General features: G+C 73.9%; 50 protein-coding genes (1 of these 50 cut by a window edge). 27 read left to right on the forward strand and 23 right to left on the reverse strand.

The genetic code is table 11. The features are described 5' to 3' along the window. Positions 1–169: 169 nt before the first annotated feature. Entirely contained in the window at positions 170–373 is a 204-nt protein-coding gene (locus ACIGO8_RS05700) for an antitoxin (RefSeq protein ID WP_399724381.1), read from the reverse strand. Between the two features lie 172 nt (positions 374–545). Here ACIGO8_RS05700 and ACIGO8_RS05705 point away from each other — a divergent pair, with 172 nt between their 5' ends. Next, positions 546–1,757 (forward strand): alpha/beta hydrolase family protein, encoded by a 1,212-nt coding sequence (locus tag ACIGO8_RS05705; RefSeq protein ID WP_399724384.1) that lies wholly within the window; start codon positions 546–548, stop codon positions 1,755–1,757. Between the two features lie 48 nt (positions 1,758–1,805). Here ACIGO8_RS05705 and ACIGO8_RS05710 read toward each other — a convergent pair whose 3' ends face one another. From ACIGO8_RS05710 to ACIGO8_RS05725, 4 genes are all read right to left on the reverse strand, one after another. After that, positions 1,806–3,113 (reverse strand): sugar ABC transporter permease, encoded by a 1,308-nt coding sequence (locus ACIGO8_RS05710; RefSeq protein ID WP_399724387.1) that lies wholly within the window; start codon positions 3,111–3,113, stop codon positions 1,806–1,808. Continuing rightward, positions 3,110–3,910, reverse strand: coding sequence for an ATP-binding cassette domain-containing protein (locus ACIGO8_RS05715; protein ID WP_399724390.1), 801 nt, complete (start codon positions 3,908–3,910; stop codon positions 3,110–3,112). The genes ACIGO8_RS05710 and ACIGO8_RS05715 overlap by 4 nt, the downstream gene beginning before the upstream one ends. Positions 3,911–4,039: 129 nt before the next feature. Continuing rightward, entirely contained in the window at positions 4,040–5,131 is a 1,092-nt protein-coding gene (locus tag ACIGO8_RS05720; RefSeq protein ID WP_399726739.1) for a substrate-binding domain-containing protein, read from the reverse strand. Between the two features lie 207 nt (positions 5,132–5,338). Next, positions 5,339–6,751 carry an aminopeptidase P family protein gene (locus tag ACIGO8_RS05725; RefSeq protein WP_399724393.1) on the reverse strand — a complete coding sequence of 471 codons (1,413 nt, stop codon included), beginning with the start codon at positions 6,749–6,751 and terminating at the stop codon, positions 5,339–5,341. Between the two features lie 136 nt (positions 6,752–6,887). On the opposite strand from ACIGO8_RS05725, the gene ACIGO8_RS05730 reads away from it, so the two are divergent. From ACIGO8_RS05730 to ACIGO8_RS05760, 7 genes are all read left to right on the forward strand, one after another. Further along, entirely contained in the window at positions 6,888–7,886 is a 999-nt protein-coding gene (locus ACIGO8_RS05730) for a LuxR family transcriptional regulator (RefSeq protein WP_399724396.1), read from the forward strand. A 333-nt stretch (positions 7,887–8,219) separates the two neighbouring features. Further along, the gene (locus ACIGO8_RS05735) at positions 8,220–8,471 is read left to right on the forward strand and encodes a hypothetical protein (RefSeq protein WP_399724399.1); all 252 of its coding nucleotides are present in this window, start codon (positions 8,220–8,222) and stop codon (positions 8,469–8,471) included. Positions 8,472–8,581: 110 nt separating this feature from the next. Continuing rightward, positions 8,582–9,364, forward strand: a complete 783-nt coding sequence (locus ACIGO8_RS05740) for an HlyD family efflux transporter periplasmic adaptor subunit (protein ID WP_399724402.1) — start codon at positions 8,582–8,584, stop codon at positions 9,362–9,364. A gap of 95 nt (positions 9,365–9,459) precedes the next feature. Further along, positions 9,460–11,577, forward strand: a complete 2,118-nt coding sequence (locus ACIGO8_RS05745) for an NHLP family bacteriocin export ABC transporter peptidase/permease/ATPase subunit (protein ID WP_399726741.1) — start codon at positions 9,460–9,462, stop codon at positions 11,575–11,577. 1 nt (position 11,578) lies between these two features. After that, complete coding sequence (locus ACIGO8_RS05750) at positions 11,579–14,554, forward strand: NHLP bacteriocin export ABC transporter permease/ATPase subunit (protein WP_399724406.1); 2,976 nt, start codon at positions 11,579–11,581, stop codon at positions 14,552–14,554. A 228-nt stretch (positions 14,555–14,782) separates the two neighbouring features. After that, positions 14,783–15,112: a hypothetical protein gene (locus ACIGO8_RS05755; protein ID WP_399724409.1), complete on the forward strand. Its 330-nt coding sequence runs from the start codon at positions 14,783–14,785 to the stop codon at positions 15,110–15,112. Between the two features lie 227 nt (positions 15,113–15,339). Continuing rightward, complete coding sequence (locus tag ACIGO8_RS05760; RefSeq protein WP_399724412.1) at positions 15,340–16,293, forward strand: helix-turn-helix domain-containing protein; 954 nt, start codon at positions 15,340–15,342, stop codon at positions 16,291–16,293. Between the two features lie 41 nt (positions 16,294–16,334). Here ACIGO8_RS05760 and ACIGO8_RS05765 read toward each other — a convergent pair whose 3' ends face one another. The 3 genes from ACIGO8_RS05765 to ACIGO8_RS05775 all read right to left on the reverse strand — a co-directional run bounded on the left by ACIGO8_RS05765 (position 16,335) and on the right by ACIGO8_RS05775 (position 19,341). Then, positions 16,335–16,982 carry an alpha-ketoglutarate-dependent dioxygenase AlkB gene (locus tag ACIGO8_RS05765; RefSeq protein WP_399724415.1) on the reverse strand — a complete coding sequence of 216 codons (648 nt, stop codon included), beginning with the start codon at positions 16,980–16,982 and terminating at the stop codon, positions 16,335–16,337. Between the two features lie 39 nt (positions 16,983–17,021). Then, the gene (locus tag ACIGO8_RS05770; RefSeq protein ID WP_399726744.1) at positions 17,022–17,888 is read right to left on the reverse strand and encodes an NmrA family NAD(P)-binding protein; all 867 of its coding nucleotides are present in this window, start codon (positions 17,886–17,888) and stop codon (positions 17,022–17,024) included. Between the two features lie 85 nt (positions 17,889–17,973). Continuing rightward, entirely contained in the window at positions 17,974–19,341 is a 1,368-nt protein-coding gene (locus tag ACIGO8_RS05775) for an aldehyde dehydrogenase family protein (protein WP_399724418.1), read from the reverse strand. Positions 19,342–19,491: 150 nt separating this feature from the next. Here ACIGO8_RS05775 and ACIGO8_RS05780 point away from each other — a divergent pair, with 150 nt between their 5' ends. From ACIGO8_RS05780 to ACIGO8_RS05800, 5 genes are read left to right on the forward strand one after another with little or no spacing between them, the layout of a single operon-like run. Continuing rightward, positions 19,492–21,246, forward strand: a complete 1,755-nt coding sequence (locus ACIGO8_RS05780) for an ABC transporter substrate-binding protein (RefSeq protein ID WP_399724421.1) — start codon at positions 19,492–19,494, stop codon at positions 21,244–21,246. Between the two features lie 8 nt (positions 21,247–21,254). Continuing rightward, positions 21,255–22,208 (forward strand): ABC transporter permease, encoded by a 954-nt coding sequence (locus ACIGO8_RS05785; RefSeq protein WP_399724424.1) that lies wholly within the window; start codon positions 21,255–21,257, stop codon positions 22,206–22,208. After that, positions 22,205–23,191 (forward strand): ABC transporter permease, encoded by a 987-nt coding sequence (locus tag ACIGO8_RS05790; RefSeq protein ID WP_399724427.1) that lies wholly within the window; start codon positions 22,205–22,207, stop codon positions 23,189–23,191. The genes ACIGO8_RS05785 and ACIGO8_RS05790 overlap by 4 nt, the downstream gene beginning before the upstream one ends. Continuing rightward, positions 23,191–24,210, forward strand: coding sequence for an ABC transporter ATP-binding protein (locus ACIGO8_RS05795; RefSeq protein WP_399724430.1), 1,020 nt, complete (start codon positions 23,191–23,193; stop codon positions 24,208–24,210). Before ACIGO8_RS05790 ends, ACIGO8_RS05795 begins: the two co-directional genes overlap by 1 nt. Beyond that, the gene (locus tag ACIGO8_RS05800) at positions 24,207–25,184 is read left to right on the forward strand and encodes an ABC transporter ATP-binding protein (protein WP_399724432.1); all 978 of its coding nucleotides are present in this window, start codon (positions 24,207–24,209) and stop codon (positions 25,182–25,184) included. The genes ACIGO8_RS05795 and ACIGO8_RS05800 overlap by 4 nt, the downstream gene beginning before the upstream one ends. Before the next feature lie 22 nt (positions 25,185–25,206). Here the strand turns inward: ACIGO8_RS05800 and ACIGO8_RS05805 are convergent, their stop codons facing one another. From ACIGO8_RS05805 to ACIGO8_RS05815, 3 genes are all read right to left on the reverse strand, one after another. Next, positions 25,207–26,880 carry a carbohydrate binding domain-containing protein gene (locus tag ACIGO8_RS05805; protein ID WP_399724435.1) on the reverse strand — a complete coding sequence of 558 codons (1,674 nt, stop codon included), beginning with the start codon at positions 26,878–26,880 and terminating at the stop codon, positions 25,207–25,209. Between the two features lie 81 nt (positions 26,881–26,961). Then, positions 26,962–28,089, reverse strand: coding sequence for an LCP family protein (locus tag ACIGO8_RS05810; RefSeq protein WP_399724438.1), 1,128 nt, complete (start codon positions 28,087–28,089; stop codon positions 26,962–26,964). Positions 28,090–28,249: 160 nt separating this feature from the next. After that, complete coding sequence (locus ACIGO8_RS05815; protein WP_399724440.1) at positions 28,250–28,906, reverse strand: hypothetical protein; 657 nt, start codon at positions 28,904–28,906, stop codon at positions 28,250–28,252. A 228-nt stretch (positions 28,907–29,134) separates the two neighbouring features. On the opposite strand from ACIGO8_RS05815, the gene ACIGO8_RS05820 reads away from it, so the two are divergent. From ACIGO8_RS05820 to ACIGO8_RS05830, 3 genes are all read left to right on the forward strand, one after another. Next, on the forward strand, positions 29,135–29,917 hold the full coding sequence (locus ACIGO8_RS05820; RefSeq protein WP_399724443.1) for an alpha/beta fold hydrolase: 783 nt from the start codon (positions 29,135–29,137) through the stop codon (positions 29,915–29,917). 575 nt (positions 29,918–30,492) lie between these two features. Beyond that, on the forward strand, positions 30,493–31,269 hold the full coding sequence (locus tag ACIGO8_RS05825; RefSeq protein WP_399724446.1) for an NPP1 family protein: 777 nt from the start codon (positions 30,493–30,495) through the stop codon (positions 31,267–31,269). Positions 31,270–31,400: 131 nt separating this feature from the next. Continuing rightward, the gene (locus ACIGO8_RS05830; protein ID WP_399724449.1) at positions 31,401–35,129 is read left to right on the forward strand and encodes a BTAD domain-containing putative transcriptional regulator; all 3,729 of its coding nucleotides are present in this window, start codon (positions 31,401–31,403) and stop codon (positions 35,127–35,129) included. Here ACIGO8_RS05830 and ACIGO8_RS05835 read toward each other — a convergent pair. From ACIGO8_RS05835 to ACIGO8_RS05845, 3 genes are all read right to left on the reverse strand, one after another. Further along, positions 35,110–35,583 (reverse strand): carboxymuconolactone decarboxylase family protein, encoded by a 474-nt coding sequence (locus ACIGO8_RS05835; protein ID WP_399726746.1) that lies wholly within the window; start codon positions 35,581–35,583, stop codon positions 35,110–35,112. The two genes, ACIGO8_RS05830 and ACIGO8_RS05835, sit on opposite strands and share 20 nt — an antisense overlap. Before the next feature lie 186 nt (positions 35,584–35,769). Beyond that, positions 35,770–36,786: a MerR family transcriptional regulator gene (locus tag ACIGO8_RS05840; RefSeq protein WP_399724452.1), complete on the reverse strand. Its 1,017-nt coding sequence runs from the start codon at positions 36,784–36,786 to the stop codon at positions 35,770–35,772. 6 nt (positions 36,787–36,792) lie between these two features. Then, positions 36,793–37,626 (reverse strand): NAD-dependent epimerase/dehydratase family protein, encoded by an 834-nt coding sequence (locus tag ACIGO8_RS05845; RefSeq protein ID WP_399724455.1) that lies wholly within the window; start codon positions 37,624–37,626, stop codon positions 36,793–36,795. 106 nt (positions 37,627–37,732) lie between these two features. Between ACIGO8_RS05845 and ACIGO8_RS05850 the strand changes: the two genes are divergently transcribed. Beyond that, on the forward strand, positions 37,733–39,316 hold the full coding sequence (locus ACIGO8_RS05850; RefSeq protein WP_399724458.1) for a dienelactone hydrolase family protein: 1,584 nt from the start codon (positions 37,733–37,735) through the stop codon (positions 39,314–39,316). 137 nt (positions 39,317–39,453) lie between these two features. On the opposite strand, the gene ACIGO8_RS05855 is transcribed toward ACIGO8_RS05850, so the two are convergent. The 3 genes from ACIGO8_RS05855 to ACIGO8_RS05865 all read right to left on the reverse strand — a co-directional run bounded on the left by ACIGO8_RS05855 (position 39,454) and on the right by ACIGO8_RS05865 (position 40,896). Continuing rightward, positions 39,454–39,903: a DUF2267 domain-containing protein gene (locus ACIGO8_RS05855; protein WP_399724460.1), complete on the reverse strand. Its 450-nt coding sequence runs from the start codon at positions 39,901–39,903 to the stop codon at positions 39,454–39,456. Between the two features lie 54 nt (positions 39,904–39,957). Beyond that, positions 39,958–40,353: a DUF2267 domain-containing protein gene (locus ACIGO8_RS05860; RefSeq protein WP_399724463.1), complete on the reverse strand. Its 396-nt coding sequence runs from the start codon at positions 40,351–40,353 to the stop codon at positions 39,958–39,960. A 111-nt stretch (positions 40,354–40,464) separates the two neighbouring features. Then, positions 40,465–40,896, reverse strand: a complete 432-nt coding sequence (locus ACIGO8_RS05865; protein ID WP_399724466.1) for an Hsp20/alpha crystallin family protein — start codon at positions 40,894–40,896, stop codon at positions 40,465–40,467. Positions 40,897–41,022: 126 nt separating this feature from the next. Here ACIGO8_RS05865 and ACIGO8_RS05870 point away from each other — a divergent pair, with 126 nt between their 5' ends. From ACIGO8_RS05870 to ACIGO8_RS05885, 4 genes are all read left to right on the forward strand, one after another. Further along, positions 41,023–41,652, forward strand: coding sequence for a type III effector protein (locus tag ACIGO8_RS05870; protein WP_399724469.1), 630 nt, complete (start codon positions 41,023–41,025; stop codon positions 41,650–41,652). 171 nt (positions 41,653–41,823) lie between these two features. After that, a complete protein-coding gene (locus ACIGO8_RS05875) occupies positions 41,824–43,683 on the forward strand; it encodes an endonuclease/exonuclease/phosphatase family protein (protein WP_399724472.1) in 1,860 nt (619 codons plus the stop codon). Positions 43,684–43,887: 204 nt separating this feature from the next. Continuing rightward, the gene (locus ACIGO8_RS05880; protein WP_399724475.1) at positions 43,888–45,135 is read left to right on the forward strand and encodes an MFS transporter; all 1,248 of its coding nucleotides are present in this window, start codon (positions 43,888–43,890) and stop codon (positions 45,133–45,135) included. Positions 45,136–45,213: 78 nt separating this feature from the next. Next, positions 45,214–45,618, forward strand: coding sequence for a heme-binding protein (locus ACIGO8_RS05885; protein WP_399724478.1), 405 nt, complete (start codon positions 45,214–45,216; stop codon positions 45,616–45,618). 116 nt (positions 45,619–45,734) lie between these two features. Here ACIGO8_RS05885 and ACIGO8_RS05890 read toward each other — a convergent pair whose 3' ends face one another. Together ACIGO8_RS05890 and ACIGO8_RS05895 are read right to left on the reverse strand one after the other, a co-directional pair. Continuing rightward, positions 45,735–46,550: an SDR family NAD(P)-dependent oxidoreductase gene (locus ACIGO8_RS05890; protein ID WP_399724481.1), complete on the reverse strand. Its 816-nt coding sequence runs from the start codon at positions 46,548–46,550 to the stop codon at positions 45,735–45,737. 198 nt (positions 46,551–46,748) lie between these two features. After that, positions 46,749–47,414, reverse strand: a complete 666-nt coding sequence (locus ACIGO8_RS05895) for a Tat pathway signal sequence domain protein (protein ID WP_399724484.1) — start codon at positions 47,412–47,414, stop codon at positions 46,749–46,751. A gap of 438 nt (positions 47,415–47,852) precedes the next feature. On the opposite strand from ACIGO8_RS05895, the gene ACIGO8_RS05900 reads away from it, so the two are divergent. The 3 genes from ACIGO8_RS05900 to ACIGO8_RS05910 all read left to right on the forward strand — a co-directional run bounded on the left by ACIGO8_RS05900 (position 47,853) and on the right by ACIGO8_RS05910 (position 49,927). Next, a complete protein-coding gene (locus ACIGO8_RS05900; RefSeq protein WP_399724487.1) occupies positions 47,853–48,542 on the forward strand; it encodes a TetR/AcrR family transcriptional regulator in 690 nt (229 codons plus the stop codon). 180 nt (positions 48,543–48,722) lie between these two features. Continuing rightward, positions 48,723–49,376 (forward strand): DUF6230 family protein, encoded by a 654-nt coding sequence (locus ACIGO8_RS05905; protein WP_399724490.1) that lies wholly within the window; start codon positions 48,723–48,725, stop codon positions 49,374–49,376. 2 nt (positions 49,377–49,378) lie between these two features. Next, the gene (locus ACIGO8_RS05910; protein ID WP_399724493.1) at positions 49,379–49,927 is read left to right on the forward strand and encodes a DUF6114 domain-containing protein; all 549 of its coding nucleotides are present in this window, start codon (positions 49,379–49,381) and stop codon (positions 49,925–49,927) included. A 183-nt stretch (positions 49,928–50,110) separates the two neighbouring features. Here ACIGO8_RS05910 and ACIGO8_RS05915 read toward each other — a convergent pair whose 3' ends face one another. Both ACIGO8_RS05915 and ACIGO8_RS05920 read right to left on the reverse strand, forming a co-directional pair. Further along, a complete protein-coding gene (locus tag ACIGO8_RS05915; protein WP_399724495.1) occupies positions 50,111–51,145 on the reverse strand; it encodes a zinc-dependent alcohol dehydrogenase family protein in 1,035 nt (344 codons plus the stop codon). Between the two features lie 187 nt (positions 51,146–51,332). Further along, a complete protein-coding gene (locus ACIGO8_RS05920) occupies positions 51,333–51,683 on the reverse strand; it encodes a winged helix-turn-helix transcriptional regulator (RefSeq protein WP_399724498.1) in 351 nt (116 codons plus the stop codon). 84 nt (positions 51,684–51,767) lie between these two features. On the opposite strand from ACIGO8_RS05920, the gene ACIGO8_RS05925 reads away from it, so the two are divergent. After that, complete coding sequence (locus ACIGO8_RS05925; RefSeq protein ID WP_399724500.1) at positions 51,768–52,643, forward strand: NAD(P)-dependent oxidoreductase; 876 nt, start codon at positions 51,768–51,770, stop codon at positions 52,641–52,643. A gap of 29 nt (positions 52,644–52,672) precedes the next feature. Here ACIGO8_RS05925 and ACIGO8_RS05930 read toward each other — a convergent pair whose 3' ends face one another. Both ACIGO8_RS05930 and ACIGO8_RS05935 read right to left on the reverse strand, forming a co-directional pair. Next, on the reverse strand, positions 52,673–53,842 hold the full coding sequence (locus ACIGO8_RS05930; protein ID WP_399724503.1) for an alpha-hydroxy-acid oxidizing protein: 1,170 nt from the start codon (positions 53,840–53,842) through the stop codon (positions 52,673–52,675). A gap of 142 nt (positions 53,843–53,984) precedes the next feature. Continuing rightward, positions 53,985–54,566, reverse strand: a complete 582-nt coding sequence (locus ACIGO8_RS05935; RefSeq protein WP_399724506.1) for a Type-2Aa cytolytic delta-endotoxin — start codon at positions 54,564–54,566, stop codon at positions 53,985–53,987. A gap of 390 nt (positions 54,567–54,956) precedes the next feature. Between ACIGO8_RS05935 and ACIGO8_RS05940 the strand changes: the two genes are divergently transcribed. Continuing rightward, positions 54,957–56,057 (forward strand): molybdopterin-dependent oxidoreductase, encoded by a 1,101-nt coding sequence (locus tag ACIGO8_RS05940; protein WP_399724509.1) that lies wholly within the window; start codon positions 54,957–54,959, stop codon positions 56,055–56,057. A 33-nt stretch (positions 56,058–56,090) separates the two neighbouring features. Further along, on the forward strand, positions 56,091–56,137 hold the beginning of the coding sequence (locus ACIGO8_RS05945) for a rhodanese-like domain-containing protein (RefSeq protein WP_399724512.1). Its footprint extends 1,324 nt past the window's final position; 47 of the gene's 1,371 nt are visible here — the first part of the coding sequence; its start codon is at positions 56,091–56,093; its stop codon lies off the right edge, out of view.

The following is a 56,137-nucleotide window of genomic DNA, read 5'->3' on the forward strand; positions in this document are numbered from 1 at the left end:
GGAGGACACCGCCCTCGACGCCGCCCGGCTCGCCCGCGGCAAGGCGTACGCCCAGCGCGGTCACGTCGACGCGATCACCGTCACGCCCGGCCGGGGGGGGGGGGGCGGGCGCCCCCCCCCCCCCCCCCCCCCCCCCCCCCCCCCCCCGCCGGGTGTCCCGGGCCGCGCGTCACCGCTGGGGCGGCTCCTCCGGAGGCCTGGTCTGGTCCGGCCGGCCCATCTGGTCCTTGAGCCGGTCCTGGGCGGTGTCGACGTGGCGGCTGTACTTGCCCTGCGTCCTGTCGTCGACGTAGTCGCCGGCCTTGTCGACGCCGCGGCCCGCCTGGTCCTCGTGCCCCTTCAGCATCTGCTTGAGCTTGTCCATCATGGACATAGCGGCCCTCCTCAGGTGGCCCCCCTGACCCGTCCAGGATCCCGGACCCGGCCGCGTACCGCATCCGCAGACGTGAGCGACGGGTCGTACGCCTGTGGTGCCACGGGCCCGCGCCGAGGTCCGACCGTGGTCTGACGCGGTCCGGGCCGTGGCCGCCGTAGCGTCCTGAGGCATGATCACACCGATTCGGGCGGCCGCCGCCGCCCTCCTCGCCTGTGCCGTCGCCTTACCGGCCACCGCCCTGCCCGCGGCCGCCGCGACGCCGCCGTCTCCCGTCACCGGAGCGCTCTCCGCTCCCGCTGCTCCGGCCGCTCCCGCCGTTCCCGTGGGCGGCCCCGAACTGCCCGCGCCGACGGGCAAGTTCGGCGTGGGCAGCTCCGTCCTCCATCTCGTCGACCGGTCCCGCAAGGATCCGTGGGTGCCCGAGGCCGACGGCCGGGAACTCATGGTGACCGTGCACTACCCGGCGGCCCGCCGCGTGCACGGCCGGCCCGCCCCGTACGCCACCGAGGAGGAGGCCCGCAGGCTGCTCGAGGGCGTCGGCGTCACCGACCCGGCCTCGGTGCGTGCCCTGGCCGGCATGGGCACGTACAGCACGACGGACGCGCGTCCCGCGCCCGGACGGCATCCGCTGGTCCTGCTGTCGCCGGGCTTCGGCGTGCCGCGCTTCACCCTGACGAACCTCGCCACGGACCTCGCCTCGCGCGGCTATGTCGTCGCCTCCGTCGACCACGCCTACGAGACCTCGGGCACCGCCGTGCCCGACGGCCGGATCCTCAGCTGTGTGGCCTGCGCCGCGCTGGAGGACGGCCGGGTGAAGGGCAGTGACGTGACGGCCGCGCGGGCGGCGGACGTGCGCTTCGTCCTGGACCGGCTGACCGGCCCGCACGCCGCCTGGCCGTACGCGCGCACGATCGACCGGGCCCGGATCGGCATGGCCGGCCACTCGATCGGCGGCGCGAGCGCCGCCACCGCCATGGTCGCCGACCGGCGGATCGACGCCGGGGTGAACATGGACGGCGCCTTCTGGGACACGCTGCCGGCCGGCGGCCTCGGCGGGCGCCCGTTCCTGTTCCTGGGCACGGACGACGAGATGCACCGCCCGGGCGGCCAGGACCCCACGTGGGACACCACCTGGCGGGCGCTCGGCGGCTGGAAGCGCTGGCTGACGGTGTCCGGCGCCGACCACTTCACCTTCAGCGACGCCCCGGTGCTCCAGCGCCACTTCGGGCTTCCGGCCGGTCCCATCCCGGCCGACCGGGCGCTGGCCGTGACCCGCGCGTATCTCGCCGCGTTCTTCGACGAGCAGCTGCGGGGCGTCCCGCAGCCGTTGCTGGCGGGACCGAGCCCGGAGCACCCGGAGGTGCGCTTCCAGCAGCCGTAGCCGTCCGTTCCCGGCGTACGGGCTGCGGGGCGCGCCTTCTCGAGGGGGTCAGGCGCGTCCCGCGGCCTTCTGGCTGCGCCGGGACAGCGAGTCGACGACCACGGCGGCCAGCAGCACCGAACCGGTGATCATGAACTGGATGGCGTTGCTGACGCCCATGATGTTCATGCCCGACTGGATGGAGCCGATCACCAGGGCGCCGAGCAGCGCGGACCAGACCGAGCCCCGGCCGCCGAAGAGGCTGGTGCCGCCGATGACGGCCGCGGCGATGACGTTCATCAGGAGGTTGCCGCCGCCGGAGGTCTGGCTCGCGGACTGGATCTGGCCGGCGAGGAAGAGGCCGCCGACCGCGGCCATGGTGCCGGCGATGGTGAAGACGCTCATCCGGACGAACGGCACGCTGATGCCGGCCCTGCGGGCGCCCTCGATGTTGCCGCCGACCGCGAAGATCTGCCGCCCGTAGCGGGTGCGGCGCAGCACGAAGTCGAGCACCACCAGCACGATCAGGAAGATCAGCAGCGCCAGCGGCAGGCCCTGGTAGCGGTTGAGGATGTAGGCGGCGGCGAACGCGAGGGCCGCGATCACGGCCGTGCGCAGCGCGATCTCGGCGACGGGCCGGAACGGCACCCGGGCCGCCTGCCGTCGCTTGGCGTCCAGGAGCGAGGCCAGCAGGAAGAGTCCGACGCCGACGGCCGCCACGATGTAGGCGGTGGCAGGGCTGTGGAAGATGGTCGAGTAGAGCTCGGAGACGATGCTCTCGCTCGGGATGTTGACCGTGCCGGTGCTGCCGAGGACCTGGAGCATGAGTCCGTTCCAGGCCAGGTTGCCGGCCAGGGTGACGACGAAGGCGGGCACGCCGACCTTGGCGAAGAAGAAGCCGTGGATGAGGCCGACCGCCGCTCCGCCGGCGACGGCGACGAGCAGCGCCAGCCACTCGTTCATGCCGTTGAGGACGTTGAGCACCGCGAAGATGGCCGCGCACAGGCCGCTGACGGAGCCGACGGACAGGTCGATCTCGCCGAGCAGCAGCACGAAGACGATGCCGACGGCGATCATGCCGGTGCCGACGATCTGCTGGCTGAGGTCGGAGAGATTCTGGGCGGAGAGGAAGGTGCTGTCGAGGCTGCCGAAGACCGTCCAGATGATGACGACGGCGATGACGACGGGCAGGGAGCCCAGTTCGCCGCTGCGCAGCTTGCGCCGGAACTCGCCGACGTAACCGCGGAAGCCCTGCTCACGGACGATCAGACGGCTGTCGACCGCGGGCACGGACTGGGGCGCGGCCGCCTGGCTCGTGGCGTCCTCGGGGCGGCCCGGGCGTCCGCCCGTTCCGCCGGGTTCCCCGGAGCGTCTCATGGCTCCTCCTCGCCGAACGCCTCGCGCCGCTCGCGTTGGCGGGCCTGGCGGCGGGTGACGGCGCTGTCGCTGGCGCCGGTGATGGCGGAGATGATCTCCTCGGTGGTGGTGCTGCGCTTGTCGAAGACGCCGTTGTTGCGGCCGAGGCGCAGCACCGCGATGCGGTCCGCGACGGCCATCACGTCCACCATGTTGTGGCTGATCAGGATGGTGCCGAGGCCGTGGTCGCGGAGCCGTTCGACGAGGTCGAGGACCTCGGCGGTCTGCTCGACGCCCAGCGCGGCGGTGGGCTCGTCCAGCAGGACCACCTTGGGGTCGCCGATGAGGGACCGGGCGATCGCGACGGTCTGGCGCTGCCCGCCGGAGAGGGAGGCGACGGGGATGCGGACCGACGGGATGCGGATGGAGAGCGTCTCGAGCAGTTCACGCGAACGCTGTTCCATGCGGACCTCGTCGAGGACGCCGAAGCGGCGCAGTTCCCGCCCGAGGAAGAGGTTGCCGACCACGTCGAGGTTGTCGCACAGGGCGAGGTCCTGGTAGACGGTGGCGATGCCGAGGTTCTGGGCGTCGTGGGGCCGGTGGATCGAGACCTTCCGTCCCTGCCATTCGATGACGCCCTCGTCGGGCGGGTTCACCCCCGCGATCGCCTTGACGGCGGTCGACTTGCCGGCGCCGTTGTCGCCGACGAGGGCGACCACCTCGCCGGCCCGTACCTCCAGGTCGAAGCCCGACAGGGCCTGGACCGCGCCGAACCGTTTGGAGATCCCCCGCAGCGTCAGCACTGGTGCTTCCGGCACAGCGACCGCCTCCGACCACTCAGACCACCGCGACCACCAAGGCCGTCACCGGCCCCGCCCGGCCGGGACCGGCCCCAACCGACCACGCGGCCGGGGCCGTTGTTCCCGTCGGGCCTTCCTGTCGGGCCGTTACTCCAGTCCGGCCTTCTTGCAGGCATCGGCGTAGGCGGGTGTGCAGATCTCCTGGACCGTGTACAGCCCGTCCTTGACGACCGTGTCCTTGATGTTGTCCTTGTTCACCACGACCGGCGTCAGCAGCGTGGCCGGAACCTTCTGGCCGCTGCCGCTGGTGACGGTGACGGGAATCAGGTTCTTCGGGAGCGCCTTGCCCTGGGCGAGGTCGACGGCCATGGTGGCGGCGATGTCGGCCTCCGGCTTGTACGGCTTCTCCACGGTGATGGTCTGGGTGCCCTGCAGGATGCGCTGGACGGCGTCGAGTTGGGCGTCCTGACCGGTCAGCGGCACGCTCATGCCGGCGGCCTTGAGGGCGGTGGAGATGCCGGCCGCCAGGCCGTCGTTGGCCGAGTACACGCCGACGATCTTGTCCTTGCCGAGTGCGCTGATGGCGCCGGACATCTGCTGGTTGGCGTTGTTCGGGTCCCAGTTGGGAGTGTCGTACTCCTTGCCGATCTTCACCTTGCCGTCGAGGACGGAGTGGGCGCCGGCCTTGAACTCGGCCGCGTTGGGGTCGGTCGGCGATCCGTTGTGCATCACGATGACGCCGCTGCCCGCCTTGTCGCCCAGCGCGTCGAGGAGCGCCTTGCCCTGCAACTCGCCGACCTTGTGGTTGTCGTAGGAGACGTAGGCGTCGACCGGGCCCTGGGCCAGGCGGTCGTAGGCGACGACCTTGACGCCCGCCTTGTTGGCCTTGTCGACGGAGGACTGGATGGACTTGGCGTCCACGGCGTCCAGGATGAGCACCTTGTCGCCCTTGGCGAGCGCGGTGTTGACCTGCTGCTGCTGGGTGGTGGCGCTCTCGGCCGCGTTGTAGTAGTCGATCTGGGCGTTGGGCGCCAGCTCCTTGATCTTGGCCTCGATGTAGGGCCGGTCGAACTTCTCGTACCGCGTGGTCTTGCTCTCCGGCAGCAGCAGTCCGATCTTCACCTCGTCGGCGGCGGCCTTGCCGCCGACCGCGTCGGCCACTCCGCTGGTGGTGACCACGCCGAGGGACAGGACGGCCGTTCCGGCGACGGCGATCGCCGCGCGCACTGTACGGGTCAGGGTCATGGCAGGCTCCTTCCGCGCGCCCTCCATCCCTCCACCGCGGGACCTCTAGGCTGCGAAACCGCCTGACCGCGGGAGCGTCGGCGCACCTTATGGCCTATGTATCGACATTAGCTCCAACCCGTGGACGCGACCATTCGCGGCGCCGCGCCCCCCTCGGCGCGGCGCCGCGAACGGCGGTTCGGGGCTCGGTACGGGGCTCGGTCAGCCCGCGACGCGGGCCATCCACTCCTCGACCTCGGCCGAGGACCGGGGCAGGGGGGACGACAGGTTCTCGTGGCCGTCCTCGGTGACGAGGAGGTCGTCCTCGATGCGGACGCCGATGCCGCGCCATTCCTCGGGCACGGTGAGGTCGTCGGGCTGGAAGTACAGGCCGGGCTCGACGGTGAGCACCATGCCCGGCGCGAGGACGCCGTCGACGTACTCCTCGTTGCGGGCCTGCGCGCAGTCGTGGACGTCGAGGCCCAGCATGTGGCCGGTGCCGGCCATGGTGAAGCGGCGCTGGAGGCCCAGCTCGTACGCGCGCTCGGCGGGGCCCTCGACGAAGCCCCACTCGACGAGCTTCTCGGCGAGCGAGCGCTGGGCGGCCTCGTGGAAGTCGCGGTAGGCGGCGCCCGGCTTCACGGCGGCCATGCCGGCCTCCTGCGCCTCGTACACGGCGTCGTAGATCGTGCGCTGCACGTCGGTGAAGGTGCCGCTGATGGGAAGCGTGCGGGTGACGTCGGCGGTGTAGAGGGTGGTGGTCTCCACGCCGGCGTCGAAGAGGAGCAGCTCGCCGGGGCGGACGGGGCCGTCGTTGTCGGTCCAGTGCATGATCGTGGCGTGCTCGCCGGCGGCGCAGATCGAGCCGTAGCCGACGGAGTTGCCCTCCAGGCGGGCGCGGCGGAAGAAGGTGCCCTCGATCCAGCGCTCGGAGGTGTCGACGGCCCGGGAGAGCTCGGCGATCGCGTCGGTGAAGCCGCGCACGGTGGAGGCCACGGCCTTGCGCATCTCGCCGATCTCCCACGCGTCCTTGACCAGACGCAGTTCGCTGAGCGCCTCCTCCAGTTCGGCGTCGCGCTCCTCGTCGGTGCGGACGGCGGCCTCGAGGGCCGGGTCGACGCCGCGGACGACGCGGGTGGGCACGGTGGTGCCGGCGGCGAGGTCCGCGGCCGCGGTGCGGACGTCGCGGCAGGGCAGGCCGAGGACGCGCTCGGACTCGGCGAGGGAGCGGCGTCGGCCCATCCACAGCTCGGCGGTGTAGCCGAGCCAGAACTCGTCGGTGTCCCGGCCGTCGCGGGGCAGCTGGTAACAGTAGGCGTCGTGGCCGCCGTCCGGGCGGGGCTCGAGGACGAGGGCGCCGTCGCGGGCCTGGTCGCCGGTCATGTGGACGTAGCCCGAGTAGGGCCGGAACGGGTAGGTGTCGTCGTTGGAGCGGGCCTTGAGGTTCCCCGACGGGATCACGAGGCGCTCGCCGGGGAAGCGCGCGGAGAGCGCGGCCCGGCGGCGGGCGGCGTAGGGCGCCTGCTCGTCGGGCACGAGGTCGTGCCGTTCGGTGTCCGCCCAGCCGGTGCGCATCAGCGCGGACAGCTCCTGGGAGATCTCGGTGTACAGCCCGTTCTTTCGGCCCTTGGCCACGTCGTGCCCCTTCGTCCGGGTGGTCGGGTGAGCTTGTGGTTCCGGACGGTAGTCCTCGCCGCGGGCGTCCGGGGCCCAGGAGTGCCAGTGGCACTGATCGGACACGCCGGGCCGGGCGGCGCACGACAATGGGCGCATGACGAAGGCGCGATCGGGCGAGGCGAGACTGGGCGAGGCGTTGCGCCTCCTGGGCGTCACGGAGGTGGCCGGCCGGCTCTACGGGGCGCTGCTGGAGCGGGCGCCCGCGCCGCTGGGCGTGGTCGGGGCGGCGGCCGGGGTGGCGGGTGCGGAGCTGGCGGCGGCGTACGGGGAGCTGGTCGACGCGGGTCTGGCCAGTGCCGCGGAGGCGGACGGCGAGGTGGTGGCGCCGGTGCCGCCGGCGGCGGGTCTGGAGATCCTCGCCCGGCACCGGGCGGCGGAGCTGGAGGAGTCCCGGATCGCGGTGGGCGGTGCCTTCGAGCAGTTCCGGCGGCAGCGGCTGGCCTCGTACAACGACGGTCTCGTGGAGGTGGTGACCGGCGAGGCGATCGGCCGGCGGATGCGGCACGCCTGGGCGAGCGCCCGGGAGCAGATCCGGCAGTTCGAGTCGCCGCCGTACGTGCCGCTGGCCGGGGCCACCGAGGACGCGCTGGCCACGCTGGCGCGCGGGGTGCGGCAGCGGGTCGTGTACGCGCGGGAGTCGCTCGAGCACCCGGGGCATCTGGCGGAGGTCATCGAGCCGTGCATCGAGGCGGGTGAGCAGGCGCGGGTGCTCGAGTCGGTGCCGGTGAAGCTCCTGATCATCGACGACGCCTACGCGCTGGTGTCGTTGTCGATCCGGGAGGCGGACGTGGTGAACACGATGCTGGTGGTGCAGCCGTGCGGGCTGCTCTCGGCGCTCGTGGCGCTCTTCGAGCAGTCGTGGGGCGCCGCCCTGCCGTTCCACGGCCGCGCCGCCCGCCCGGCCGGGCTCGCGCCGGCCGACCGGCGTCTGCTGCGGCTGCTCGCGGGCGGTGCGAGCGACGAGGTCATCGCCCGGGAACTCGCCGTCAGCCGCCGCACGCTGTTCCGTCGGCTGCAGATCCTGATGGCCCGTCTGGGCGCGGCGAACCGGTTCCAGCTGGCGCTGCAGGCACAGCGCGCCGGATGGTTGTGAGCGATCCGCGACACTGCCGAGAACCTGCACATTGTGTACGTGACGCGGACCCGGCCTCCACGGCCGCGCCCCGAACCGGCACAGCCGACGGTCCGGAGTGTCGGATTCCGGAACGGTTCGTCCCGCCCGCGGCGCACACCCGGTGAATCCGTTACCCGTTCCTGCGAAGAAGCTGTCGCCGTTCCGTGAAACATGCTGCACGAGCGGTTGCCCGAGGTCCACGAAAGGCGCTGAGGAACCGTCAACGGAATTGGCTCGGGCACCCGTTCGCGTGCTTTGATCTGGCCCGCCGCGGCAATGGATTCCCCCCACTGAGACGAAAGGTGCGCACACATGCGTAACGACATCGAGACCCGTGTGATCGACGACGCCGACCTGGACGCCGTGTCCGGCGGTGTCATCAGCGTCAACGGCGGTCTCGCCGGCGCCGTGACCGGCGACGTCACCAACCTGCTCGGCACCGTCGGTTCCCTGCAGACCGTCCACGCCGTCGAGGGCATCGCCGGCGGCGTCCCCGGCCTGGCGCAGGGCCTCACCGGCGTGTCGGTGAACGCCGGCGTCGTGACCGGTCTCGCCGGTCTCTGAGCGAGCCGTGCCGTGAATCCCGGGGCCCGGGACTTTTCCCGCCCCGGGGTTCACGCCCCCCGGCCCGCCTTTGTGCCGCAGCGACGGAAATGCAGTCGAAGGAATAGTCCATGCAGTTTCGCCAAAAGGCTCTTTCCAAGCTGCAATCCCCCGAAGAACTCGATCTGCCGGTGCGTTTCGCCCGCCCTCAGGGGCGGCTCGTCCTCGCCGTGACCGTCCTCGTGATGGCCGCCGCCGGCTTCTGGGCGTTCACCGGCACGGTGACGTCCAAGCTGAGCGCGCCCGGGGTCCTCATCCACGCCGAGGGCCGCTATCTGCTGCAGAGCCCGGTCGCCGGACAGGTCACCGAGATCCTCGTCGCCGAGGGCCGCACGGTCGCCGCCGGCCAGCCGCTCGTCGTCGTCCGCACCGAGAACGGCGACCGGCCCGTCCGCGCCGTCACCGCCGGCCGGCTCACCGCGCTCTACGCCAGGACCGGCATGGTCGTGGCGACCGGCGCCGACGTGGCGACCGTCGAGCGCGCCACCGCCGCGCACGACCCGCTGCTCGCCGTCCTGTACATGCCGTCCGGCGACGCCGCCGCAATCCGCGCGGGCGTCCGCGTCGACCTGAGCCTGCCCACGGCCGCGGGCGACCGAGGCGGTGTGCTGCACGGCCGGGTGCGCGCCGTGGGCCGCGCGCCGCAGACCCGTTCGCAGCTCGCCGGATTCCTCGGCGACGACCGGCTCGCCGCCGCGTTCACCCGGCAGGGCGACCCGGTCGCGGTGCTCGTGGGCCTGGACTCCGCCGACGCAGCTCCCGGCGGCCGGGCCGGCGCCGCCGGCTCGGGAACGCCGGTCACCGGCGCCGTCCACCTCTCCTCGCAACGCCCCGTCGACTGGCTGCTCCCGTGAACTCCCGCAAGAAGACCGCCCGTCCCCGGCGCCGTCCCGCTCCCCTGCCCCGGGGCCGCCGGCCACGGACCGTCCGGACGCCCACCGTGCTCCAGATGGAGGCGGTGGAGTGCGGCGCGGCGGCGCTCGCCATGGTGCTCGGCCACTTCGGCCGCTTCGTGCCCCTGGAGGAGCTGCGGATCGCCTGCGGCGTGTCCCGCGACGGCTCGCGCGCCAGCAACCTGCTCAAGGCCGCGCGCGGTTACGGGCTCCAGGCCACGGGCATGCAGATGGACCTGGCGGCGCTCGCCGAGGTCGCGGCGCCCGCGGTGCTGTTCTGGGAGTTCAACCACTACGTCGTCTACGAGGGCATGACCCGGCGCCTCGGGCGGCTCGGCGCGTGGATCAACGACCCGGCCAAGGGACGCCGGTTCGTGCCCATGGACGAGTTCGACACCGCCTTCACCGGCATCGTCCTCGTCCTGGAGCCCGGCCCCGGCTTCCGCCGCGGCGGCCGCAGGCCGGGCGTCCTCGGGGCCGTGCCGGCCCGGCTGCGCGGCACGTCGGGCACGATGGCGGCCGCGATCGTCTCCAGCGCCCTGCTGGTGGCGGTCGGCGCGTGGGTGCCGGCGCTGAGCCGTACCTACATCGACACCTTCCTCATCGGCGGTCAGTCGTCGCTGCTCGGCGTGCTGTTCGCGGCGATGACGACCGCGCTGGTGCTCACGGCCGCGCTGACCGCGCTCCAGCAGACCAATCTGCTGCGCGGCCGGGTCGTCTCCTCGACCCTGGGCGGCGCCCGCTTCCTGCGGCACCTGCTGCGGCTGCCGGTCTCCTTCTACGCCCAGCGCAGCCCGGCCGACCTGGTGCAGCGGCTGCGGTCCAACGACGCGGTGGCCGAGACGCTGGCCCGCGACCTGTCGGCGGCGGGCGTCGACGCGGTCGTGGTACTGCTGTACGCGCTGCTGCTGTGGAGCTACGACCCGCAGCTCACCGTGGTCGGTGTCGGCGTGGCCCTGCTCAACGTGGTGGCCCTGCGGATCACGGTCCGGGTCCGGGCCACCGGCGCGCAGAAGCTGCGCGCCGAGAGCGCCCGGCTGACGAACACCTCGTACGGCGGGCTCCAGCTGATCGAGACGATCAAGGCGACCGGCGGCGAGGACGGCTTCTTCCGCCGCTGGGCCGGACAGCACGCGGTCACCCTCGACGTGCAGCAGCGCCTCGGCGTGCCCGGCGCGTGGCTGGCGATCGTCGCGCCCACGCTGGCCGCGTTCAACAGCGCCCTGATCCTGATGGTGGGCGGACTGCGGGCGGTGGAGGGCCATCTGACGGTCGGTCTGCTCGTCGCCTTCCAGACGCTGGTGGCCGGCTTCACCGCGCCGATCGCCCGCCTCGGCTCGGTCGCGGGCCGGATCCAGGACTTCGCCGCCGACCTCGCCCGGCTGAAGGACGTCGAGAACTTCCCCGTCGACCCGGTGCACACCCGGCGCGAGCCCGCGGGCGGCGCCCGCCGCCTCACCGGCCACCTGGAGCTGGAGGGCGTCACCTTCGGCTACAGCCCGCTGGACCCGGCCCTGCTCACCGACTTCTCGCTCAGGGTCGGGCCCGGGCAGCAGGTCGCGCTCGTCGGCGGCTCCGGCAGCGGCAAGTCGACCGTCTCCCGGCTGATCGCCGGCCTGTACGCGCCGTGGGAGGGCACCGTCCGCATCGACGGGATGCGGCTCGCGGACATCCCGCGCGGCGCGCTCGCCGCCTCCGTCGCCTTCGTCGACCAGGACGTGTTCCTCTTCGAGGGCACCGTGCGCGACAACGTGGCGCTGTGGGACCCGTCCGTGCCGGACGAGGCCGTGGTCGCCGCGCTCGCGGACGCCGCCGTCCTCGACGTCGTCTCCCGCCGCCCCGGCGGCATCCACAGCCGGGTCGAGCAGGACGGCCGGAACTTCTCCGGCGGCCAGCGCCAGCGGCTCGAACTCGCCCGGGCCCTGGTCCGCGACCCGAGCGTGCTGGTGCTCGACGAGGTGACGAGCGCCCTGGACGCGGTGACGGAGCGGGAGGTCATCGACAACCTGCGGCGCCGCGGCTGCGCCTGCGTGGTCATCGCGCACCGTCTGAGCACCGTGCGGGACAGCGACGAGATCCTCGTCCTGGACCGGGGCACGGTCGTCGAACGCGGGCGGCACGCCCACCTGGTGGCCGCGGGCGGCCCGTACGCCGAACTGGTCAAGGAGCATTGAGGTGACCTCGCCGTCCCCCGTCACACCCGGTCCCGCGTCGGTCGCCCAGGTCCAGGACCCGGTCCTCGCCGCCCTGGGCGGGCTCGGCACGCCCGTCGACTGCTCGGGCCTGCGCAGCCTGTCCCTGGAGGGCCCGCACGTGCTGTGGCTGGTGGTGCACGGCGCGCTGGACCTGTTCGCGGTCGACGCGGCGCACGCCGGCGCCTGGCACTTCCTCGGCCGGGTGGAGGCGGGCGCGCTGCTGCTCGGGCCCGCCGAGGGCCCGGACCACACCCTGGTCGGCCGGCCCACCGCGGAGTGCCTGCTGCGCCGGGTCGAGCTGCGCGAGCTGCACCGCCCCGAGTACGGCACGGCGCCCGGTTACGGCCAGGACGCCGGGTACGGCCAGGACCCCGGGACGTACGGGCCTTACGGGCAGGAGTCCGGGTCCGGCTACGGCTCCTGGGACGCGACCTGGCAGGGCGGCCAGGACTGGTACGGCACCGCCGCGCCGGCGACCAGCCCGCTGGAGGACGCCTTCGCGCTCGGCATCGGCCGCGGCCTGCGCGTGCTGTACGAGGCGCCGCTCGACGGCCGCACCGGCGACACCGGCGCCGTGGCGGACGACGAGATCGTGTGGATGCGGGTCACGCCCGGCAGCGTCGCGTACGGCGCCGTGTACGCGGCGGAGGCGGCCGGCACCCTGCTCGTGGACGCCGCGCTGTGGCAGGGCATGGTCGAGCAGCAGCACCGGCTCCTGTACGCCCTCGACCACTGGATCGAGCAGCGCGAGCGGGCGCAGGAGGACCGTACGGCCGCCGGTCTTGCGGCGGGCCGGGCGGCCGGCAGCGAGGCGGACCGGGCGCTGCTCGCGGCCCTCGGCCGTTCCGACGGGCGGGCGGGCCGCCGCGGTGGCGGCGGCGCGGACACCGCGCTCGCCGTGTGCCGGCTGGTCGCCGCCGACGCCCGCGTCGCGCTGCCGGAGACGGTCGCGACGGCGGAGGCGGGCGCCGGCGGCTCCGGCGAGCGGCTCGACCCGGTCGAGCGGATCGCGCTCGCCGCACGGGTGCGCACCCGGGAGGTCGGGCTGCGCGGGCGCTGGTGGCGGGAGAACTGCGGGCCGCTGGTCGGCCGGCGCGAGGCGGACGGCACACCGGTGGCGCTGCTGTGGCGGCGCGGCGGCTACGTGGCCGTCGACCGGCCCGGCGGCCGGCCGGAGCGGATCGACGCCGGGAACGCGGAGTCCTTCGAACCGCGGGGCGTGATGTTCTACCGGCCGCTGCCCGAGGGCCGGCTCGGGCTGCTGCGGCTGGTGCGGTTCAGCGTCCGCGGCACCCGCCAGGAGCTGCGGGACCTGATCGTCGGCGGGCTCGTGTCGGTGGTCCTCGGCGCGACGGTGCCCTTGGCGACCGGCCGGATCCTCGGCGCGTACGTACCCGCCGGCGAGACCGGCCTGATCGTGCGGACGGCGCTGGCGCTCGTGGCGGCCGCCGTGCTCTCGGCCGTCTTCATGCTGCTGCAGAACGTGGCCCTGCTGCGCACGGAAGGCAGGATCGAGGCCACCTTGCAGCCCGCCGTCTGGGACCGGCTGCTGCGGCTGCCGACCACCTTCTTCACCGACCGCTCGACGGGCGAACTGGCCAACGCGGCCCTGGGCATCGGCAGCATCCGGCGCACGCTCTCCGGCATCGCGCCCGTCTGCCTCCAGGCGGGCGCGGTCGGCACCGTCAACCTGGTGCTGCTGCTCGTGCACAGCGTGCCGCTGGCGCTCGTGGCGCTGGCCATGCTGCTCGTCGTCGCGACGGTCTTCCTCGGTCTCGGCCTGTGGCAGCTGCGCTACCAGCGGCGGCTCGTCGAGCTCGGCAACCGGCTCGACAACCAGGCCTTCCAGACCCTGCGCGGACTGCCCAAGCTGCGCGTCGCCGCCGCGGAGAGCTTCGCCTACGCCGCCTGGGCGCGGGAGTTCGCCCGCACCCGGGTGCTCCAGCAGCGGGCCGGCCGGATCCAGAACACGCTCGCCGTCCTCAACGCGGTGTGCCTGCCGCTGTGCACCCTGGTGATGTTCGCGCTGCTGGCCGGACCGGCCCGCGGCACGCTGTCCGCCGCCGAGTTCCTGACCTTCTCGACCGCGCTCACGATGATGCTGTCGTCGGTCACCCAGCTGACCGGCGCCCTGCTGTCGGTCGCCGCCGTGCTGCCGGTCTTCGAGCAGGTCGAGCCGATCCTGAAGGCGGCGCCCGAGGTGCCCGGCGGCGCCGCCCGCCCCGGCGTCCTCAGCGGCGCGGTCGAGGCCCGGCAGCTGTCGTACCGCTACACCGAGGACGGCCCGCTCGTCCTCGACGGCGTCGACCTGAGCGTGCGGGCCGGGGAGTTCGTGGCGGTCGTCGGGGCGAGCGGCTGCGGGAAGTCGACGCTGCTGCGGCTGCTCATCGGCTTCGACCGGCCCACCGAGGGCAGTGTGCTGTACGACGGCCAGGACCTGGCCGCGCTCGACCAGGCGGCGGTGCGCCGCCAGTGCGGCGTCGTGCTCCAACACGCCCGGCCGCTGACCGGCTCGATCCTGGACTGTCTGCGCGGCGAGGGCGCCTACACGCTGGAGGAGGCCTGGGAGGCGCTGGCGCTCGCGGGGCTCGCCGAGGACGTGAAGGCGATGCCGATGGGCCTGCACACCATGCTGTCCGACGGCGGCGGCACCGTCTCCGGCGGCCAGCGCCAGCGTCTGATGATCGCGCAGGCCCTCATCCGCAAGCCCAGGATCCTCTATCTGGACGAGGCGACCAGCGCCCTGGACAACGAGGCCCAGCGCGTGGTCATCGAGTCCACCCGCGCCCTGCGCGCCACCCGGGTCGTGATCGCGCACCGGCTCTCCACGGTGATGGGCGCGGACCGGGTGATCGCGATGGCGGACGGCCGGGTCGTCCAGCAGGGCACGCCGGCCGAGCTGCTCGCGGACCCGGACGGCCTGTTCCACGACCTGGTCCGGCGCCAGCTGCGCTGACGCCCTGGCCGGCCCTGGCCGGAAAACGAACGGCGTCCTGGGGCTTGCTCTTCGTTTCCGGTGCTGCGCTCGTCCCGGTGGGACTGGTGTCATGCGAGAGGCCGCTTTCCGTCGCGCTTGGTGAGCACCGGGCGTCCTGCGGCGGAAAGCGGCCACGGAAAGGGTCCTCATGCTCGTTCGGCCACACCGCCCTGCCCGATCCCGGCCGCGCGGCCGCCGGGAGGGACGATGACGCAGGATCTCCTCCAGGAGGTCCGGGCGGTTCTGGTGCGGGCCGGCTACGGCCGCGACAGCGGGCTGCGCGTGCTCCGGCACGGCGACGGCGTGATCGTGTCCTGGCACGCCGATCCGGTGATCCGCCCGACCATCGCCGTCCACGCGGCCGACCCGGACGTACGCAGGCGCGCCGGCATCCCCGGCATCCGCACCGCCCTGGACACCGCCCTGCTCGTGGTGCTGCACGGGGCCGGACTGCCCGCCGTGCACCACCCGGGCGGATTCATCCTGATCGGCCCGGACGGTGACGGCGCGGCGCCGCCCGACGCCCCGGACGCCTGACCCGCGCCGTCCGCCGCCCCGTCCCGGCCCGCCCGGCCGGGCCCGACCGGGCCGACAGGCCGGACGCGACCGACTCGACCGAAGCCCCCGCCCGTCCGGCCGGACGCGACCGAGCCGTCCCGGCCCGACCCGTCCCGGCCCGATTTCCCCCGCCCCCGCCGAAGACGTAGCGTGGACGCCGGGCCGCCCTTTCCCGGCGGCCTGCGGCCGCTGTGTCGGGAGGCGTGATGGTGGAGACGCTGTCCTTCGACAGCCAGGACCTGGCGGAGACCGAGGCGTTCCTGTCGGCGGCCTACACGCCGATGCGGATCGGCGGCCGGCCGGAGCACTCCCGGGCGCGGATCGCCCGCCGCTCCACGGGCGGCCTGACGGTGGACCGGCTCGCGTTCGACTACACGATGGCCTACGACGCCGGCTGCCTGAACCAGGTGTGCCTGGTGACCGTGCACCACGGCGGATTCCTGGACACCACGGGCGGCCGGGCGGAGCGCTTCGGACCGCGCGAGACCTTCCTGCTCTCCCAGCCGGACCTGCCGTACTCGGGCGAGGTGCGCTCGGCCCGCTACACCCTCACCCTGTTCGACCCGGCGCTGCTCGCTGAGGTCGCCGGGACCGGCGCGGGATTCCGCGGCAGGGTCGCGTTCACCGGGCAGCGCCCGGTGAGTCCCGCGGCCGCCCGGCGGCTGAACCGGACCGTCGCCTATCTGCGCGACCAGGTGCTCGCCGACCCGGTCGGGCGGGAGAGTCCGCTGGTGGTGTCGACCGCGTTGCGGCACCTCGCCGCGGTCACCTTGAGCAGCCTGCCGAACACCACGCTGGACGACCGGCCCGACCCGGTGGACGGCCGGGACGGTGACGCCCGGACGCTGCGGCGGGCGATGGCCTTCATCGAGGGCAACGCCCACCGGGACATCGGCCTCGCCGACATCGCCGCCTCGGTCCCGGTGACGCCGCGGGCCGTGCAGTACGCCTTCGCCCGGCACGCCGACACCACTCCGCTGCGGCACCTGCGCCAGGTCCGGCTGGCCCGCGCCCGCGCGGACCTGCGGGCCGCCGACCCGCGGACCACCACGGTGACCGAGGTGGCGGTGCGCTGGGGCTTCGCCCACCAGGGCCGGTTCGCCGCCGCGTACCGGCGCGCGTACGGCGAGGCGCCGTCCGAGACCCTGCGCCGCGGCTGACCGCGGCCCGCCCGCCGGCCGGTACGGTCGCGGCCGGGAGGTCAGCCCACGCCGCGCGGGCGGAACTGGACGCTGATGCGCGGGCCGACGGCGCGGGTGGTCTTGGGCACCGCGTGCTCCCAGGTGCGCTGGCAGGAGCCGCCCATGACGAGCAGGTCGCCGTGGCCGGACGGGAGGCGGAGCGCGACGGGGCCGCCGCCGCGCGGGCGGAAGGCCAGGTCGCGCGGGTCGCCGAGGGCGAGGATCGCGACCATCGTGTCGTGGGTGGCGGAGCGGCCGGTGCGGTCGCCGTGCCAGGCGACGCTGTCGCGGCCGTCGCGGTAGAGGCAGAGCCCGGCGGTGGCGAAGGGCTCGCCGAGCTCGGCGGCGTAGTGCGCGCCGAGGGCGTCGCGGGCCTCGGTGAGCGCGGGATGCGGCAGCGGGGCGCCCTCGCGGTAGTAGGCGAGCAGGCGCGGGACGGCGACCACGTTGTCGTACATCTTCCGCTCCTCGGCCTGCCAGGGCACCGTGGCGGCCAGCTCCTCGAAGAGCGCGTCGGCGCCGTGGAGCCAGCCGGGCAGATGGTCGACCCAGGCGCCGTCGCCGAGCCGTGTCCGCCGGATCCCGTCGAGGGGTCCGCAGCCGATGTCGGCGCCCTGGTCGAAGAGGGAGCCCTGGAGGCCGGGGATGTCGGGTCGTGCCGCAGTCATGGTGACCAGCCTAGACGATAAACCGAACGTTTGAGCGATTCACTGCGGCAGCAGGTGCCGATAGCTGCGCGGATGCGTCGCGAGGAAGTCGGCGAAGGACTGCGGCGGGTGTCCGGTGAGGGTGAGGACGTCGTCGGACACGTCGTCCATCTCGCCGTTCGCCACCGCCTCGTACGAAGTGATCCAGCCCTCCACCTCCCAGTCCGGGGCGTGATAGCCGGCCCGCGAGGCGTACGCCTCGTCGCGGGTCTCCGGCACGTACGTGACGGTGCGCCCGGCGGCCCGGCTCAGCGCGGCCGCGATCTCGTCGAAGCTCAGCGCCTCGGGACCGGTCATGTCGTAGGTGACGCCGTCGTGGCCCTCGCCCAGCAGCACCGCCGCGGCCGAGTCGGCGATGTCGTCGTGGGCGACGGCGCCGACCCGGCCGTCCCCGGCCGGCCCGCGCAGCACGCCGTCCGGGGACGTCATCGCGGCGAGGTCGGCCTGGTAGGTGCTGTCGCGCAGAAAGGTGAAGGCGAGACCGGTGGAGCGGATGTGCTGTTCGGTGTGCCAGTGGTCGCGGGCGTAGGTGAAGGTGGCGTGCGGAGCGGCGTTCAGGTACGAGAGGTAGACGATCCGGCGCACTCCGGCGGCCACCGCGGCGTCCACGGCCGTGGCGTGGGTCCTGACCCGGCCGGGCGCCTCGTGCGCGGAGACCAGGAAGAGCGCGCCGGCCCCGTCGAGCGCGGCCCGCATCGCACCGGCGTCGTCGTAGGACGCGGTCCGGACGTCCTCGGCGGGCAGCGCGGCCAGTTTCTCCCGGTCGCGTCCGAGCGCGCGTACCGCCGCGCCCGCCTCGGCGAGCCGCCGCACCACCCGGCGGCCGATCCGCCCGGTGGCTCCGGTGACCGCGATGACCTCGCTCATGTCCTGCCCTTCCGCCGCGTCCGTGTCCCGCTGCCGTACCGCTTCCCTCATTCGACCTCCTGCGCGCGGGCCGCGCACCCGGGCGTCACGAAGCCCGGGCGGGCGCCAGGGTGTAGGTGCGGGAGGAGGTGTAGAAGTCCAGGGCGGCGCGACCCTGTTCGCGCGGGCCGTAGCTGGAGGCCTTGGCTCCGCCGAACGGCAGGTGGAAGTCGACGCCGGTGGTCGGCGCGTTGATCCGGATCATGCCGGTGTCGAGCCGGTCGAGGCCGTGCAGGACGGCGTCGAGGCCGGCGGTGTGCACGGAGGTGACGAGGCCGTGCCGGGCGGCGTTGGTGATCCGTACGGCGTGGTCGAGGTCGCGCGCCGGCAGCAGGGCGGCGACCGGGCCGAACACCTCCTCGCGCAGCAGCCGGTGGCCGGGCGCGGCCTTCTCCACCAGGGTCGGCGCCGCGTACCAGCCGGGCCGGTCGGGCACGGTGCCGCCGGCGAGGACCGACAGGCCGTGCCAGGCGGAGGCGACGTCGTCCCGGGCGGCCTCGGTGATCAGCGGGCCGCACACGGTCCCGGGCTCGGCGGGATCACCGACGGGCACGGCGCGCAGCGCCTCGGCGAGGGCCTCGCGCAGCGGGTCGAGGGCGGCGCCGACCGCGACGACACGGCTGGCGGCGGTGCACTTCTGGCCGGCGTATCCGGCGACGGAGCCGGCGATGTGGGCGGCGGCCAGGGCGATGTCGGCGTCGGGCAGCACGATCGCCGCGTTGAGACCGCCCATCTCGGCCTGGACCGGGATGCCGCGCGCGGTGGCGGAGCGGACGACGGCGGCGCCGACACCCGACGAGCCGGTGAAGGAGACGGCGTCGGCGGCGGACACCAGCGCGCCGCCCTCGGTCGCGCCGCCGGGCACCACGGTGAACACGCCCTCGGGCAGGGCCTGTCGGACGAGTTCGGCGAGCCGCAGCGCGCAGGCGGTGGCCTCGGGCGCGGGCTTGAGGACGACGCAGTTGCCGGTGGCGAGGGCGGGCGCGGCCTTCCAGGCGGGGATGGCGAAGGGGAAGTTCCAGGGGGTGATGAGTCCGGCCACGCCGTGCGGGCGGCGGCGGGTGAGGAGCAGGCCGGGGCCGGTGGCGGTGTCGTGCACGGCGCCGGTGGGCTCGTAGGGCGCCTGGGCGTAATAGCGCCAGATGGCGACGGTGCGGGCGACCTCGGCGCGGGCCTCGGCGAGCGGCTTGCCGACCTCGCGTACGGCCAGCGCGGCGAGTTCGCCGGCCGCGGCCTCGACGGCGGTGGCCACCGCTCCGAGCGCGGCGGACCGGGCGGCGGCTCCGCCGTCCGCCCAGCCGGGCTGCGCGGCGCGGGCCCGTTCGACCGCGTCGGCGACGGCGAAGGCGCCGGGCGCGGGGGCCTGGTGGAGGACGTCGGCCGGGTCGGCGGGGTTGCGGGAGATGACGGTCATGCGGCGAACCTTCTCTGTCGTGTCCGAGGGCTTGCGCAGTACAATTTCACATTACTATGTTACGGGTCACATTTCTGGGCCGTGCCTGCCGCGACGCACCCCGCGACCGGCGCCCGGCCACCCGAACTCCCCGACTCGGAGTGACCCTTGATGGACAAGCACACCCGAACCGCCCTCGCCGCCGCCCTGTCGGCGGCCCTCGCCCTCGGCGCGGCCGGCTGCTCCGGCACCGGCGGCCCCGCCGCGGGCGGCGGGCACGGCGGCGTCAACCCGGCGACCGCGACCAACGGAAAGACCGTGGGCGGTACGCCGGTGAAGGGCGGCACCCTCACCGTGCTGTCCAACCAGGACTTCACCCACCTCGACCCGGCCCGCAACTGGGTGATGGGCGACATGGACTTCGGCACCCGGCTCCTCTACCGCACCCTGCTCACCTACAAGGCGGAGCCCGGCCCCAAGGGCGGCGAGTTGACGCCCGACCTCGCCGAGGACCTCGGCACCTCCTCCGACGGCGCAAGGACCTGGACCTTCCGCCTGAAGAAGGGCCTGAAGTTCGAGGACGGCTCACCGGTCACCGCGCGGGACGTCAAGTACAACGTGGAGCGGTCCTTCTCGCCCGACCTGCCCGGCGGCCCCGACTACGCCGCCCGCTACCTCGAAGGCGCCGAGGGCTACCAGGGCCCGGCCGGCGGCCGCCACCTCGACTCCGTCCGGACGCCCGACGACCGCACGATCGTCTTCCGTCTGCGCAAGCCCTTCGCCGAGTTCCCCTACGCGACCGTGCTGCCCACCTTCGCGCCGGTCCCGCGGGCCCGGGACAAGGGCCCTCAGTACGACAACCGGCCGTTCTCCTCGGGGCCGTACAAGATCGAGTCGTACGACCGCGACAAGCGGCTCGTCCTGGTCCGCAACCCGCACTGGGATCCCGCCACCGACGGCGTCCGCAAGGCGTACCCGGACCGGATCGTCGTCACCATGGGCCTGAAGGCCAACCAGATCGACGACCGGCTCGTCGCGGCCGACGGCGCCGACGCCTCCGCGGTGCCCTGGGACAAGCTCCGCCCCGAGAGCACCCCGAAGGTCCTCACCCGGCCCGCCGTCCGCGCCCGGCTGCTCGCCGAGTCCAGCAACTGCACCGAGATGGTGCAGATGCACACCGGCCGCGCGCCCTTCGACGACGTGCGGGTCCGGCGGGCCGTGCAGTACGCGCTCGACCGCGAGGCCGTGCTGACCGCCTCCGGCGGCCCGGCGCTCAACGACCCGGCCACCGCGCTCATGCCCGGCTCCCTCTTCACCGGCGGCAAGCAGCCCGACACCTTGCGGATCCCGCTCACCGGGGACGTCACCAAGGCCAGGCAGATGCTCAAGGAGGCGGGCAAGCCCGACGGCTTCTCCACCCGCATCACCGTCTCCAACGGCGACAAGCAGGTCGCCGAGGCGATCCAGCAGTCGCTCGGCCGCGCCGGGATCGAGGTGGTCATCGAGACCGTCGACCCGTCGGCCTTCTACGACACCATCGGCGACACGAAGAACCGCACCGACCTCGTCTACACCGGCTGGTGTCCCGACTATCCCTCCGGCTCCACCTTCCTGCCCTTCGTCTTCGACGGCCGCTTCATCAAGGAGAAGGGCAACTCCGGCAACCACTCGCTCTTCCGCGACCCGGCCACCATGCAGCGGATGGACGAGATCGCCGCGATGACCGACGCCGGGCAGGCGAACAAGGCCTGGCAGGAGCTCGACGGCCAGATCCTCGCCAAGGCGCCCACCGCACCCGTCGTCGTCGAGCGCCGGCCGCTGCTCGTCGGACCGAACATCGCCGGCGCCTTCGGGCACATCTCGTACGGCGGCCAGCTCGACTACGCCACGGTCGGCCTCAAGGACCCGTCCCAGAGCGGCCGTTGAGCAGCCCCGTGACGACCACGACCACGACCACCGTCCCCGGCCGGGCGCCGGCGGCCGCTCCGGCCGGCAGCGGCCCCTGGCGCCTCGCGCGCGCCGAGCTGCGCCGCCGTCCCGCCGCCCTCGCCTCGCTCGCCGTCGTCGCCCTCTTCGCCGTCATGGCGCTCGCCGCCCCGCTCGTCGGCGCGCTGGGCGGCTGGCGTCCCGACGAGTTCGACAAGAGCGCCGTCGACCCGTACCTGGGCGGCCTGCCGCTCGGGCCGCTCGGCGGGATGTCCGCCGAGCACTGGCTCGGCGTCGAACCCGTCACCGGCCGCGACCTGTTCGCCCGGGTCGTGCACGGCGCCCAGGTCTCGCTGCTGATCGCCTTCGCCGCGACCGCGATCGTCGTCGTGGCCGGCGTCGCGGCGGGCGTCGCCGCCGGCTACTTCGGCGGCCGCACCGACACCGTCCTGTCCCGGCTCATGGACCTCACCATGTCCTTCCCGTCCCTCATCTTCATGATCGCGGCGATGTCGGTGGCCCGCGACGTCAACCGCGTCCTGCTGATGACCCTGGTCATCGGCCTGTTCGGCTGGCCCGGCATCGCGCGGATCGTGCGCGGCCAGACGCTCTCGCTCAAGCACCGCGAGTACGTGGCCGCCGCGCGGGTCGCCGGCGCGTCGGACCGGCGCATCCTCACCCGCGAGATCCTGCCCGGCGTCGCCGGTCCCGTCATCGCGTACACCACGCTGATCGTCCCGGGCATGATCGCCACCGAGGCGGCCCTCAGCTATCTCGGCGTCGGCGTGCGCCCGCCGACGCCGTCCTGGGGCCAGATGATCGCCGAGAGCGTCGCCTTCTACGACACGGACCCGATGTACTTCGTGGTGCCGAGCCTCTGCCTCTTCCTCACCGTCCTCGCCTTCACCCTGCTCGGGGACGCGCTGCGGGACGTCTTCGACCCGCGCGGAGGCCGGCCGTGATCCTCTACCTCGGCCGCCGGCTGCTCGGCGTGCTCGGCGTCCTCCTCGCCGTCGCCGCCATCACCTTCGTCATCTTCTACGTGCTGCCGTCCGACCCGGCCGCCGCGGCCTGCGGCAAGTCCTGCAGCGCCGAGCGGCTCGCCGCGATCCGCGCCCACATGGGCCTGGACCAGCCGCTGTGGCGGCAGTTCGGCGACTTCGTGACCGGCGTCTTCACCGGCCGCACCGTGGGCAGCGGTTCCTACGCGCTGCGCTGCGACTTCCCGTGCCTGGGCTATTCCTACGAGAACAGCCAGCCCGTCTGGGACCTGCTCGTCGACCGGCTGCCGGTCTCCGCCTCGCTGGCCGTGGGCGCGGCCGTGATCTGGCTGGCGCTCGGCCTGGGCGCCGGCGTCACCGCCGCGCTGCGCAAGGACACCCTCACCGACCGGATCCTGATGGTCGGCGCGGTGGCCGCCGCCTCGCTGCCCGTCTACTTCACCTCGGTGATGCTGATCTACGGGCTGATCCGGGTGGCGGGTCTGCTGCCCTACCCGCAGTACGTGCCCATCGGCACCGACCCGCTCGGATGGGCGCGCAACCTGCTGCTGCCCTGGCTGGCGCTCGCCGTCCTGTACGCGGCGATGTACGCCCGGCAGAGCCGCGCCTCGATGATCGAGTCGATGGCGGAGCCGTACATCCGCACCGCCCGCGCCAAGGGCCTGCCGCGCCGCACCGTCGTCGTCAAGCACGGGCTGCGGGCCGGGATGACGCCGGTCCTCACCCTCTTCGGCATGGACCTCGGCGGGCTCCTCGCGGGCGCCGTCATCACCGAGTCCCTCTTCGGTCTGCCCGGCGTCGGACGGCTCTTCTACGGGGCGCTCTCCACCGGCGACCAGCCGGTGATCCTCGGCGTGACCCTGCTCGCCGCCGCCTTCATCGTCGTCGCGAACCTCTGCGTCGACCTGCTGTACGCCGTCGTCGACCCGCGAGTGAGGTACTGATGCCCGACACCACGACGAGCGGGCCCGAACCGCTGCTGTCGGTGCGTGATCTGACGGTTGTGTTCCCGACCCGGCGCGGTGCCGTACGGGCCGTGGACGGGCTCTCCTTCGACGTGCCGCGCGGCCGGACCCTCGGCATCGTCGGCGAGTCCGGCTCCGGCAAGTCCGTCACCTCGCTGGCGGTGATGGGCCTGCACACCGGCGCCGAGGTCACCGGCTCCGTCCGCCTCGACGGGCGCGAGCTGGTGGGGCTGCCGGAGCGCGAGCTGAACCGGCTGCGCGGCCGGCGGATGGCGATGATCTTCCAGGACCCGCTGTCCAGCCTCCATCCGTACTACACCGTCGGCGAGCAGATCGCCGAGCACCACCGGGCGCACTTCGGCTCCCGCCGTGCGGTCGCCCGGCGCCTGGCCGTGGACGCGCTCGCCGAGGTCGGCATTCCCGAGCCGCGGCGCCGGGCCGGCGCGTACCCGCACCAGTTCTCGGGCGGCATGCGGCAGCGCGTGATGATCGCGACGGCGCTGGTGTGCGAGCCGGAGCTGCTGATCGCGGACGAGCCGACCACCGCGCTCGACGTCACCGTGCAGGCGCAGATCCTGGAGCTGATCGCCCGGGTGCAGCAGGACCGCGGCCTCGCGGTCGTCATGATCACCCACGATCTGGGCGTGGTGGCGCGGGTGGCCCACGAGGTGCTGGTGATGTACGGCGGGCGGGCCGTCGAACGGGCCCCGGTGGACGGGCTGTTCCGCGCTCCCTCGCATCCGTACACCCGGGGTCTGCTCGACTCGCTGCCCCGGCTGGACGACCCGGACGACGGCCCGATGCGGGCGATCCCCGGCTCGCCGCCGTCCCTGCTCGAACCCGTGTCCGGCTGCGCCTTCGCCCCGCGCTGCCCGCGCGCCGCCGCCGGCACGGCGGCCGAGCGGGCCCGGTGCGAGGCCGAGCGCCCGGCGCTCACCGGTCCCGCCGGCCGGCCGGTGGCCTGTCACTTCCCCGCGTACGAAGGCGTCGTCTCATGAGCACACCTCCTCCCCTGCTGTCCGTGCGCGACCTGACGAAGACCTTCCCGGGCCGCGGCTTCCGCGCGGCCCCGGTGCGGGCCGTCGACGGCGTCTCCTTCGACCTCGCGCGCGGCGAGACGCTGGGCCTGGTCGGCGAGTCCGGCTGCGGGAAGTCGACGACCGGCCGGATGATCGTCCGGCTGCTCGAACCGACCGCCGGCACCGTGACGTACGACGGACGGGAGATCGGCCGGCTGCCGCAGCGCGCGTTCACACCGCTGCGGCGCGAGATCCAGATGGTCTTCCAGGACCCGCACTCCTCGCTCAACCCGCGCCGCACGGTGGCCCGGATCATCGCCGATCCGCTGCTGATCCAGGGCAGCTCGGCCGCCGAGGCGCGGGCGCGGGCGGCCGAGCTGATGGAGCTGGTGGGACTGATACCGGAGCACCTGGACCGCTATCCGCACGAGTTCTCCGGCGGCCAGGCGCAGCGGATCGGCATCGCCCGCGCCCTGGCGACCGGGCCGCGTCTGGTCGTGGCCGACGAGCCGGTCTCGGCGCTCGACGTGTCGGTGCAGGCGCAGATCGTCAACCTGATGGAGCGGCTGCGGTCCGAGCTGGGGCTCGCGTACCTCTTCATCGCCCACGACCTGTCGGTGGTCAAGCGGGTCTGCGACCGGGTCGCGGTGATGTACCTGGGCCGGATCGTGGAGATCGGACCGAAGCGGCGGGTGTACGAGGAGCCGGCGCACCCGTACACGCGGGCGCTGCTCTCGGCCGTCCCGCTGCCGGACCCGGCGGCCGAGCGGGCTCGGGAGCGGATCACGCTGCTCGGCGATCCGCCGAGCCCGGCCGCGCCGCCGCCGGGCTGCACCTTCCATCCGCGCTGTCCGAAGGCGCGGGAGGTGTGCCGCACGGAGGCTCCTCCGCTGCGGCGGACCGCGACGGAGGAGCCGAGGGAGGTGGCCTGTCACTTCCCGGAGACGGGCTGAGGACCCGTCACGGCGGCGTGGATCAGCCGGTGAATCCGGCGGTGATCTTCGTGAACTGCCATTCGGTCTGGCTGATGCCGGAGCAGTTCTCGGCGACGCCGCCGCCGGGGCACGGCCGGTCGCGGTTGACGGACCAGAAGGCGAGCCGGGCGATGTGGTTGCTGTTGGCCCAGTCGCGGATCTGCGTCCAGGTCGCCGGGCTGGTGGTCTCCTGCTGGTCGGAGAGGCCGTTCATGCCGGAGATGCCGACGTGGGCGTACGCGGTGGCGTCGTCCCAGCCGTAGACCGCCTTCAGCTTGTTCTTCAGGCCGTTGGCGGCGTTGACGGTGTTGCCGTACATGTCGGCGCCGCCGCCGAAGTCGAAGGGCATGAGGGTGAAGACGTCGATGTTCGCGCCCAGCGCCTTCGACTGCTCGATGAGCCGGTTGCCCCAGGAGGTGGGTCCGGTGGTCGAGGTGCCGAAGGTGAGGATGGTGCGCAGGCCGGGGTTGTTGGCCTTGACGATCTTCAGGGCGTTCAGGATCCGGTCCTGGACGACGGCGTTCTCGAACTCGTCGGTGTTCTCGATGTCGACGTCGATCGACTTCAGGCCGTGGGCGTCGATGACCTTCTGGTAGGCGCCGGCCAGGGCCTCGGGTGTGGCGCAGTTGGGGCCGAGCTTGTTGCCCTGCCAGCCGCCGATGGACGGGACGACGTCGCCGCCGGCCGCCTTGACGGCGTTGATCGTGGACTGGTCGACGCCGCCGGTGAGCGGACGCTGGCCGTCCCAGGCCGGGTTGCAGCCGCCGGAGGACAGGATGAAGGCCATGGTGAAGGTCTTGATGCCGGTGGCGTTCATGACCGAGGTGGCGGACGGCGGCTCGCCCCAGCCGAGGTAGAGGTAGGGCGCGGCCTGCTTGAAGCCGGTGCCGCCGCCTCCGCCGGCGTCGGTGGTGACGCTGACGGCGTTGGAGGCCGGGGAGACGTTGCCGGCCGCGTCGCGGGCCTTGACGGTGAAGGTGTAGGCGGTGCTCGCGGAGAGTCCGGTCACGGTGGTGCCGGTGCCGGTCGCCGTGGCGACCCTGGTGGCGCCCTGGTAGACGTCGTAGCCGGTGACGCCGGTGTTGTCGGTGGCGGCGCCCCAGGACAGCGTCACGCTGGTCGAGGTCTTGGCGGTGGAGCGCAGGTTGGTCGGCGCGGTGGGCGCCTGGGTGTCGCCGCCGCCTCCGCCGCCGGGGCCGTCGAGGCTGATGTCGTCGGCGTAGTAGGTGCCCTGGCCGTACCAGCCGTGGGTGTAGACGGTCGCGCTGGTCTGCGTGTCGCCGGTGGTGAAGGTGAGCGACAGCTGCTGGTACGAGGGCGCGGACGCGGTCCAGGTCGAGGCGCCGCCGTCGACGCCGAGGTAGACGTAGGAGCCGCGGACCCAGCCGGAGAGGGTGTAGGTGGTCCGGGGCTGGACGGGCACGGTCTGGGAGCACCGGGCGTTGTCGGACGCGCTCGCCGCGCCGGCGAGGGCCTTGGCGCCGCTGTGCACGGGGCTGGACACGACCGAGCCGAGGCCGCCGGAGCAGCTCCAGCCGGACAGGGCTCCGGACTCGAAGCCGGGGTCGGTGAGCAGGTTGGCTGCCTGGGCCGGAGTGGGAACGGCGGCCAGGACACCCGCGCCGAGCAGCGCCGCGCCGAGCGACGCCACCAGGCGGTTGCGGATAGGCACCATGCCTCCAGTGGGGGTTGAGGAGGGGAAGCGGTCACAGATTGGACTGGACCAATGCCCGCGTCAAGCCCCCTGGCACAAAGCTCAGTTGGTGGCGGGCCGCAGCCGGTCCACCGGATGGGTGTCGAGATAGCCGGCGAGCCCGTCGTCCTTGAACGCCTGCCACAGCTCCGCGCACCGGGCCCGGTCGAGGTAGACCACCGACTGACCCCGCTCCGCCCCGGTGCCCTTCACCGGCGCGTTCATGAAGGTCATGTCCCCTGCCCTGACCTCGCGCATGTTCCAGACCAGTCGGCGCATCTCGTCGTCGCCGAAGCGCTCGTCGACGCTGACGGTCTCGGTGAACAGGTCGAGCGTCTTCTTCAGCTGGAACGGGTCCTTGAGGGACGTGGAGGACATGACCTTCTCCAGGAGCGTGCGCAGGTAGTTCTGCTGCCGGTGGGTGCGGTCGAAGTCGCCGTTGGGCAGGTTCTTGCGCTCCTGGACGTAGGACAGGGCCTGTTCGCCGTTCATGTGCCGCCGCTCGCCGTCGGCCATGAGGATGTCGACGCCGCCGACCGCGTCGGTGAGCTTGCGGAAGCCGCTCCAGTCGATGACGGCGAAGTGGTCCACGCGCACGTCGGTCAGCCGCTGGACCGTGTCGATGAGCAGCGGCGGCCCGCCCCAGGAGAAGGCGGCGTTGAGCTTGGCCCGGCCGTGCCCCGGGATGTCGACCCAGGAGTCGCGCGGCAGCGAGACCACGTAGGCGGCGGAGTGGTCGTCGGGGATGTGCACCAGCATCATCGCGTCGCTGCGCTGGTCGCCGTACTCCCACAGCTCGCCCTTGGCGTCGCTGCCGGTGATGGGGACCTCGGAGCGGGAGTCGAGCCCCATGAGGAGGAAGTTCTGGCCACCCTTGGAGGCGGCGGGCACCGGCGCATTGGTGGGGAAGGTCCCAGGGATCCGCTGGACGCGGCCGGTGTAGTGCTCGTACGCCCAGTAGCCGGCGCCCGCGGTGAGCAGCACCGCGGCGACGAGCAGGCAGAGGGCGGACAGCAGAACGGTGCGCGCCTTGGGCCGCCGCCGGCGCCCGCGTCCCTTGCCGTCAGCCGGGGGCGCCCCGGTGCACTGGTCCTCGGCGGGCTTGTCGGCGGCCGGTCCGTCTTCGGCCCGCTCGTCGTCGGCCCGTCCCTCCTCGGCCGGTCCGTCGGCGGCCGCTTCGCGCGCGCTCATCCGTTTCGCTTCCCTCCTGCGCTGCCCGCCCCGGCACGCCCGACGAGGGCGTGATTCAAGCCACCAGGATGCCGAAGATCGGCGGGCAGCGCGACGGATCGGAGGGAACCGGCGCCGGGTGTCGCCGGGTGTCGCCGGTACGGGCCGGTGACGGCCGGTGCTAGCCGGTGACGGTGATCTGCTGGGCCGGGTCGGTGGTGTCGGTGATCTGGTAGGTGGCGCTGAAGGTGCCGGACTGGTTGCCGGTCGGGCACAGGAAGCCGCCGGTGACGGTGGCCGCGACCGGAGCGCCGGAGATGGCGAGGGTGGACGGGGCGCCGTTGGTCCAGCTGCCGTTGACGGCGGTGGGGCCGCTCGGCGAGGCGGTGATGGTGCAGGAGGCGAAGCCGCTGGTCTTCATGACGACGCCGCCCTTGGGGATGGTGAAGCCGCCGGTGGCGGGGGCGCCGTTCTGGGCGGAGAGCGACCAGGCGCCGTTGGTGGCGTTGGCCGTGACGGTGACGCTCACGCCGGCGATGCTGGTGCTGCAGCCGCTGAAGGTGGGCGGGTTGACGGTGACGGCGACCGGTCCCGCGTCGTTGTGGTTGGCCGGGGCGGCGGGGATCTTGTTGTTGGCTCCGGTCGTCGCTACGGAGGCGGAGACCGTACAGGTCATCGTGGTGGAGCCGGCGACGAAGGTGGCCTTGCCGGTGAGTTTGGCGGCGAAGGAGTGACCGGCCGGGAGCAGCGTGGTCGAGGCGGCCTGGGTGCCGGCGCCGGCGAAGGTGAGCGCGGCGGCCGCGGCGAGGCCGGTCGCGGAGACGAGCAGCTTGGACATGGGGATCTCCTCGGTGTCGGAGTGTGGGGAGCGAGGAGGTGCGGATGCGCGTGGGGTGGGGGGTACGCGCAAAGTGACTTGAGAGTAGAACCGGCCGGTAGGGGTGTCCAGGCATGAATTCCGCCACTGCTGACACTATGTCAGGAAGCTTGGCGTGTCCCGGCGCTTGACGCGACACGACGGCTTTCCCTCTGGTGGACGGTGGCCGCACCCGACCAGACTGGGCCCATGGAAACCATGGTGCCGGTCGACGGCGGCGAACTCTGGGCGGACGACTCGGGCGGCGAGGGACTGCCTCTCGTCCTGGTCCATCCCGGCGTCGGTGACTCCACGATCTGGGACCCGGTCCTGCCCGCGCTCGCGCCGGACCGCCGGGTGATCCGTTACGACGCCCGGGGCTACGGCCGCTCGCCCGCACCGCTCACGGCGTACTCCCCCACCGCCGACCTCGCCGCGGTCCTCGACCACTTCGGACTCGACCGGGCGCTCCTCGTGGGCTCCAGCATGGGCGGCGCCGCCGCCCTGAGCCTCGCGGTCGACGCACCGGAGCGCGTGGCGGGCCTCGTGCTCCTGGTGCCGGGCGTCACCGGCTACGACCTCGACGAGGCCGAGGTGGGCGCGGAGATCGCCCGACTCGCCCAGGACGGCGACACGGAGGGGATCGTCCGGCTCGGGCTCGGCCTGTGGGGCCGGGCCGCCGGAGGGAGCCCGGAGACCGACCCGGTCGCGGCGGCCCACTTCCGGGCCGTGCTGCCGGCCTGGTTCGCCAACGTCGGCCACCAGCAGGTCGACCCGCCGGTCTTCGACCGGCTCGGCGAGATCACCGCGCCCACCGTGCTCGCCCTCGGCGAGCTGGACCGCCCGAACGTGATCCGCTGCAACGAGGAGGCCGCCGCCCGCATCCCCCACTGCCGCCTCGTCCGCCTCACCGACTCCGACCACTACCCGACCCTCCGCGAGCCGAAGACGGTCGCCCGACTGGTGGAGGACCTGTACGCCGAGGCCCGGTAGGCAGGGTCATCCTGGTCGATGGGCCAGGTCCGGTCGCCTGATTTCCGTGCTGCGGTCAGGGACCGGCCGGCAGCCGACAGCGGAATGATCTCGCCCGTGGCCCGGCTGAGCCGGCGCGCCTTCCGGAAGCGGGCGTGCTGCGTCGCACAGGTGCGGACGCGGTCCGCAAGGGACAGCCCTGAGCCCACCGCTGCGTGGGCTCCACGCGCATTCGGCCGTCTCGTGGCCGGGCGCGCACGCCGACCGCCCCCGGAGCGGAGCCTCGTCCCGGGGGCGGCGTGAGCGGCGATGTCGGCGCACGACGCTCGGTGCGGGATCCGGGAGCCCCCACGACTCCCGTTCGACAGCGATCCCGGCCCTTCGATCCTGCCGTGTCCCGCGCCGGGTTCCTCGATCTGCGGGCCCGTGCCACACGAATCGGCGAAGCGCGGCGCACCGCCTTGACGATCCGTGCGCCCCCCGTGCTCCCGACGGGCCCATTCCGTCACCCACCGTTCCCCGCACGGTGGTTGACGGCCGGCGCGGCCCGCTGGGAGTGTCTGCCCGCTCCCTGCCCCACCACCCAAGGAGTTGGCATGCACCTGATATCCACGGCACGGCGGCGGGTCTCGGCACTCGCCGCCGTCCTGTGCGCGCTGTTCCTCGTCATCGGCGTCGCGGCCACCGCCCACGCCGCCGTGCTCCAGGCGCTGCCGCAGAACGCGGACGGCATGGACCAGACCTTCGCTCCCGCGTACGACTTCGACACCGACGGCTGCTACATGACCGCGGCCATCGGCGCGGACGGCACCCTCAACCCCGGTCTCAAGCTCGGCGGCGCCGTCAACGGCCACTGCCACGATCCCGCCCAGCTCGCCGCGGCCAACGCCTACTCCCGCTCCAAGTGCAACAACGGCTGGTGCGCCGTCGTCTACGGCGGCTACTACGAGAAGGACCAGGCCACGATCGGCCCGGCCGCCATCGGCCACACCCACGACTGGGAGCACGTGGTGGTCTGGATCAGCGGGAACCAGGTCCAGTACGTGTCGGTGTCGCAGCACAGCGGCTACCAGGTGGCCGCCCGCTCGGCGGTGCGCTTCGACGGCACCCACCCCAAGATCGTCTACCACAAGGACGGTCTGTCCACCCACTGCTACCGCTTCGCGAACACCTCCGACGACGCCATCGAGAACGCGACCGGCTCCTGGTTCTACCCGCGCCTGGTCGGCTGGAACGGCTACCCGGCGGGTCTGCGCGAGCGGCTGACGGGCGCGGACTTCGGCTCGGCGACGCTCAAGATCAGGGACTCCGACTTCGCGGGCGCGCTGGCCCGCTCCAAGCCGTCGGGCATCCCGTTCGACCCGTACGCCTGAGGCGTCCGGTTCCGGCCCGGACCCACGGGGTTCCGGCCCTCTTCCGGCTTCTGGAGGGTTCCGACAAAGGCCTGGCGGGAGGGGACGGGGATACTGGAAGGTCCACGGAACAGAGTGACAGGGAGGGCCGGGTGGAGTTCCGCCTGCTCGGGACGGTGTCCATCGCGGCCGAGGCAGGTGAGCTGCCGCTCGGCCCTGCCAAGCGGCGCAGCGTACTCGCGGCGCTGCTGCTGCGCGTCAACGCCGCCGTACCCGTCGACCGGCTGATCGACGCGGTCTGGGACGACGATCCGCCGGCGCGGGCCCGCACGGTCGTGCAGGGGCATGTCTCCCGGCTGCGCGCGCTGTTCGACCAGGGCGGCGCGGAGGACTACGGCGTGGAGCTGGCCACCCACGGCCAGGCGTACGAGCTGCGCATGCCCGAGCAGCTCCTCGACACCCACCGCTTCGAGGAGCTGGTCCAGCTCGCCGGCCACCAGAAGCACCCGGCGGACTCCGTCCTGATGCTCCGTGAGGCGCTGGCCCTGTGGCGCGGGCCCGCCCTCACGGGTACGGCGGCGAGCGAACCGCTGCTGGTGGCGGCCCGGGCCCTGGAGGAGACCCGGCTCGTCACCGTCGAACAGCTCGCGGCGGCGTACGGCCGGCTCGGCGAGCACGTCAAGGCGGCGGCCCTGCTGCGCGCGGAGGCCGCCGCGAACCCGCTGCGCGAGTCGCTGGTGGCGGCCCTGATGCTGTCCCTGTACCGCGCCGGCCACCAGTCCGACGCCCTGGACTGCTACCACCGCACCCGCACGCTGCTCGCCGAGGACCTGGGCGTCGACCCGGGCCCGGCCCTCCGCGCCGCCTACGAAGCCGTCCTCCGCGGCCTCCCGCCCACGGGCCAGACGGTGCCCTGGCCCCCGACCGCCGCCCACCTCACCACAGGACCTGGCGCCGCCCGTCCGGAGAGCGCCCTGCCCGGCGGAGCCGCGCGGGGCGGTGCGGCCGCCCCGCCCGGCCCGCCGGTACGACCCGACGGAGGCGTCCCGGGTGGGGCACCCGGCGGCGCCTTGGCCGCGTGGGGGCCCACGGCCGGCGCGGCGGAGACCCCGACTCCTGCCTGGGGTCCCTCGAGCGGGGCCGCGGACTTCCCGCCGGCCCCGGCCGGCGGTCCGTGGGCCGGCGCTCACGGACTCGGTGCGGCCGCCGGCCCGCCGGACGCAGTCGTTCCGGCCGGCGCCGGGCCTGCCGACGCCACAACGCCGGCCGGAAGCCAGGCCGCTGGCTCCGGGCCGCACGAGGTGCGCCCCGGCGCAGGTGCGCCGACCGGCGATGCTCCGACAGCCGCCGCGCCGCACGGGACGACCACCGCCGAAGGCGGAGCCCCGGCCCGCCCGGCCCACGCCGTGCCTGCCCGCGAGGGCCGCGGCGTCCCGACGGGCGCCCTGACGGCGACCGACGCGGCCCAGGGATCAACGCCCGCCGCAGGTCACACCTCGGTCGTGGTACGGCCCGGCAAGGGCGGCGGCATGCCGACGGAGGGCCTGCCGGCAGCCGCCACGTTCCACGGAGCGCAGCCCGCCGGTGCTGCTCCGACAGCCGCCGCGTCCCACGGCGCGACGCCCACCGAAGGCGGGGCAGCGGGCCACACCTCCGCCGGCGCGCGCTCGGGCGGAGAGCGCGGCACGCCGACCGACGCCCCGCCGACCGTCGGCGCGCCGCACGGGGCGGCGCCCTTCTCGCCGTCGGACGGCGTGGCCCACGCGGCGCGTCCCGGCAGCGGTGTCGCGAACGACGCCCTCCCGGCGACGAACGTCGGAGGCCAGGCCGCCGGCCGCACCAGCGAGGCTTGGGGCGCCCACGGTCGGCCGAGTGGTGCCGTACACCACGACTCCTCGCCCGGCGGGCAGCCGGCCGGTGGCCTGCACGGCGCCGGGCAGGACGGCGGGAACGGCCACGTACCGCCAGGTGGGGTGGCCGTGTTGCCCGCGCCGGACTTGTTGCCGCGGGCGCCGCGGGGGTTTCTGGGCCGGGAGCGGGAACTCGCGGGGCTGGACGTGGCCGTGGAGGCGGCGCGAGTGGCGTTGGTGACCGGGCCGGCCGGGGTCGGGAAGACGGCGCTGGCGCTGCACTGGGCGCACCGGCGGGCCGGGGACTTCCCGGACGGCGTGCTGTACGCCGACCTGCGCGGGTTCAGTCACGACGAGGGCCTCGACGCGATCGAGGTGCTGCGCGAGTTCCTGCCCGCGCTGGGCGTGCCGCCGCACCGCGTACCGGAGTCGCCGACCGCGGCCGCCGCGCTGTACCGCTCGCTCACCGAGGACCGCGCGCTGCTCGTCGTCCTGGACAACGTCCGCAGCGCCGACCGGGCCCGGCCGCTGCTGCCGGCCGGGACGCGCAGCGCGACCGTGGTGACGTCCCGGCTGCGGCTCGGCGGCCTGGTCGTGACCGATCTCGCCCGGCCGGTGCCGCTCGGGGTGCTCGGACTCGACGCGTCCGCCGCCCTGCTCGCGGCGGCGGTCGGCGCGGAGCGGGTCGACGCGGAACCGGCCGCCGCCCGGCGCCTCGCCGCGCTGTGCGACGGCCTGCCGCTCGCGCTCCGCGTCACGGCCGCTCAGCTCGCGGCCCGCCCGCACTGGCGGCTCGCCGACCTCGCCGCGGAACTCGCCGACGAGCAGCGCCGGCTGGCGCTGCTGACGGTCGGCGGTTCCGGTGAGGCCGACGGCCAGGGCGTGGCGGCCGCGCTGCGCCTCACCGTGCAGGACCTGCCGGAGGAGGCCGGCCGCCTCTTCCGGCAGCTCGGCGTGGTGCCGGGCCAGGACCTGGACCGGCTCGCCGCCGCGGCGCTGACGGACCGTCCGCCGGCGGTCGCCGCCGAGGCGCTCGACCGGCTCTGCGAGGCGCATCTGCTCACCGAGTTCGCGCCGGGCCGGCACACGCTGCACGATCTGGTGCGGCTCTACGCCCGCGGTCTGGACGCCGACGAGGACGCCCTGCTGCGGCTGCTCGACCACTACACGCTGACGGCGATGGCCGCCGCGCGGGCCGCCGAGCCGGACGACCAGCCGTGCTGTGCGGCGCCGCGGGGCGCCCGGGTGCCGCGTACCGCCCCGCACTTCGCGGGCCGGGACGCGGCGCTGCTCTGGTACGCGGCGGAGCGGGACAACCTCGCGGCCGCGGTCGCCGCCGCGCGGGCGGCGGGTCACCACGACCGGGCCTGGCGGCTGGCGATCCTGCAGTGGCCCTACATCCTGTGGCACAGCCACGACGGCTGGGTGCCGCTCCTGGAGGACGCCGTGGACTCGGCCGCCCAGGAGGACGACCCCGACGCCGAGTCACGGGCGCGGGCGTTGCTCGGCTGGCTGCTCACGCAGGACGGCCGGCTGCCGGAGGCGCTGGTGCACCTGCGGCTCGCGCCGGTGCTGGCCGCCCGCGCGGGCGAGCCGTCGAGCGAGGCGACGGCCCTGGTCAACCTGGCGGTGGCGCTGGACAGGACGGGTGTGACCGAGGAGTCCCTCGCGCACACCGCGCGGGCCGCCGCACTCGTCCACGGCACCGGTGACGTGATGACCGAGCTGCTGGCCCTGGAGCAGCGCTCCCGGCAGCTCCTGGAGGCGGGCGACCCGGAGGCGGCGCTCGCCTGTGCCCGGCAGGGGCTCGCGCTCGACGGGGACATCGTCAACGGCCTGGTGGGCGTACGGCACGGCATGCTGACCGCCACGGCGGGCGCGGCCCTGGTGGACCTGGGCCGCACCGCCGAGGCCGAGGCCACGCTCGCGCGGGCGCGCGAGCTGGGCCTGGCGCACGGCAATCAGGAGATCCTGCACCGGACCGACGAACAGCTGCGCCGGATCGGCGGCCTCACTTCCACGGGGCGGTGAACGGCCGGCCCGGCACCGGCTTGGCGACGAGCGCGACCGGCACGAAGAAGTTGACCTGGCCGATCGCGAACATCAGGGTGGCGAGCGCCTTGGGCTCGTAGTGCCCGGCCACCTCGGCGTACAGCGCGTCGGGGACCCGCTCGCCCTGCGCGGACGGCTGGAGGACCGCTTCGACGAGCGCGAGCGCGGCCCGTTCGGCGGCGCTGAAGTACGGCGAGTCCTGCCAGGACGCCACGGAGGTGATCTGCTCCTCCGAGGCGCCGGCCTTGCGCAGGAAGCCGGTGTGCAGGACGGTCAGATAGGTGCTGCCGACGATCTGGCCGGCGCGCAGCTGCACCAGGCTGATCGTGCTGCGCGGCACCGACCCGTTGCCGGTCACCTTGAACAGCGCCGCGGACACCTCCGCGACCTCGGGTACGAGCCGCGCGGGGTCCTCGTCCATGCGGGGCGCCATCGGGACCTCCGCCGTGATGCCGGTCGGGATGCCGGACGCCCCGCCCGCCGTGATGCCGTTCGGGATGCCGGTCGTGATCGCACGCTCTTCCATCGTCGTCTCCTCGTCCTCGGTGCGGTGACCTTGTCGTCAGCACACCGACGGAGCGGAGCGGAGAAGTGTGACAGGGAGGTGCGACGGGTTTCCTCACGCGCCCCACGCCGGGACCGACGGGTGCCCGGCCAGGTCCGGCGCCGGTGCGAAGTCCGTCTTGAGCGCGGCGCAGAGCCAGCCGTGCACGGCTCCCGCGGTGGGGCCCGCCGACGGGCCGGCGGCCTCACCGGCGAGCCGCCAGTAGCGGCCGATCAGCGGATCGGCGCTTCTCGTCATCAGCCCGGCGAGGCGACGCCGGAAGGCCCGGGTGTCACGGGCGCCGAGCGCGCCCGCGTAGGCCGCGACGAAGGAGTCGAGGGCCTCGCCGGCCGCGGGCGTCCGCCCGGCCCGTACCTCCGGCGCCGCCAGGTCGTACGCCTCGCCGAGGCCCGCGTAGAGAAGGCTCGGCCGGTGGTCGACGTCCGCCAGGTGGACGACGGGCGCGGGCGTCCCGGCGACCAGGGCGTGCAGCCGGGCGAAGGCCAACACCTGGGCCGGGCCCGGCTCGGCGGGCGGCTGCGGCACGGCGGCCGCCACGACGGCGTCGGCGAGCCGGGCCGGCAGCCGTACGGGCAGGGTGCGCCGCCAGAAGCGGGCGAGCGCCGTCGTGTCGGGCGGCACGGTCACCGCCCCGAGCAGCCGCAGCCGCTCCGCCCGCTCCCGGGGGCCGCAGTCGCGCAGCAGCCGCAGGGACGCCTCGCGCCACCGCAGCGCGGTGAGCCGGCCGGTCACCTCGTTCAACTGGCGGGCGACCACGTCCTCCAGGGCGTCGTCCAGCGCGCCGCCTACGCCGTTCGGGGCGCTGCCCGAAGCATCCTGCTCAGCGTCCTCGCGGTGCGGGACCGCGCCGACGACCCGGCCGACCTCGGACATCGGCAGGTCGAGCGTGCGCAGCGCGCGGATGAGCCGGAGCCGGTCGAGAGCGTCGGGGCCGTAGCGCCGGTGTCCGCCACCGCTGCGGCCGGCCTCGGGCAAGAGCCCACGGTCGGAGTAGAAGCGGACGGTCTTGACGGTGGCGCCGGCCCGTTCGGCGAGTTCGCCGATGCTCCAGAGCTCGTCGTCCGAGGCCACGCCGGGTCAGCTCCTGCGGAGGTACGGGAGGGTGAACTCGGGCCGGGCGTAGGCGCCGCCCTGGGGCGCGGCGGGATCGGGCGCCCGGTCGGCGCCGGGTATCGACGCGGCGTGCTCCTCGGCGTCGTCGACCGGCGCGTAGTCCAGTTCGGCGGGCCCGGGCAGGGTCCAGAAGCGGCGGGTGTTGGCGGAGACGGCGTACACCGCGGTGAATCCGGGGACGGGCGGCGCGGTCAGCGCGGCCCGGACGTAGCCGAGGGCGTCGCGCGGGCTGAGCCAGGTCGCCAGATGGCGGGGCTCGGTGGGTGCCGGTTCGAAGCTGCCGATGCGCAGACAGAGCACGGAGAGCCCGAACTTGTCGGCGTACAACTGGCCGAGGGCCTCGACGGCGGCCTTGCTCACTCCGTACAGACCGTCGGGCCGGACGGGTTCGCGCGGGCCGGTGGCGTGTCCGGCCGGATAGAAGCCGGTGATGCGGTTGCTGCCGGCGAGCACCACGCGGCGGATCCCGGTGCGGCGGGCGGCCTCCAGGACGTGGTGGGTGCCGAGGACGTTGGCGTCGAGGAGTTCGGGCAGCGGCGCCTCGTCCGGCACGCCGCCGAGGTGGAGCACGCGGTCGGAGCCCGCGAGCGCCGCCTCCACGGCGGCCGGGTCCCTCAGGTCCGCGGTGCGGACCTCCTCGTTGCCGGCCTCGGGCCGCAGCGGCGCGCGGTCGACCAGGATCAGCCGCGCCGCCTCCGCCCGCAGTCCTGCCCGTACGGCGCCGCCGATGGTCCCCGCGGCGCCCGTGACCGCCACCGTGCCCAGCCCCATGATGCCTCCCCGCCGGTCCTTCCCCATGCCCGTGAGCGTACCGAGCACGTCGGACAGCGGCGGCGCTTGAACCTCCCCCAGCGGGAGTTCCTATGGTCCCCGGGTCGTGATCGGTGCGAGCGAGGAGAGCTCCATGGTGGCGTTCGTGTTGGTGTCCGGGCCCTTCACCGGCGGATGGGTGTGGCAGGAGGTGGTCGGGCGGCTGCGGGAGGCCGGCGCCGAGGCGTACGGCGTGACGCTGACCGGCATGGGCGACGACGGGCCGGGCGGTCCCGGCGGCCACGACGATCCCGACCGGCCCGGCGGGCCTGATGGGCCCGACGGACCCGGCCGGTCCGGGCCGGTGGATCTGGAGACGCACATCGCGGACGTGCTGCGGGTGGTCGACGGGGCCGAGGCCGCCGAGGTGGTGCTCGTCGGGCACGACTACGGCATCCACCCGGTGCTGGGCGCCGCCGACCGGCGGCCGGAACGGTGTGCGCGGGTGGTGTACATGGACGCGGGAATGCCCGTCGACGGGGACGCGGCGAAGGCCCTCGTTCCCGACCGGGCCGCCGTCGAGCGGGCGGAACGGGCCGAACGGACCGGTGCGGACGCTCATCTCCCGGCGCCGGTGGGCGAGGAGTGGGAGCGGTGGGGCAGCACGGCGGGGCTGTCCGCCGAGGACCTGGCGCTGCTCGGCCGGCTGGCCCGGCCGCAGCCGGTGCGCACCCTCACCCAGCCGCTGCGGCTGACCCGCAGCCCCTTCGACCGGCCGACGACGGGTGTGCTGTGCACGGCGAACGGCTCCGGGATCTCGATGGTCGAGATGCTGGTGACCTCGGGTCCGCCGCAGTTCCGGGTGCTGGCCGATCCCAAGGTGGGCTTCTTCGAACTGGCCACGGGTCACTGGCCGATGCTGTCCGCGCCCGGCCCGCTCGCCGAGGTGCTGCTGCGCGCCGCGGCGGACGAGGGCCGGCGGCTGACCGCCCCGTGCACGGCTCCGGCCGCGCACGAGGGCACGTTCCTGCTGGATCCGCCGGAGCGGCCGCGCGAGCGCCGGGGCCGGGTCGACCTGCACCTGCCGGAGGGCCTGGACGCGCCGGGCTCCGAAGGGCCGCGCCCGGCCGTCCTGTTCGTGCACGGCGGACCGATCGCACCGGACCAGGTGCCCGGCCCGCGCGACACACCGACCTTCCTCGGTTACGGGCGTCTCGCGGCCGGGCTCGGCGTGATCGGCGCGACCGTGGAGCACCGGCTGCACGGTCCCGCGGACTTTCCCCGTTCGGCCGAGGACCTCAGCGAGGCGCTGGACCTCGTGCGGTCCGACCCCCGGGTCGACGCCGACCGGATCGCGCTGTGGTTCTTCTCCGCCGGCGGCCTGCTGTCGGCCGACTGGCTGGCCGCGCCGCCGCCGTGGCTGCGGTGCGTGGCACTGACCTATCCGGCCCTGGCGCCGCTGCCGGAGTGGCGGTCGGTGGACGCCCGTTTCCGCCCGGCGCGGACGGTCGGTGCGGCGAGCCCGCCGGTCGTCCTGACCCGGGCGGGCCGTGAGCATCCGGCGCTGCGGTCGACGGTCGACGCCTTCCTCGCCGCGGCCACGGCGGCGGGGGCCCCGGTCGAGCTCGTCGAAGCGCCGGGCGCCCGCCACGGCTTCGAGACCCTCGACCACACACCCGCCACCCGCGCCGCCGTCCGCCAGGCGGCCCGTTCCGTCGTCTCCCGCCTGATGACCTGACCAGGCGGGCGCTGAGACCGCCGGGTCCCGGAGACGGAGGCGTACGCCGGTACGAACGGGCGAGGGGCCGCCCCGGAACGGATCCGGGGCGGCCTCGGCGCCACGAGGACGGCGCGCTCGCGCGGAGGGCGCTCAGGTCACCTCGCGCCGGCCGGCGCGAGTTCGGCTCGGCCGAAGAGGAGGGCGTAGCCGCTGGGGAGCCGGTCCAGGATGCGGGTGATCAGGTCGGGGCCGGCGTAGGCGCTGACGGCGGAGAAGACGGAGCCGGTGTCCCAGCGGGTGGTGGCCGGAGAGCCGCCGCCGCGGGCGGCGAGGTCCTTGACGAAGGCCCAGCCGGTCAGGGGCTCGATGTCGGGGATCTGCGCGGTGAGGACGCGTGCGGCCTCGAGGGGCAGCCGGGCGGCGAGGTCGACACGTTCGTCGCCGGTCAGCTGGCGTCCGAGCCCGCCGAGGACCAGGCGGACGGCTTCGTCGGCTCGCTCACGGGTGGGGTAGGCGCCTTCGTAGCGGACCTTCTCCAGCATCTGCTCGTACGCCGACCCGTACGACTGCGGGCGCTCGAGAGGTACGCGCACGTCGGTGATCACTGCGATGCATGCCTTTCGTGGAGCCAGGGTGCCGGTGTGCGGCACCGGGAGGGATCAGACGGGCTGGGTGCGGCCGAAGAGGAGCTCGTATCCGGCGGGCAGTTGGAGCAGGATCTGCTCCAGCAGGTCGTCGCCGGCCGCGTCGGCGGCCGTGGACAGCACGGCGCTGACGTCCCACGTCGCGGTCTGCTCGGTGGCGCCCTCGATCCAGGCCGCGGTCGCCCGCACGAACCGCTCCGGCGACAGCGGCTCGGCGCTCTGCAGCGGGTTGAGCAGGATCAGGGCGAAGTCGTCGGGCAGGCGCGCCGCGAGCTGGGCGCGGACCTCGCCGACCAGGTGCGCGCCGAGCAGGGCGAGCACCACGCGCGCCGCGCGCTCGGCTTCCTCCACCGTGTCGTACGCGCCGCGTTCCCGGAGACGGTCGAGGAACGTCTCGCGTCGCAGAGTCATCTCGGCCACACCCCTTCTTCGTTCGGACGGCCCATGGGAGAGGCGGGTGCGGAGGGCGGGGAGGGGGAGAAGGATGCTCGTCCTCCGCACCCGCGCGTCGTCCGGCCGGTGTCAGCCGGAGATCTGCTTGCGGCCGGATCCGACGCCGATGGTGATCTTGCGTGGCTTGGCGCGCTCGGCGATCGGGATGCGCAGGGTGAGCACGCCCGCGTCGTAGTCGGCCTGGATGTGCTCGGTGTCGAGCGTGTCGGCGAGCACGATCTGGCGGGAGAAGACGCCCAGCGGCCGCTCGGACAGCTCCATGTGCACGTCGTCGGCCTTGGCCACCGGCCGGCGCTCGGCCTTGACCGTCAGCATGTTCCGCTCGACGTCGATGTCGATCGCGTCCGCGGTCACACCGGGAAGGTCGAAGGCCACGACGTACTCGTCGCCCTCGCGGTAGGCGTCCATCGGCATCGCCGACGGCCGCGACCAGGTACCCGGTCCCATCAGCTGCTGGGCCACGCGGTCCAGTTCACGGAAGGGGTCGGTGCGCATCAACATGGAAAACACCTCCAGAGGGGTCGGGCAGTTGCTGCCAATGCGCCTCACAGAAACCGTTGTAGCATGTCATCCAATGGATGACAAACACGATGTCGTCGACTGGATGACAAGCAGAGGGAGGTGTCCGTGACCCCGGCCGACCAGCCGTCCCCGTCCCGCACCGACGCCCGGAGCCCCGCGTCGTTCCTGGCCGCCTCGGCGGCCCTGCGCGCCATCGACGAGACCCTGCGCACCGCCCGGTCCGAGGCCCCCGACGCCCCCGGCACCGGGCCGGCCGCGGAACAGGCCCTCGCCTCGTTGATGCTGCTGCGGCAGGTCCGCGAGCAGCTCGCCGGCTGGGAGACCGGCCTGATCGAGACGGCCCGCGACGCGGGCGCCAGCTGGGCCGACCTCGCCCAGCCCCTCGGTGTCGCCAGCCGGCAGGCCGCCGAGCGCCGCTATCTGCGCGGCCGTCCGGGCGCCGCCGGGTCCACCGGCGAGCAGCGTGTGACGGCGACCCGGCAGGCCCGCGCCGCCGAGCGCACCACCGTCACCTGGGCCCGCCGCAACGCCGCCGACCTGCGCCGCCTCGCCGGCCAGATCACCGCCCTCACCGACCTGCCGCCCGCCGCCCGCCGCCCCCTCAGCGAGCTCCACACCGCCCTCGCCCACGACGACCCGGCCGCCCTGATCGGCCCGCTGGCCGCCACCCGCCGCCATCTGATCGCCGGCCATCCGGGCCTGGCCGCGCAGCTCGACGACCTCACGCCGCCGTAGGGGGCAACCCCGGGGGCCGATCGAGTGGTTCGCGGCGCGGTGCGGGGTGGTGAGGCCGTGGCGGCGGGCGAGGGCGGGTTGTGCTGGTTCGTGTCGATGCCCGGAGGTCGTCCTCGGACAGGTCGTCCTCGGACCACCGCGGGCGGGCCGAACTGAAGGGGGAGCCTCCTCGTGCGCAGACGCGGGACGTGCGCCGTCGTGCCGGCACTGCTGGCGGCGGCGCTCGGAGGAATGCCGCGGCCTGCCGCGGCGGACGTGCCCACTCCGGCCACGGCGCCGATGGTCCGGTTCCTGACGTACAACATCTGCGGGAACAGCAAGGTGAGCGGCTGCGCGGATCCCCGGACGGTGAAGCCTCGCCGTGAGGAGGTCGTGAGGCAGGCCAAGGAGTGGAAGGCCGACCTGGTCTTCCTCCAGGAGGTGTGCCGTCAGCAGTACAACGCGGTCGACGAGAGTCTGACGGCGGAGGGATACAGTCCCGGGCACTTCGCGCCCACGCACAAGGCGAGCGAGACCCGGGACGACTGTCTGATGGACGACCCGACCGATGGCACCGCCGGCGCGGTCAGGGGCGACTACGGCATCGCGGTGTTCGCCAAGGGTCCCATCTCCAGCAGGGTGACGCTCGACCCCTCCGTCGGCCCGTACGGGAACGTCGCGCAGGCGACGGCGCCGGAGGACTGGTACGCGGCGTGCGTCGAGGCCACGGTGCAGTCGGTCAGGACCCGCGCCTGTTCGGTCCACCTGTGGCCCAACAACCCGCCCCCGTACCCGCAGGACCTGACCCTCACCCAGGCGCGGAACCTGGCGGCCGACCCGTGGCTGCACGCCGGTACCGCCGTGGTGCTGGGCGGCGACTTCAACCCGGTCAACCGCGAGGGCGGCGAGCGGCCCCGTTCCGCGGACCTCGACCCGTTCTACCTCGGCGAGCCGTTCCACCTCGGGAAGGCGGGCTCCGTCCGCGCCGGCGGTCTGCGGTGGCGCGAGACGGACGAGACCGACACGGCGCACTTCGACGCCCCGTGTGAGGACGCGGCCGGAAAGCCCCTGGTGGAGCGCTGCCGCTCCGGGCAGCACACCCACGCGGCGAACGGCAAGCTCGACTACGTCTTCGTGGACGAGTCCCACTTCACCAACGTCGCGGCCGCGGTGGACGCACCCGCCCCGAGCCGCGAGGGCATCTCCGACCACCTCCCCTACCGCGGCGCGGCGACCTTCACGCACTGCGCCACCGAAGCCGACCGCTACGCCGATCTGTTGCGCGTGGACGCGGACGGGGACCTGTGGCGGCACGACGGCCGCGGTGACGGCACGATCGCGGCGGAGGCGTGCAAGATCGGCTTCGGCTGGAAGGACGCCCGGCTCGTCGCGCGTGCCGGGGACGTCGACCAGGACGGCGACGACGACCTGTACGCCCTCGACACCCGTGGTGTCCTGCGCTTCCACGAGGGCGACCGGTCCAGCGGCCTGTTCACCCGCGCGCCGCGCGAGGTCGCCCGGGGCCTCGGGTCCGTCGACCAGCTCGCGGTGAGCCCCGACATGGACGGCGACGGCAGCCCGGACCTCGTCCTGCGGACCGCCGACGGCACGCTCATGCGCGCCTCCACCCGGCCGGACGGCGGCGTCGGCCCCTCCGTGGTCCTGTCGTCCGCCTTCGGCGCGTACGACACGGTCCTGGCCCCCGGAGACCTCACCGGCGACGGCCGGCCGGACCTCCTCGCCCGCACACCGGCCGGCGAGCTGTACCGCTTCGCCGGCAGGACGGGCGGCGCGCTCCGCACCGGCGTGAGGGTCGGCTCCGGCTGGAACGTCTTCAGCCGGCTCCTGGCACCCGGCAACCTCGACGGCGACCCGGCCGGCCGCGGCGACCTCCTGGGCGTCAAGCCGCACAGTGCCACCGACCGCAGGAAGGACCTCTTCCTTCACCGCGGCACGGGCAATCCCGCCAACCCCTTCCCCAACCCGGCCCCGCCCCTCGCCGACGTCAACCGCAGCGGCTGGAACTTCCCTCCGGACGACCGGCTCTTCTGACCGGCCGGGCCGGTGACGGGCGGCCGACCTTTCCCGCCCCCACCGCCTGCAGGGGTTTCCAGCAGGCCAGGCATGCCTCCAGGACGGCCCACGGCCCCACCACCCCGAGCGCACGCACTACCCGCGATTGCACTTATAGCGCGTATGCAATTATTGTGGAGGCACATAAGAAGCCTCCTCAAGCAATCATGGAAGGGTTGAGCCATGCCGCTCGCACTTCTGGCCCTGGCCATCGGGGCCTTCGGGATCGGCACCACCGAGTTCGTGATCATGGGCGTGCTGCCCCAGGTCGCCGGCGACTTCGGTGTCTCCATCCCCACCGCCGGCTGGCTGGTGACCGGCTACGCCCTCGGCGTGGTGTTCGGCGCGCCGCTGCTCACCGTGCTCGGCACCAAGGTGTCCCGGAAGAAGATGCTCATGTTCCTCATGGGCCTGTTCGTCGTCGGGAACCTGGTCTCGGCCCTCGCACCCGCCTTCGGGATCATGCTCATCGGCCGCGTGGTGGCCTCCCTCGCGCACGGCGCGTTCTTCGGAATCGGGTCCGTCGTCGCCGCCGGGCTCGTCGCGCCCCAGAAGAAGGCCTCGGCGATCTCGCTGATGTTCATGGGACTCACCGTCGCCAACATCGTCGGCGTCCCCCTCGGCACCTACATCGGCCAGGCGGCGGGCTGGCGGATCACCTTCGGTCTCGTCGCCGCGCTCGGCGTCGTCGGCCTGCTCGGCGTCGCGCGCCTCGTGCCCGAGACCGGACGGCCGGAGTCCGTGAGCATCCGCGGCGAGTTCGCCGCGTTCAAGAACGCCCAGGTCTGGCTGGCCATGGCGATGACCGTGCTCGGTTACGGCGGTGTGTTCGCGGCCATCACCTACATCACGCCCATGATGACCGAGGTCGCGGGCTTCACCGAGGGCGCGGTCACCTGGCTGCTCGTGCTGTTCGGCGTCGGCATGTTCCTCGGCAACCTGCTCGGCGGCAGGTTCGCCGACCGGGCCCTGATGCCGCTGCTGTTCGTCTCGCTCGGCGCGCTCGCCCTGGTGCTGCTGCTCTTCACCGCGACCGCGCACGACAAGGTGCTCGCCGCGATCACCCTCACGCTGATCGGCGCCCTCGGCTTCGCGACCGTGCCGCCGCTGCAGAAGCGGGTCCTCGACCAGGCCTCGGCCGCGCCCACGCTCGCCTCCGCCGCCAACATCGGCGCCTTCAACCTGGGCAACGCGCTCGCCGCCTGGCTCGGCGGCACCGTCATCGGCGCGGGCCTCGGCTACACCTCTCCGAACTGGGTCGGCGCGCTCCTGTCCGGTACGGCGCTGCTGCTGGCCTTCCTGGCCGCGGGCCTGGACCGGCGCGCCCGGACCGCGAAGGCCGCCGCGTCGACGCCGGCCCAGGAGCCCGTCCGGGCCTCCGCCCCGGTCGCCGGTGCGCCCGCCGCCCGGGTGCCGGCCGCCCGCCACTGACCACCCGCTCCCCCGTATCCGTACACCCACCATCCGTACGCACATCACCCGTACGCACTCCGCACAAGGAACAGCACCATGAGCCTCACCACCCACGACGCCGAGATCCTGCTCACCGCCGCCCGCCGCGCCGCGGAGGCCGCCGGCGTCACGGTCAGCGTCACCGTCCTCGACGCCGGCGGGCACCTGCTCGCCTTCCGTCGCGACGACCGCGCGGTCCTCATCTCGGGCGAGACCAGCACCCGCAAGGCGTACACCGCGCTCCAGCTGAACGCCCCGACCGCCGACCTCGTCGACCTGGTCAAGCCCGACGGGCCCTTCCACTCGCTGCCGACCGCCCTCGACCGGCCGCTGCTCTTCATCGCCGGCGGCCTGCCGGTCCACCGCGAGGGCCGGCTGGTCGGCGCGATCGGCGTCGGCGGCGGCGCTCCGGAGCAGGACCACTCCTTCGCCACCGCCGCCGTCGCCGCCCTGGCCGCCTGAGGGCGAGGCTCGCCGAGCGCCCGGCCCCGCCTGGACCCGCGGGCCGGGCGCGCGGTGCGCGGGCAGGGGGCGCGGGCGGGGGCACGGGGTCGCGGGCGGGGGCACGGGGTCGGCGCTCAGGCGGTCACCCGTCCGCCGGTGAGGTCGAGGACGGCGCCGGTCACCCAGGAGGCAGCGTCGGAGGCGAGGTAGACCACGGCTTCGGCGACGTCTTCGGGACGGCCGATGCGGCCGAGCGGGAAGCTGTCGGCGAGGTCCGTGAGCTGCTCCTCGGTCATGAAGCGGCGCATGCGCTCGTTCAGGACGGCGGAGGGCGCGAGACAGTTGACGCGGACGCCGTGCCGGCCGACTTCCAGAGCCAGGTGCCGGGCGAGCATCACGACGCCCGCCTTGGCCACGGCGTAGGCGGCGTTCGCGCCGCTCGGGACGCGGCCGGCGGTGGACGACATCAGCACGACACTGCCGGAGCGCCGTTCGACCATGCCGGGCAGGAACGCGGAGACGGTCAGGAAGACCGAGGTCAGGTCGGAGTCGAGGACGGAGCGCCAGCGGTCGAGACCGAGAGCGACGGTGGGTACGGGCGCGCCCTGGCCGCCGGCGAACGGGGCGAGGATCTCGACCGGGCCGAGTTCGGACGCGACCAGGGTGCGGAGCCGGTCGACGGCGGCCGGGTCGGTGACGTCGGCGGGCGCCGCGAGCGCGACGCCGCCGGCCGCGGCGATCGCGGTGACGACCGCGTCCACGGCCGCCGTGTCGCGGCCGGTGACGGCGACCTTCGCGCCGTGGGCGGCGAGGGCGCGGCAGGTGGCGGCGCCGATGCCGCGGGAGCCGCCGGTGACGAGGGCGACCTTGCCGGCGATGCCGGTCACGGGACGGGAGTGGGGCCCGGGCGCCGCGTCGGGCGCGGGCGGGATCGGGGCGGGAGGTGCCACGGCCAGTCCATTCTCTCGGGAGAATGATTCACTGAACTGAATGATTCCGCCCTGCTGCGGATGATCGCGACCCGGCGCGGCGGCGACTCCCGCCGGGGCGTGCGTCCCTGTATCGGGCCATGGCGAAGGGGCGGCCGCGGTAGCCCTCCGGCTCCGAGGCCGCCCCGCCCGGGCGGGCCGGGTCAGCGGACGGTCACATCAGTTGACGAAGACCGCCGGGCTGCCGGCCTGGCTGGTGTCGAGCACCGGCCCGTACTTCGCCGTGAAGTAGCCGCTGCCCGGACAGGTGCTCGGGCCGCTGTACTTGGTGAACAACTGGTCGGTGAAGGTCAGCGAGTTGTCGGCGTTGGACGGCGTCGCCGTGAGGCTGGTGGCCCGGTAGACGCAGGTCGTCGTGCCGAGGATGGTGCTGATCTTCAGGGTGGTCTGGATCGGGCCCGCGGCGCCCGCGGTGACGGTGAGCGAACCGCCGGAGGCGACGGCCGCGTTGAACGGCAGGTTGTTGACGGTGATGCTCTGCACGCCCGTCGCGCCGGTGATGTTGGTGGTGCAGCTGCTGAGCGTGTGGCCGGTGACGGTCTCGGTGGCGGTGCCGGGCGCCGCCGGGTTGGTGTTCACGGTGGCGGTGAAGGCCGAGGTGTTGCAGGTGATGCCGGTGCTGCCGCCCGCGGTGGTGGCGATCCGCGCCTTGGTGCCGGTGACCAGGGAGGCGGACAGGGTGTCACCGGAGGCGACGGCGGTGCCGCCGGCGCTTCCGGTGGTCAGTACGTTGCCGGCGGAGGCGGTCGCGGAGGCGGAGGCGGTCACCGCGAGCACGGCGGCGACGGCGGCTCCGAAGGCAGCCGAGAGAGCACGCTTGTCCATGGGGGTTCCTTTCGCACGATGGCGGAGGGTGAGGAAAGGCGACGATCGGCGTGGGTGCGGGCGCACGACGAGGACGTACGCGCGCGGGGACGGTACGCGGGGGCGCGCCGCGCTGGGGATCACGCACCGGACGGGGACGCGAGGACACGACGGCCGCGGGCTGCGGCGTCGCGCGGACGCGGTGTCAGGTGACGTGGTGACGCGGCGGCGCCACGAGGCGACGGCCACCGCCGGGACGATCCGGCGCCACGGATCTCCGGCAGCGGTGTCGCGATACGGGGTGGAGCGTAATACTCGGTGTGCGGTGCGCGGCGGCGGCGCATCCCGTCCCACAGGGGTGCGGCTCCACCGGTTCGCCCGCGGCACCGAGAGGAAAACCCACGAGGGTTGTAATCCTGTCGAGTATGTGACGTCAACAACCGCCGGAGGATGTGGCCGATGACGAGCGTTCGCCGCGCCGAGGAGGATCTCGTCCTGCCCGGGGCCCGCACGGGCCGCGAGCCGGAGCGCTCGCTGCGCCCGGGACCGCGCCGGCTCACCCCCGAACAGGTGGCGTCCCGTCAGCGGGAGCGGCTGCTGGACGGTGTGGCCCGCACGGTCGCGGCCAACGGCTACACGGGCGCGCGGATCAGCGACATCTGCCGGGCCGCCGGAGTGACCCGCCCGGTCTTCTACGAGCTGTTCTCCGGCAAGGAGGACGCGGTGATCGCCGCGTTCCGGGGCGGCACGCAGACGGTCGTACGGGCGATGCAGCGGGCGTACGAGGAGGCCGGCGGCGCGGACGACTGGCCGGTCGCGGTACGGGCCGGGCTGCGGGTGCTGCTGAGCCTGCTCCAGCAGACGCCGGCCTTCGCCACGATGGCGGTGGAGATCGAGTCGGCGGGGCCGGCGGGGCGGCGGGCACGGGCGGAACTTCTGGCCGATTTTCGCCGGTTCTTCACCGACGCCCCGCCCGGCCCGGCGGGTGTGGCGCGGGCCGAGCTGGTGGACACGGTGGTCGGGGCCGTGCACGCGGCGGTGCACCGGGCGGTCGACGAGGACCGCTTCACGGCCGCGGACGGTCGGCTCCCGGAGCTCCTCGACGTGCTGGTGCACGTCGTCGTCACGCCCTTCACCCGCTGTGAGTGATCGTCAACAAGCTTTTGTTACCGACTAGTTGACGCGCTTTATAACCGCGCGTACGGTCCGTTTCGGTTCCCTGCGGCACGGCTGCCTCCGCACGAGTCCGGGAAGACCCAGGTGGATGGGGAACCGTCCGCGCCAGGACGTCGCCGCGCTCCGTCACCTCCTTCATGTCAGGAGCACCGCATGGCACTGTCCGAAGAGACCGCCGCACCCGGCCCCACGCCCTCCCCGGGCGACACGGAAAGACGAGGCGGAGTCCGCTACCGCCGCGCCGCCCTGATGGGCGTGCCCGCGTTCCTCGCCGCCTCGACGCTGGTCGTGCTCACCGCCCAGGGTGCGCTCGCCGCCCAGTTCGCCATCTCCGGCATGCCGTTCACCGTGACCGCCTCCACCCTGGAGGGCACCGGCTTCGGGCAGTTCGGCGCGCTGGACAACATGCCCGAGGGAAGCCCCAACGCGGGCGACACCGGCGGCCAGGTGCTGACCATCGTGACCGCGATCCGCGAGGCGAAGCTCACCAACCTCTGCCAGAGCGTGGAGCTGGGCGGCACGTATCTGCACATCACGGCCGGCAACAAGGGCACTCCGGTCAAGGCCTCCGGCCTGACCACCGACTCGACCGACATCACCGGCAAGCTCGCCGACTTCGACAACATCGAGATCGGCGGCGACGCCAGCACCTTCGACAAGCCTCCGGTCAAGGGCCCGCTCGGCTCCTTCGGCCAGCAGGCGGACACCGTCACCATCCGCGACGTGCGGCAGACCAACTACGCCACCACGGCGGTGCGGTTCACGCTCCCCGACCTCCACATGAACTTCGCCTCGGAGGGCTGCTGAGCATGGCGGCGGGCACGGACGGCGCCCTCGCGGACGTACCGGAGGTGCCGGGCCCGCCGGACGCGCCGGACACCGCGGGAGCGCCCGAGGCCGTACGTCCGGACGGCCGCAGGCACCCGTGGCGGGCGTTCCGGCGCTGGCGGCACCGGCGGCCCTTCGGAGCGGGCCTGGCGCTGGCACTCGGCGGCGCGGAGATCCTGCTGACCCAGCAGGCCAGCGTCTCGGTGATCCTCACCGCCGGCGCCGACAGCCTGGCGGGCTACGTCCTGCCGATCATGATGGTGGTCTGCGGGCTGCTCATCGTGGTCAACCCGCGCCAGCGGCTGTTCTACTCGGTGATCGGCGTGCTCGCCTCGCTGGCGAGCTGGGTGACGTCGAACCTCGGCGGGTTCTTCGTCGGCATGCTCCTCGGCCTGGTCGGGAGCTCGCTCGCCTTCGGCTGGCTGCCGGACCGGCCCCGGCGCCGCCGACTGCTGCGCCGTAACCGCCGTACCGAGCAGGGTGGTTCCGGCGCTTCCGGTGCTTCCGGCGTTCCCGGCGCCACCGGTTAGGGCGCGCCGCGCCGGTCCCGCCGGAAACCCGGCCTGACCGGCGCGGCGCGCCCTCCGAGCCCCCAAGCGCCCTCCGAGCCCTCAGGCGCCGTCCGTGACCGTCAGGCCCTCGCGGCCCTCGGCCGTCGTGGCCGTCCAGCCCTCGTGGCCGTCACGGCCATGGCCGTCATGCCGCCGCGGCCCTCAGGCCGGCGTGGCCGCCGGCTCCGCGTCGTGGTCGACGGTGACGACGATCTTGCCGATCTGGGCGCCGGCCTCCAGGTAGCGGTGCGCGTCGGCGATCTCCGCGAGCGGGAAGGTCCGGTCGACGACCGGCCGGAACGCGCCGGTCCGCAGACCGGAGGAGACGAACGCCGCGGCGCGCCGCAGCCGTTCGGCGTCGTGTGTCGTCTCGAAGAGCGTGTAGGTGCGCATGTTGAGGGCGGGCATGCCGAGGTCGAAGCCGGGATACGGGGTCGGCAGGCCGCTCAGCGCGCCGTACACGAACAGCGTGCCGCCGGGCGCGACGACGCGGCCGAGGTCGAGCACTCCGGGCCCGGCGACGGCGTCGAAGACGAATTCGGCGCCCCGGCCGCCGGTCGCCGCGCGCACCCGCTCGACCAGGTCCTTGTCCTCGTCGACGATCACCTCGGCGGCCCCGGCGGCCAGCAGCGCCGCCTTCTTGGCACCGGTGCGGGTGGTGGCGATCGGCACGGCGCCGACGCGCCGGGCGATCTGGATCGCGGCGAGACCGACGCTGCTGGACGCGGCGGTGACGACGACCGTGTCGCCCGCGGTCATGCCGCCGACCTGCACCAGTGCGCCGTAGGCGGTGAGGTACGGCATCCAGACCGCCGCGCCCGCCACCGCGTCGAGGCCCTCGGGGCGGTGCAGCACGGCCGTGGCGGGCACGATCGCGCGCTCCGCGTAGACCCCGTAGGCGTTCATGGAGAACGCGGGCACCACGCTGACCGGGTCGCCGGGCGCGAAGCCGGTGACGCCCGCACCGACGGCCTCGACGGCGCCGGCGGCCTCGGCGCCGAGCCGGGCGGGGAACTCCTTGACGTCCTCGATGTAGACGCCGGCGCGGAAGAGCACCTCGGCCCGGTTGAGGCCGATGGCGTCGATCCGTATCCGCAGCTCGCCGGGCCCGGGCTCGCCCACGGTCTCGTCCTCGATCCGCAGCACCTCGGGACCGCCGTACGCGTGGAATCTGACCGTCCTGCTCGTGGTCGCCATGACCCGCCCTCGCATCCTCTTCGCTTCGCCGTCGTCCGGCCTCGAAATACGACGATCATCGTACTTCTGTTCGCGGCGTCGACGCGCCATCCACCCACTTTTTTGTGGGTACTTGTCGCCGCACCGGCTCCGGGAGAGGCTGATGCCGACCGAGAGAGACGCAACGGGAAAGGAGTCTGACGGCACATCAGGACACGGCACGCTCCTCGGCGAGCCGGTCCAGCCGGCGGTGGCCCCAGTCGGACAGCGGAGCCAGCGCCTCGGAGAGCTCGCGGCCGAAGCCGGTCAGCGAATAGACGGTCTTCGGCGGCACCACGTCGTACACCTCGCGGTGCACCAGACCGTCGGTCTCCATCTCCCGCAGGGCCTGGGTCAGCACCTTCTCGCTGATCGCCGGGACCTTCCGGCGCAGTTCGCCGGGCCGGTGCGGGCCGGATTCCAGCAGCCACAGCAACAAGGTCTTCCACTTGCCGTCGATCACCGCGATCGCGGCGGTCACACCGCACACATCGGTGTCCTTGGCCCGGCTGCGCGTCATCGTCCTCTTCCCCGTTCTTCGGTGTTCTTCGGTCCGTTGCGTCACGCCCGCTCGCATTGTCCTCATGCACAAGGGAGTTCCCTCATGTCTTCTTCCGCCGTCACCGTGATCGGCCTCGGCCCGATGGGCCGCGCCCTGGCCGGGGCGTTCGTGGCCGCCGGCGTGCGCACCACCGTGTGGAACCGCACGCCGGGCCGCGACCGCGAACTGATCGAGCGGGGCGCGCTCGCGGCCGGCAGCGCCGCCGAGGCGGTCGCGGCGAGCCCGCTGACCGTGGTCTGCCTGGTCAACTACGACGCCACGGACGCCGTGCTGCGCACCGAGGCGGTCACGGCCGCGCTCAAGGGGCGCACGGTGGTGAACCTGACCGCCGACACGCCCGACCGGGCGCGGGACACCGGCCGCTGGGCCGCCGAGCACGGCATCTTCTATCTCGACGGGGCCGTCATGACGCCGACGCCGACCATCGGGACGCCGCACGCCGTCCTCATCCACAGCGGCCCGCAGGAGCTCTACCAGGAGCACCGGCCGGTGCTCGACGCGCTCGGCGGCACCCACACCCACCTCGGCGAGGACCTCGGCCGGGCGGCCGCGTACGACATCGCGCTGCTGGACATCTTCTGGACGACGATGGCCGGTTACGTGCACGCGCTGGCGGTCGCCGGCGCGGAGGGCGTCGCGCCGCGCGAACTGGCCCCGTTCGCCCAGGGCATCGCGGCGATCCTGCCGCCGCTGTTCCAGGAGTGGGCCGAGGACGTGGAGACCGGCTCGTACTCCGGCGAGGGCAATCCGCTGACCTCCGCGGTCTCCTCGATGGCCCACATCGTCCACGCCTCGGAGGCGCACGGCATCGAGGCGGGCGTGATGCGGGCGGCCGAGGGCCTGGCCCGCCGCGCCGTGGGCCTCGGCCACGGCGCGGACGGCTTCTCCCGCCTCGCGGAGGTCCTGGCGCGGCGGTGACCGTCGCAGGGAGAGCCGGGCCCCGCGGCTCAGACCACCCGGCGCAGGGCTCCCTCGGCCCGCAGGTCGGCGAGCGTCGGATAGCCGTCGACGGCCATGACCAGGTCGGCTTCGGCGAGCAGGGAGCGCAGGACGTGGACGATGCCGTCGGTGCCGTCGAGGGCCAGGCCGTAGGCGTACGGGCGGCCGACGGCGACGGCGGTGGCGCCGAGGGCGAGGGCCTTGACCACGTCGGCGCCGCTGCGGACGCCGGAGTCGAAGAGCACGGGCAGTCCGTCGGCGGCGGCCACCACCTCGGGCAGCGCGTCGAGGGCGGGCAGGCCGCCGTTGGCCTGGCGGCCGCCGTGGTTGGAGCAGTAGACGCCGTCCACTCCGCCGTCCCTGGCGCGGCGGACGTCCTCCGGGTGGCAGATGCCCTTGAGGAGGATCGGCAGGCTGGTCAGCGAGCGCAGCCAGGGCAGGTCGTTCCAGGTCAGCGGGTTGCCGAAGAGGGCGGTCCACTCCAGGACGGCGGCCCTCGGGTCCTCCTCCGGCGCCTTGGCGAGGCGGGCGCGGAAGACCGGGTCGGAGGTGTAGTTGGCGAGGCAGTGGCCGCGCAGCTGCGGGAAGTTGCCGGTGGCGAGGTCGCGGGGCCGCCAGCCGGTGATCCAGGTGTCGAGGGTGACGACGATGCCGCGGTAGCCGGCCGCCTCGGCGCGCTGCACCAGGCTCTCGGCGAGCTCGCGGTCGGTCGGCGTGTAGAGCTGGAAGAAGCCCGGGGTGTCGCCGAGGGCGCCGGCGACGTCCTCGAGCGGGTCGACGCTCAGCGTGGACGCGATCATCGGCACTCCGGTCCGGGCCGCCGCGCGGGCGGTGGCGAGGTCGCCGTGGCCGTCCTGGGCGCAGAGGCCGATGACGCCGACGGGCGCCAGGAGGAGTGGGGTCGGCAGGGTGAGGCCGAAGAGTTCGACGGAGAGGTCGCGCCGGGTGGCGCCGACCATCATCCGGGGTATCAGGCCCCAGCGGTGGAAGGCCTCGGCGTTGGCGCGCTGGGTGTGCTCGTCACCCGCGCCGCCTGCGACGTAGGACCAGAGGGAGGGCGGGAGCGCGGCCTCGGCCCGCCGCTCGAGTTCGGCGAAGCTCATCGGCAGCTTCGGCAGGGTGCCGAAGAGGCCGTTCAGATAGATCTCGTTCTGGTAGTCGCCGAACCGCTGGTTCATCGTCCGCCTCGCATGGTCCGTCTCGCCTTCGCCGGGAACCTCGTCGGGAACCTCGTCGGGAACCTCGTCGGCAGACGCTACCGTCGGGTAGCCCGGTCAGGCCATGGCCCGGGACGGCGGGCCTCGGCCGTGCGCGAGGAGGTCAGGCGGCGGCGACCGCGAGTTCCTGGCGGACGACGATCGCGTTGAGCCGGATCGCGAACGGGACGATGTCGGTCATCTGCAGAGCACCGACCCGCGCCTTGTCGAGACCGACGGTGACGTCGATGCAGAAGGCGATGGCGTACATGTACGCACCGGTCTCCTCGTCCTGGAGGGCGAAGAACAGGTCCCGGTAGTAGCGGGTGCGGTCCGCGGCCTCCTCGTAGTAGGCGAGGCCGGGCAGGCCCTCCTGGGCGGCGAGGCCCGTGAAGGCGCTGACGAGTTCGCGTTCGATGGTGTCCCAGAACGAGGCCTCGGCCGCCTCCGGCGGCAGGGCCTGGCGCACGGCCTCCTTGAGCGAGAGGACCATCACCAGGACCGGGGCCTGTTCCTGGAGTCCCCAGCCGCGGACCATCTTCACGATGGCGCTGTCGGGGACGGCGGCGGCCGCGTCGCGGATGTGGTCGAAGTCGTAGTTGACGGTGGCCGGTGCGATCGCCTCCTGGAAGGCGCGGCCGAGGGCCTCCGCCTGGGCCTGGTGGGCCGGGCCCACCTCGATGACCGTCTTGAAACTGGCGGCCAAGACTCCTCCTTCAGTCCTTAAACATTCTGTTGATCAAGGAGGCGTCAGTATGCCGTAGCGACGGCGGTGCGCGGGAGGAGGGTCCACGGCGGAAGACGAGTCCACGGCGAGAGGGGCCGGACACGCCGGACATGACAGTCCCCGGCCGTCCTCGTTCGGTTCGGTGTCGTCGGTCGTCGCCGACGGACTCCGTCGCCTACAGGTCGGCCGGGGGCCTGGCCAGAGCCGAGATCAGGGTCACGCGAGCCTTCGGACGTCTCCGTCGGCGGGTGCGGCTCCGTCTGGTTTTCCGGTGTAATGAAGAGTTTCCTCCCTCTTTTCGCGATGTCAATACTTTTCGCCCGGCTTGAAGGCATTCCTCCGGTCCTCGCCGCGTAGCCTGGAAGGACCATGTCCGTGATCCCCCGCGGGCCGGGCGCCACCGCCTGGTCGCCCGAGACGGTGACCACCGACCCGTACAACGCCGAGACGCCGACGGCCGCCCTGAGCGAGCCCCTCACTCCCGCCGGTGCCCTGTTCGTGCGCGACCACTTCGGGATCCCGAGAGCCGGCCCCGCCGCCTGGCGGCTGCGGATCGACGGGGCCGTGCGCACGCCGTACACCCTCGCCACCGACGAACTGGCCGCGCTCCCGCACCGCGAGCTCGACGTCGTCCTGGAGTGCGCCGGCAACGGACGGACCCTGATGACGCCGACACCGCCCGGACTGCCCTGGGGCCGGCGGGCGGTCGGCTGCGCGCGGTTCGCCGGCGTGCCGTTCCGGCTCGTCGCCGAACGGGCCGGGATCGCGCCGGAGGCCGTCGAGTTCGTCTTCACCGGAGCCGACTCCGGCCCCGTCCGCGGTCGGCCCACCGCCTTCGAGCGCAGCCTCCCGCTCTCCGCCGCCCTCCACCCCGACACCCTCCTCGCCACCCGCCTGGACGGCGCCCCGCTCACTCCCGAACACGGCGCCCCGGTGCGGCTGGTGGTGCCTGGACGGTACGCCGTGGCGGACGTGAAGTGGCTGGTCGGGGCGCGGGCGGTGACCTCGCCCTTCGAGGGCGTCTTCCAGAGCGAGGAGTACGTGTACGTGGACGCGCGCGGCACTGCCGAGGGACCGGTGACCGCGCTGCGGGTCACGTCGCTGATCACCGCGCCCGGGCCGGACGAGGACCTGCGGCGGCACCGCGAGACGGTGGTGCGGGGCCGGGCCTGGTCGGGCGCGGGCACGCCGGTCCGGCGGGTCGAGGTGCGGACCGTGCCCGAGGACGAGCCGGACCATGAGCAGGACGGGGAGCCCGGCGGGTGGCGGGAGGCGGAGCTGGAGGCGCCGTCGGGGCCGTACGCCTGGACGGGCTGGTCCTTCCGGTGGACCCCGCGCTCCCCCGGCCGCTACCGGGTGCTCGCCCGCGCCACCGACGCGCACGGCGAGACCCAGCCGGAGCGGCCCGTGTGGAACGCCCACGGCTACGGCTGCAACGCCGTCGCCGCGGTCGACGTGATGGTCGTGTGAGACCGGCGCGGCGGGCGGTGCGGAGGCGAGGACGTGCACGAGATCGAGGTCATGACCACCGCGTCGCTCGGCGACTCCAG

The sequence above is a fragment of the Streptomyces sp. NPDC053493 genome, assembly GCF_044544825.1.
Taxonomy (GTDB): domain Bacteria; phylum Actinomycetota; class Actinomycetes; order Streptomycetales; family Streptomycetaceae; genus Streptomyces.

Bases quoted from the DNA above. Each gene is read 5' to 3' on its own strand.
- ACIGO8_RS05700 (WP_399724381.1), bottom strand. From the start codon at position 373: ATGTCCATGATGGACAAGCTCAAGCAGATGCTGAAGGGGCACGAGGAC.
- ACIGO8_RS05705 (WP_399724384.1), top strand. From the start codon at position 546: ATGATCACACCGATTCGGGCGGCCGCCGCCGCCCTCCTCGCCTGTGCC.
- ACIGO8_RS05710 (WP_399724387.1), bottom strand. From the start codon at position 3,113: ATGAGACGCTCCGGGGAACCCGGCGGAACGGGCGGACGCCCGGGCCGC.
- ACIGO8_RS05730 (WP_399724396.1), top strand. From the start codon at position 6,888: ATGACGAAGGCGCGATCGGGCGAGGCGAGACTGGGCGAGGCGTTGCGC.
- ACIGO8_RS05735 (WP_399724399.1), top strand. From the start codon at position 8,220: ATGCGTAACGACATCGAGACCCGTGTGATCGACGACGCCGACCTGGAC.
- ACIGO8_RS05740 (WP_399724402.1), top strand. From the start codon at position 8,582: ATGCAGTTTCGCCAAAAGGCTCTTTCCAAGCTGCAATCCCCCGAAGAA.
- ACIGO8_RS05745 (WP_399726741.1), top strand. From the start codon at position 9,460: ATGGAGGCGGTGGAGTGCGGCGCGGCGGCGCTCGCCATGGTGCTCGGC.
- ACIGO8_RS05755 (WP_399724409.1), top strand. From the start codon at position 14,783: ATGACGCAGGATCTCCTCCAGGAGGTCCGGGCGGTTCTGGTGCGGGCC.
- ACIGO8_RS05760 (WP_399724412.1), top strand. From the start codon at position 15,340: ATGGTGGAGACGCTGTCCTTCGACAGCCAGGACCTGGCGGAGACCGAG.
- ACIGO8_RS05765 (WP_399724415.1), bottom strand. From the start codon at position 16,982: ATGACTGCGGCACGACCCGACATCCCCGGCCTCCAGGGCTCCCTCTTC.
- ACIGO8_RS05770 (WP_399726744.1), bottom strand. From the start codon at position 17,888: ATGAGCGAGGTCATCGCGGTCACCGGAGCCACCGGGCGGATCGGCCGC.
- ACIGO8_RS05775 (WP_399724418.1), bottom strand. From the start codon at position 19,341: ATGACCGTCATCTCCCGCAACCCCGCCGACCCGGCCGACGTCCTCCAC.
- ACIGO8_RS05780 (WP_399724421.1), top strand. From the start codon at position 19,492: ATGGACAAGCACACCCGAACCGCCCTCGCCGCCGCCCTGTCGGCGGCC.
- ACIGO8_RS05795 (WP_399724430.1), top strand. From the start codon at position 23,191: ATGCCCGACACCACGACGAGCGGGCCCGAACCGCTGCTGTCGGTGCGT.
- ACIGO8_RS05800 (WP_399724432.1), top strand. From the start codon at position 24,207: ATGAGCACACCTCCTCCCCTGCTGTCCGTGCGCGACCTGACGAAGACC.
- ACIGO8_RS05805 (WP_399724435.1), bottom strand. From the start codon at position 26,880: ATGGTGCCTATCCGCAACCGCCTGGTGGCGTCGCTCGGCGCGGCGCTG.
- ACIGO8_RS05810 (WP_399724438.1), bottom strand. From the start codon at position 28,089: ATGAGCGCGCGCGAAGCGGCCGCCGACGGACCGGCCGAGGAGGGACGG.
- ACIGO8_RS05815 (WP_399724440.1), bottom strand. From the start codon at position 28,906: ATGTCCAAGCTGCTCGTCTCCGCGACCGGCCTCGCCGCGGCCGCCGCG.
- ACIGO8_RS05820 (WP_399724443.1), top strand. From the start codon at position 29,135: ATGGAAACCATGGTGCCGGTCGACGGCGGCGAACTCTGGGCGGACGAC.
- ACIGO8_RS05825 (WP_399724446.1), top strand. From the start codon at position 30,493: ATGCACCTGATATCCACGGCACGGCGGCGGGTCTCGGCACTCGCCGCC.
- ACIGO8_RS05835 (WP_399726746.1), bottom strand. From the start codon at position 35,583: ATGGCGCCCCGCATGGACGAGGACCCCGCGCGGCTCGTACCCGAGGTC.
- ACIGO8_RS05845 (WP_399724455.1), bottom strand. From the start codon at position 37,626: ATGGGGAAGGACCGGCGGGGAGGCATCATGGGGCTGGGCACGGTGGCG.
- ACIGO8_RS05850 (WP_399724458.1), top strand. From the start codon at position 37,733: ATGGTGGCGTTCGTGTTGGTGTCCGGGCCCTTCACCGGCGGATGGGTG.
- ACIGO8_RS05860 (WP_399724463.1), bottom strand. From the start codon at position 40,353: ATGACTCTGCGACGCGAGACGTTCCTCGACCGTCTCCGGGAACGCGGC.
- ACIGO8_RS05865 (WP_399724466.1), bottom strand. From the start codon at position 40,896: ATGTTGATGCGCACCGACCCCTTCCGTGAACTGGACCGCGTGGCCCAG.
- ACIGO8_RS05880 (WP_399724475.1), top strand. From the start codon at position 43,888: ATGCCGCTCGCACTTCTGGCCCTGGCCATCGGGGCCTTCGGGATCGGC.
- ACIGO8_RS05885 (WP_399724478.1), top strand. From the start codon at position 45,214: ATGAGCCTCACCACCCACGACGCCGAGATCCTGCTCACCGCCGCCCGC.
- ACIGO8_RS05895 (WP_399724484.1), bottom strand. From the start codon at position 47,414: ATGGACAAGCGTGCTCTCTCGGCTGCCTTCGGAGCCGCCGTCGCCGCC.
- ACIGO8_RS05900 (WP_399724487.1), top strand. From the start codon at position 47,853: ATGACGAGCGTTCGCCGCGCCGAGGAGGATCTCGTCCTGCCCGGGGCC.
- ACIGO8_RS05905 (WP_399724490.1), top strand. From the start codon at position 48,723: ATGGCACTGTCCGAAGAGACCGCCGCACCCGGCCCCACGCCCTCCCCG.
- ACIGO8_RS05910 (WP_399724493.1), top strand. From the start codon at position 49,379: ATGGCGGCGGGCACGGACGGCGCCCTCGCGGACGTACCGGAGGTGCCG.
- ACIGO8_RS05915 (WP_399724495.1), bottom strand. From the start codon at position 51,145: ATGGCGACCACGAGCAGGACGGTCAGATTCCACGCGTACGGCGGTCCC.
- ACIGO8_RS05920 (WP_399724498.1), bottom strand. From the start codon at position 51,683: ATGACGCGCAGCCGGGCCAAGGACACCGATGTGTGCGGTGTGACCGCC.
- ACIGO8_RS05925 (WP_399724500.1), top strand. From the start codon at position 51,768: ATGTCTTCTTCCGCCGTCACCGTGATCGGCCTCGGCCCGATGGGCCGC.
- ACIGO8_RS05930 (WP_399724503.1), bottom strand. From the start codon at position 53,842: ATGAACCAGCGGTTCGGCGACTACCAGAACGAGATCTATCTGAACGGC.
- ACIGO8_RS05940 (WP_399724509.1), top strand. From the start codon at position 54,957: ATGTCCGTGATCCCCCGCGGGCCGGGCGCCACCGCCTGGTCGCCCGAG.